Annotated in this window: 50 protein-coding genes (1 of these 50 running past the window's edge); 34 read left to right on the forward strand and 16 right to left on the reverse strand. The window is 36.0% G+C overall.

Features of this window, described 5'->3' with window-relative positions:
- Window positions 1–196: 196 nt before the first annotated feature.
- The 4 genes from CLV62_RS17320 (at window position 197) to CLV62_RS17335 (ending at window position 5,389) form a co-directional block, all read left to right on the forward strand.
- Complete coding sequence (locus tag CLV62_RS17320; RefSeq protein ID WP_110312039.1) at window positions 197–976, forward strand: DUF2490 domain-containing protein; 780 nt, start codon at window positions 197–199, stop codon at window positions 974–976.
- Window positions 977–1,251: 275 nt separating this feature from the next.
- A complete protein-coding gene (locus CLV62_RS17325) occupies window positions 1,252–2,412 on the forward strand; it encodes an ABC transporter ATP-binding protein (RefSeq protein ID WP_110312040.1) in 1,161 nt (386 codons plus the stop codon).
- 53 nt (window positions 2,413–2,465) lie between these two features.
- Window positions 2,466–4,034: a hypothetical protein gene (locus tag CLV62_RS17330; protein ID WP_110312041.1), complete on the forward strand. Its 1,569-nt coding sequence runs from the start codon at window positions 2,466–2,468 to the stop codon at window positions 4,032–4,034.
- Between the two features lie 152 nt (window positions 4,035–4,186).
- On the forward strand, window positions 4,187–5,389 hold the full coding sequence (locus tag CLV62_RS17335; RefSeq protein WP_110312042.1) for an L-serine ammonia-lyase: 1,203 nt from the start codon (window positions 4,187–4,189) through the stop codon (window positions 5,387–5,389).
- 119 nt (window positions 5,390–5,508) lie between these two features.
- Here the strand turns inward: CLV62_RS17335 and CLV62_RS17340 are convergent, their stop codons facing one another.
- On the reverse strand, window positions 5,509–6,183 hold the full coding sequence (locus CLV62_RS17340) for a helix-turn-helix domain-containing protein (RefSeq protein ID WP_110312043.1): 675 nt from the start codon (window positions 6,181–6,183) through the stop codon (window positions 5,509–5,511).
- Between the two features lie 155 nt (window positions 6,184–6,338).
- Between CLV62_RS17340 and CLV62_RS17345 the strand changes: the two genes are divergently transcribed.
- The 22 genes from CLV62_RS17345 (at window position 6,339) to CLV62_RS17450 (ending at window position 31,691) form a co-directional block, all read left to right on the forward strand.
- Entirely contained in the window at window positions 6,339–6,728 is a 390-nt protein-coding gene (locus CLV62_RS17345) for a YbjN domain-containing protein (RefSeq protein WP_221409255.1), read from the forward strand.
- 4 nt (window positions 6,729–6,732) lie between these two features.
- A complete protein-coding gene (locus CLV62_RS17350) occupies window positions 6,733–7,434 on the forward strand; it encodes a PspA/IM30 family protein (RefSeq protein ID WP_110312045.1) in 702 nt (233 codons plus the stop codon).
- Window positions 7,435–7,461: 27 nt separating this feature from the next.
- On the forward strand, window positions 7,462–8,154 hold the full coding sequence (locus CLV62_RS17355) for an OB-fold-containig protein (protein ID WP_110312046.1): 693 nt from the start codon (window positions 7,462–7,464) through the stop codon (window positions 8,152–8,154).
- 71 nt (window positions 8,155–8,225) lie between these two features.
- A complete protein-coding gene (locus tag CLV62_RS17360; protein ID WP_110312047.1) occupies window positions 8,226–10,412 on the forward strand; it encodes an SPFH domain-containing protein in 2,187 nt (728 codons plus the stop codon).
- Window positions 10,413–10,486: 74 nt separating this feature from the next.
- Window positions 10,487–11,131: a zinc-dependent metalloprotease family protein gene (locus tag CLV62_RS17365; RefSeq protein ID WP_110312048.1), complete on the forward strand. Its 645-nt coding sequence runs from the start codon at window positions 10,487–10,489 to the stop codon at window positions 11,129–11,131.
- Between the two features lie 322 nt (window positions 11,132–11,453).
- Entirely contained in the window at window positions 11,454–11,765 is a 312-nt protein-coding gene (locus CLV62_RS21570) for a hypothetical protein (protein ID WP_146212778.1), read from the forward strand.
- A 37-nt stretch (window positions 11,766–11,802) separates the two neighbouring features.
- On the forward strand, window positions 11,803–16,671 hold the full coding sequence (locus tag CLV62_RS17375; protein ID WP_110312050.1) for a DNA repair ATPase: 4,869 nt from the start codon (window positions 11,803–11,805) through the stop codon (window positions 16,669–16,671).
- Window positions 16,672–16,760: 89 nt separating this feature from the next.
- Complete coding sequence (locus CLV62_RS17380) at window positions 16,761–17,951, forward strand: low temperature requirement protein A (RefSeq protein WP_110312051.1); 1,191 nt, start codon at window positions 16,761–16,763, stop codon at window positions 17,949–17,951.
- A 284-nt stretch (window positions 17,952–18,235) separates the two neighbouring features.
- A complete protein-coding gene (locus tag CLV62_RS17385; protein WP_050709568.1) occupies window positions 18,236–18,604 on the forward strand; it encodes an NADH-quinone oxidoreductase subunit A in 369 nt (122 codons plus the stop codon).
- A gap of 175 nt (window positions 18,605–18,779) precedes the next feature.
- Window positions 18,780–19,331: an NADH-quinone oxidoreductase subunit B gene (locus CLV62_RS17390; RefSeq protein WP_110312052.1), complete on the forward strand. Its 552-nt coding sequence runs from the start codon at window positions 18,780–18,782 to the stop codon at window positions 19,329–19,331.
- Window positions 19,332–19,358: 27 nt separating this feature from the next.
- Window positions 19,359–19,889: an NADH-quinone oxidoreductase subunit C gene (locus tag CLV62_RS17395; protein ID WP_110312053.1), complete on the forward strand. Its 531-nt coding sequence runs from the start codon at window positions 19,359–19,361 to the stop codon at window positions 19,887–19,889.
- A gap of 106 nt (window positions 19,890–19,995) precedes the next feature.
- Window positions 19,996–21,231 carry an NADH-quinone oxidoreductase subunit D gene (locus CLV62_RS17400; protein ID WP_110312054.1) on the forward strand — a complete coding sequence of 412 codons (1,236 nt, stop codon included), beginning with the start codon at window positions 19,996–19,998 and terminating at the stop codon, window positions 21,229–21,231.
- Between the two features lie 91 nt (window positions 21,232–21,322).
- The gene (locus CLV62_RS17405; protein ID WP_110312055.1) at window positions 21,323–21,847 is read left to right on the forward strand and encodes an NADH-quinone oxidoreductase subunit NuoE family protein; all 525 of its coding nucleotides are present in this window, start codon (window positions 21,323–21,325) and stop codon (window positions 21,845–21,847) included.
- 6 nt (window positions 21,848–21,853) lie between these two features.
- On the forward strand, window positions 21,854–23,212 hold the full coding sequence (gene nuoF / locus CLV62_RS17410; protein WP_110312056.1) for an NADH-quinone oxidoreductase subunit NuoF: 1,359 nt from the start codon (window positions 21,854–21,856) through the stop codon (window positions 23,210–23,212).
- A gap of 6 nt (window positions 23,213–23,218) precedes the next feature.
- Window positions 23,219–24,265, forward strand: a complete 1,047-nt coding sequence (locus CLV62_RS17415; RefSeq protein ID WP_110312057.1) for a 2Fe-2S iron-sulfur cluster-binding protein — start codon at window positions 23,219–23,221, stop codon at window positions 24,263–24,265.
- 40 nt (window positions 24,266–24,305) lie between these two features.
- Window positions 24,306–25,337 (forward strand): NADH-quinone oxidoreductase subunit NuoH, encoded by a 1,032-nt coding sequence (nuoH, locus tag CLV62_RS17420; protein ID WP_110312058.1) that lies wholly within the window; start codon window positions 24,306–24,308, stop codon window positions 25,335–25,337.
- An 84-nt stretch (window positions 25,338–25,421) separates the two neighbouring features.
- Window positions 25,422–25,988 carry a NuoI/complex I 23 kDa subunit family protein gene (locus CLV62_RS17425; protein ID WP_110312059.1) on the forward strand — a complete coding sequence of 189 codons (567 nt, stop codon included), beginning with the start codon at window positions 25,422–25,424 and terminating at the stop codon, window positions 25,986–25,988.
- A 24-nt stretch (window positions 25,989–26,012) separates the two neighbouring features.
- Window positions 26,013–26,516: an NADH-quinone oxidoreductase subunit J family protein gene (locus CLV62_RS17430; protein WP_110312060.1), complete on the forward strand. Its 504-nt coding sequence runs from the start codon at window positions 26,013–26,015 to the stop codon at window positions 26,514–26,516.
- Between the two features lie 3 nt (window positions 26,517–26,519).
- Window positions 26,520–26,840: an NADH-quinone oxidoreductase subunit NuoK gene (gene nuoK / locus CLV62_RS17435; protein ID WP_050708623.1), complete on the forward strand. Its 321-nt coding sequence runs from the start codon at window positions 26,520–26,522 to the stop codon at window positions 26,838–26,840.
- A 6-nt stretch (window positions 26,841–26,846) separates the two neighbouring features.
- Complete coding sequence (nuoL, locus tag CLV62_RS17440; protein ID WP_110312061.1) at window positions 26,847–28,736, forward strand: NADH-quinone oxidoreductase subunit L; 1,890 nt, start codon at window positions 26,847–26,849, stop codon at window positions 28,734–28,736.
- Between the two features lie 106 nt (window positions 28,737–28,842).
- The gene (locus CLV62_RS17445) at window positions 28,843–30,276 is read left to right on the forward strand and encodes a complex I subunit 4 family protein (RefSeq protein WP_110312062.1); all 1,434 of its coding nucleotides are present in this window, start codon (window positions 28,843–28,845) and stop codon (window positions 30,274–30,276) included.
- An 83-nt stretch (window positions 30,277–30,359) separates the two neighbouring features.
- On the forward strand, window positions 30,360–31,691 hold the full coding sequence (locus CLV62_RS17450) for an NADH-quinone oxidoreductase subunit N (RefSeq protein WP_245904113.1): 1,332 nt from the start codon (window positions 30,360–30,362) through the stop codon (window positions 31,689–31,691).
- A 95-nt stretch (window positions 31,692–31,786) separates the two neighbouring features.
- Here the strand turns inward: CLV62_RS17450 and CLV62_RS17455 are convergent, their stop codons facing one another.
- The 5 genes from CLV62_RS17455 to CLV62_RS17470 all read right to left on the reverse strand — a co-directional run bounded on the left by CLV62_RS17455 (window position 31,787) and on the right by CLV62_RS17470 (window position 37,862).
- Window positions 31,787–32,416, reverse strand: a complete 630-nt coding sequence (locus tag CLV62_RS17455) for a LysE family translocator (RefSeq protein WP_110312064.1) — start codon at window positions 32,414–32,416, stop codon at window positions 31,787–31,789.
- Between the two features lie 162 nt (window positions 32,417–32,578).
- On the reverse strand, window positions 32,579–34,873 hold the full coding sequence (locus tag CLV62_RS17460) for a TonB-dependent receptor (protein WP_110312065.1): 2,295 nt from the start codon (window positions 34,871–34,873) through the stop codon (window positions 32,579–32,581).
- Between the two features lie 254 nt (window positions 34,874–35,127).
- Complete coding sequence (locus CLV62_RS21575; protein WP_146212779.1) at window positions 35,128–35,415, reverse strand: hypothetical protein; 288 nt, start codon at window positions 35,413–35,415, stop codon at window positions 35,128–35,130.
- Between the two features lie 158 nt (window positions 35,416–35,573).
- Complete coding sequence (locus tag CLV62_RS17465; RefSeq protein ID WP_110312066.1) at window positions 35,574–36,950, reverse strand: DUF4270 domain-containing protein; 1,377 nt, start codon at window positions 36,948–36,950, stop codon at window positions 35,574–35,576.
- Window positions 36,951–37,049: 99 nt separating this feature from the next.
- Complete coding sequence (locus tag CLV62_RS17470; RefSeq protein ID WP_110312067.1) at window positions 37,050–37,862, reverse strand: glycogen/starch synthase; 813 nt, start codon at window positions 37,860–37,862, stop codon at window positions 37,050–37,052.
- A 199-nt stretch (window positions 37,863–38,061) separates the two neighbouring features.
- On the opposite strand from CLV62_RS17470, the gene panC reads away from it, so the two are divergent.
- The 3 genes from panC (at window position 38,062) to CLV62_RS17485 (ending at window position 40,824) form a co-directional block, all read left to right on the forward strand.
- Window positions 38,062–38,904 carry a pantoate--beta-alanine ligase gene (panC, locus tag CLV62_RS17475; protein ID WP_110312068.1) on the forward strand — a complete coding sequence of 281 codons (843 nt, stop codon included), beginning with the start codon at window positions 38,062–38,064 and terminating at the stop codon, window positions 38,902–38,904.
- Between the two features lie 66 nt (window positions 38,905–38,970).
- Window positions 38,971–39,324 carry an aspartate 1-decarboxylase gene (gene panD, locus CLV62_RS17480; RefSeq protein ID WP_110312069.1) on the forward strand — a complete coding sequence of 118 codons (354 nt, stop codon included), beginning with the start codon at window positions 38,971–38,973 and terminating at the stop codon, window positions 39,322–39,324.
- Window positions 39,325–39,495: 171 nt separating this feature from the next.
- Window positions 39,496–40,824 (forward strand): MATE family efflux transporter, encoded by a 1,329-nt coding sequence (locus CLV62_RS17485; RefSeq protein WP_245904114.1) that lies wholly within the window; start codon window positions 39,496–39,498, stop codon window positions 40,822–40,824.
- 49 nt (window positions 40,825–40,873) lie between these two features.
- On the opposite strand, the gene CLV62_RS17490 is transcribed toward CLV62_RS17485, so the two are convergent.
- From CLV62_RS17490 to CLV62_RS17515, 6 genes are all read right to left on the reverse strand, one after another.
- Entirely contained in the window at window positions 40,874–41,278 is a 405-nt protein-coding gene (locus tag CLV62_RS17490; RefSeq protein ID WP_110312070.1) for a hypothetical protein, read from the reverse strand.
- Window positions 41,268–41,645 carry a phage holin family protein gene (locus tag CLV62_RS17495; RefSeq protein WP_110312071.1) on the reverse strand — a complete coding sequence of 126 codons (378 nt, stop codon included), beginning with the start codon at window positions 41,643–41,645 and terminating at the stop codon, window positions 41,268–41,270. Before CLV62_RS17495 ends, CLV62_RS17490 begins: the two co-directional genes overlap by 11 nt.
- Window positions 41,635–41,838 carry a YtxH domain-containing protein gene (locus CLV62_RS17500; RefSeq protein ID WP_110312072.1) on the reverse strand — a complete coding sequence of 68 codons (204 nt, stop codon included), beginning with the start codon at window positions 41,836–41,838 and terminating at the stop codon, window positions 41,635–41,637. The genes CLV62_RS17495 and CLV62_RS17500 overlap by 11 nt, the downstream gene beginning before the upstream one ends.
- 149 nt (window positions 41,839–41,987) lie before the next feature.
- Window positions 41,988–43,352, reverse strand: coding sequence for a tRNA (N6-isopentenyl adenosine(37)-C2)-methylthiotransferase MiaB (gene miaB / locus CLV62_RS17505; protein WP_110312073.1), 1,365 nt, complete (start codon window positions 43,350–43,352; stop codon window positions 41,988–41,990).
- A gap of 182 nt (window positions 43,353–43,534) precedes the next feature.
- Window positions 43,535–44,287 carry a porin family protein gene (locus CLV62_RS17510; RefSeq protein WP_245904115.1) on the reverse strand — a complete coding sequence of 251 codons (753 nt, stop codon included), beginning with the start codon at window positions 44,285–44,287 and terminating at the stop codon, window positions 43,535–43,537.
- 31 nt (window positions 44,288–44,318) lie between these two features.
- Entirely contained in the window at window positions 44,319–45,386 is a 1,068-nt protein-coding gene (locus CLV62_RS17515; RefSeq protein ID WP_170120088.1) for a PCMD domain-containing protein, read from the reverse strand.
- 499 nt (window positions 45,387–45,885) lie between these two features.
- On the opposite strand from CLV62_RS17515, the gene CLV62_RS17520 reads away from it, so the two are divergent.
- The 3 genes from CLV62_RS17520 to CLV62_RS17530 all read left to right on the forward strand — a co-directional run bounded on the left by CLV62_RS17520 (window position 45,886) and on the right by CLV62_RS17530 (window position 50,771).
- Window positions 45,886–46,305 carry a hypothetical protein gene (locus CLV62_RS17520; protein ID WP_110312075.1) on the forward strand — a complete coding sequence of 140 codons (420 nt, stop codon included), beginning with the start codon at window positions 45,886–45,888 and terminating at the stop codon, window positions 46,303–46,305.
- Window positions 46,306–46,344: 39 nt separating this feature from the next.
- Complete coding sequence (locus CLV62_RS17525; protein ID WP_110312076.1) at window positions 46,345–47,832, forward strand: acetyl-CoA hydrolase/transferase family protein; 1,488 nt, start codon at window positions 46,345–46,347, stop codon at window positions 47,830–47,832.
- Window positions 47,833–48,233: 401 nt separating this feature from the next.
- Window positions 48,234–50,771, forward strand: coding sequence for an adenosylcobalamin-dependent ribonucleoside-diphosphate reductase (locus tag CLV62_RS17530; RefSeq protein ID WP_110312077.1), 2,538 nt, complete (start codon window positions 48,234–48,236; stop codon window positions 50,769–50,771).
- A 97-nt stretch (window positions 50,772–50,868) separates the two neighbouring features.
- Here the strand turns inward: CLV62_RS17530 and serB are convergent, their stop codons facing one another.
- The 4 genes from serB to pyrE all read right to left on the reverse strand — a co-directional run bounded on the left by serB (window position 50,869) and on the right by pyrE (window position 54,732).
- The gene (gene serB / locus CLV62_RS17535; RefSeq protein ID WP_110312078.1) at window positions 50,869–52,092 is read right to left on the reverse strand and encodes a phosphoserine phosphatase SerB; all 1,224 of its coding nucleotides are present in this window, start codon (window positions 52,090–52,092) and stop codon (window positions 50,869–50,871) included.
- A 102-nt stretch (window positions 52,093–52,194) separates the two neighbouring features.
- Window positions 52,195–53,535 (reverse strand): argininosuccinate lyase, encoded by a 1,341-nt coding sequence (gene argH / locus CLV62_RS17540; protein ID WP_110312079.1) that lies wholly within the window; start codon window positions 53,533–53,535, stop codon window positions 52,195–52,197.
- Window positions 53,536–53,627: 92 nt separating this feature from the next.
- The gene (locus tag CLV62_RS17545; RefSeq protein WP_110312080.1) at window positions 53,628–54,056 is read right to left on the reverse strand and encodes an SRPBCC family protein; all 429 of its coding nucleotides are present in this window, start codon (window positions 54,054–54,056) and stop codon (window positions 53,628–53,630) included.
- A 46-nt stretch (window positions 54,057–54,102) separates the two neighbouring features.
- Window positions 54,103–54,732 (reverse strand): orotate phosphoribosyltransferase, encoded by a 630-nt coding sequence (pyrE, locus tag CLV62_RS17550; RefSeq protein WP_110312081.1) that lies wholly within the window; start codon window positions 54,730–54,732, stop codon window positions 54,103–54,105.
- Window positions 54,733–55,029: 297 nt separating this feature from the next.
- On the opposite strand from pyrE, the gene CLV62_RS17555 reads away from it, so the two are divergent.
- Window positions 55,030–55,653, forward strand: coding sequence for a fumarylacetoacetate hydrolase family protein (locus CLV62_RS17555; protein WP_110312082.1), 624 nt, complete (start codon window positions 55,030–55,032; stop codon window positions 55,651–55,653).
- A gap of 152 nt (window positions 55,654–55,805) precedes the next feature.
- Window positions 55,806–57,671: the 5' portion of a type IX secretion system sortase PorU gene (gene porU, locus CLV62_RS17560; RefSeq protein ID WP_110312083.1), read on the forward strand. 1,560 nt of this gene lie beyond the right edge of the window; 1,866 of the gene's 3,426 nt are visible here — the first part of the coding sequence; it begins with the start codon at window positions 55,806–55,808; its stop codon lies off the right edge, out of view.

Genomic DNA, 57,671 nt, shown 5'->3' on the forward strand with positions numbered 1-57,671 from the left:
CAGAAAGTCAGATCAACATCCGGACTACTAGTACATACGATGGGTAAAATTGCAATCGCATTTATTTATCTAATTTTTTAAATACTGATTCGCATTATTATTAAATACGTATTTAAAAAAGGCTCTTAAGAATCAAGAGATAATTAAAACATTCAATTAAAAAAAATGTTATATTGACAGTATCTAGATTTAGGCTATGAAACTTAGAGTATTATTTATTGTACTTATCTTTTTTTTGAGGCTAACAGCCAGTCATGCTCAAGGGAATGATGTACTTACTAAACAAATAAATCATAATATTCATTCATGGATAGGGCTCCTTACAACCCACCGTTTGTCTGATAATTGGGGAGTTACTGCCGATTTTATTGTGAGAAGGGATGATTTTTTGAATGAGCCTGGATTTTATTTCGCCCGTTTAGGAGGTGGATATTGGTTTAACGATAATATTTCTGTTACAGGTGCATATGGAAATTTATGGTTATACAGACCTCAACTAAGTGACAAAAGTTTTACTCGGGAACATAGATTTGATCAACAGTTGATAGTTAATTCTAGTCTCTGGCGATTTAATGTTACGCAACGTTTTAGAATAGAATCAAGATGGAGGGAAGTTGTGGAGGGAGATCAAACTGTGGGTAGAACATTCTCCGAACGAATCAGATATTTATATACCTTTCGTTTACCGATATCCAAAGAGCCATCTGTTCCACAATTAATGTTTAGCAATGAGATTTTACTTCAGTTTGGAAAACAGATTGTGAATAATCCGTTGGACCAGATTCGTCTATTTGTAGGTATTCGCCATTCAGTAGGTAAGGGTGTAGCATACGATTTCGGCTACTTTCCTATTTTTCAACAAACTGCTGTTGGAAATGTATATAATCTAAACCATACAGTTAGACTGCTATTTTACTTTTCTACTAGAAAATCTAAATTAGATAATCATAATTTGCAAATGGAAGAGCAGGAGTAATAAAGACTTTCTCCTTTAATCTCAATAAATATCTAAGTTGTTATTTTGTATTTCGTTTATTTATAGGGAAATATGTCTTGTTCTGTTTCTGTTCGTTTATTGGGAATTCCCGATTAGTAGAAATCATAAAAAAGTAACTTTGTTGCTGTTATTGATAGAAAGTATCTATCTTAGCTTTTATTAAATGCAGAAAAGTATTTGATAATCTGTAATTACTAGATTTATCAACCTATTTGGTAAATCCAGTCTTAAAAATTCACACTATAACAGAAAATATGTCCTTAATTGAAACGCATTACAAAAATATATATCAGTTGCTGGAATATGAAGATTACCCAAATCTTCTAAAAAAACTGATTGATTTAACATTAGATACCGAAGAATTGTCTTTTTATCAAAAGACTGTATCTTTACTTGATTGGTTAGAACAGAATCAAACTAATATTACCGAAATAAGAAAACGCTTTAACGTCTTGCTAGATGATCTTTTTTCGTTTTTACAGAAAAAAGGGAGTAAGCAACGAGAGAAGTTGCTTGTTGTTCAAAATCTGATAAAAGCTTACACTCAATCCCATTTTGCTTTAGGACCTATTAGCCTCGATATCTCCGAAGGCGAAATTATAGGATTAGTAGGAGAGAACGGAAATGGAAAAACAACGCTACTTCGTTCCTTATGTGGAGAATTAGTACCTACAAATGGAAGGATTAGTTATTTATTCGACTATAAAGATGAATATGATCTACGGTCGCAACTGATTTATATACCACAGCGAACCAAAGACTGGCACGGATCATTATTATCCAATTTGCAATTTACGGCAGCCTCGTATGGCATTCTTGGTGAGGTAAATGAGCATTTGGTACAATTAGTTATAGCAAGAATGGGGTTAAGGGGTTATCGTCACTTGAACTGGAAGAGCTTATCTTCGGGCTATAAAATGAGATTCGAGTTGGCTCGCATGTTACTTCGCAAACCGAAGTTATTATTGATTGATGAGCCTCTTGCTAATCTTGATATTTTAGCACAACAAGTCGTATTAGACGATTTTAGGGATATTGCAAAATCTCCGTTTCGTCCTTTAGGGATAGTCTTGAGTTCTCAGCAACTATATGAAGTTGAGAAAACTTCCGATCGGGTTATCTTTCTAAAGAAAGGACAACCTCAGAATGCAGATATAAAAGAAGGTGTTGCCGAATTTAAAGAGGTAGCTAAATTTATTGTGGAATTTGAAAGTGACTGGCAGCAGGAAGAGTTGAGAAAGGTATTCGCGACTCTTTCATTGGAAAATTTACAGATTAAGGGAGGGACTTATATTGCAATCTTTCCCGAAAGTACTTCACAAGAACGGTTTTTGCAAATAGTTGTAGATAATCGTATTCCTCTGAACTATTTTAGGAATATATCCAACTCAACTCGTCGCTTTTTTCTTTCTTAAATAGTTAGAAGCGTCACTTTTTTATCCATGTTATTTATTTAAATACTTCGACAATGTTAAAGAAAATACAACAATATTTACTGTTAAATCATCCTCTTCTTTGGAATATAAAGATTGTGCCTGCTTTACTAGGAGCTATCATAATTAATATTTTCTTTTTTATTGGAGGATATGTATTGACTAAAATAGATTTCTCATCTACTTATAGTAATCCTTTTTCAGGCGCAGCACTAGCGTATATGGGTGCTATACTTACATCTATACTGTTATTTATCATCTGGCTTGTGTTCTATTCGAAGAATAATGCTTTCAAATCTTTCTACCCAAGAAGCAGTGGAGGCTTGTATCTGGAATGGATACTTACTTTTGTCATCATTCTAGGGTTTGTATCTTTCCCGTTTTCATATCACCAAGGATCGATCTCTAAGGTTAAGTCGTATGCCAGTAAATCAGAAATGATTAAAGCTGTAGAAACGCTTAATCTGATAAAAATATTGATCCCGACTGATAAAACAAGTTATTATCAGGAATATCCTACTCAGTTATCATTACCTTCTATGGAGTACGATCCTAATGTGAGTAATAAGTATTCGGATACTATAGAATCACTATCATATCAAGATAGGGTGGCATCTGCCGAGTCTCGGAATATATATTATGAAGATTATCCGAACTTTACTCAATTATCCTTATTGAATTATTATACTCTCGACCAATTTTATTTTCCCAGTAAATGTGATTTTACAGTTCGAAATAGCGACACAGTCAAAGAATGGCTTATCAAACAAAACAAAGAGGAAATTAGTAAGTTGATGGATGCTTTTATTGCTTTGCAGAATAAGCACAATTTATCAATGAATTTTACAAAAGACGAGTGGATGGAGTTAGTTTATAATCCGGCTAAATATCCTGTCGGTGATTTTAATTTGATAACCCCTTATAATTATAAAGAGGAGGAAGCGAAATATGAATATAGTTATTATTATGGTTCGAATGAGAAAAGCTCTACCGGATATTATGTGTCTTACAGTGAACTGGAGGGGGCTTATAATAAGATAATGGATGCTTATCTTGATAAAGATGAAGCAATAGCACTGTGTATGGTTGCTATTTGTATAGCTTTATCTATCTCTCTGTTTGTATTCTCGTTTAGAGCTAGTAGTGGCAAGGCATGGCTCATAGCTGCGATCTCTATGGGATTAATCTTATTTATCAATGGAATCTTATCTCTGGCTGTTTCATCACCTATGGATTTTGGTGTAGTTGGTCCTCTGTTTTACATCTTTGTAATGTTGGCGATTTTCTCTTTCGAAATAGTTTCGGTCATAAGAAAAAATGTAGGAAGGAAAGCCAAAGGAAAATCGGATATATTTATAAATCACCTTATTTGGTATATACCTGCTGTACCTGCACTTATTTTTATGGCTATTTATATACTGGGTCACGATCAGTACTCATATTCAACAGAAACCTATAAAAGTAAAAGTCTCTATGAAGTATATCAGTTTATGGACGAACATATAATAGAGTTTATTTGGGGAAATATATGTCTGACATTTGTTTCTGTGTGGTTCTTTATCCAGATGATTTTGAGGAAATGGAAAAGTTTGCCTGAACAATAATCATTGATAATAAAAATAGAATAAAAGAAAGGATAGTTTCATATTGTTCTTTCTTTTTGTAAATTAATAAGCTTAATTATACTGTATAAGATGTGGTTTATGTTGCAAATAGATAATCTTATGCCTAATTTTGTAGACAAAGTAAAGTATTTATGGAATCGGTAAAAAGTATTTTCAAAATAGGATTTGGGCCATCAAGCAGTCACACCATGGGACCCGGTAATGCTGCAAAGATTTTCAATGAGAGGAATCCTGATGCTCATTCGTTTCAGGTCGAATTATATGGAAGTTTAGCTGCTACGGGTAAAGGTCATATGACGGATGTGGCTATTGAAGCAATGCTTGCTCCTAAGAATGTAGAAATTATATGGAAGCCCGAAATAGAACTGCCTTTTCATCCTAATGGAATGATCTTACATGCTTTATCGGCGAACAAGGAAACACTCGATAGCTGGATAATATATAGTATCGGTGGTGGAGATTTAGCGGATGAAGATACTAAAATACAAAGGAAGCCATTATATAGCATGACTACAATGACTCAGATACTGAGTTGGTGTCAGAAAACAGGTAAAACTTTCTGGGAATATGTGTTAGATGTCGAGGGGCCTGAGATTTTCGATTATATGAGCCATGTTTGGGAAGTGATGAAGGCTGCAGTCCTAAAAGGACTGGATGAAGAAGGTGTGCTTCCCGGAGGTCTGGGATTGCAACGAAAAGCTTCGATGTACTATGTGAAATCGAAAGGATATCAAGGGTCTATGAAAAGTAGGGCTCAGCTCTTTGCCTATGCTTTGGCTATGTCCGAAACAAATGCATCGGGTGGGGAAGTGGTTACAGCTCCTACATGTGGTTCGTGTGGTGTTTTACCTGCTGTTTTATACCATTTGCATACAAGTCACCACGATTTCAGTGATAAGAAAATTATACGTGCACTAATTACCGCAGGTTTGATAGGGGCAATAGTTAAAAACAATGCATCCGTATCGGGAGCCGAAGTGGGATGCCAAGGTGAAATAGGTGTGGCTTGTGCAATGGCTGCCGCTGCCGGAGCTCAGCTTTTTGGTGGATCTACTGCTCAGATTGAATATGCTGCCGAAATGGGGCTTGAGCATCATTTGGGTTTAACTTGCGATCCGATAGGCGGTTTAGTTCAGGTTCCATGTATAGAGCGTAATGCTTTTGCAGCCGTGAGAGCGTTAGATTCATGTTCTTATGCTATGCTTTCGGACGGAAAACATATAGTTAGTTTTGATAAGGTAGTACGTACTATGAAAGAGACGGGGCACGATTTACCTAGTTTATATAAGGAAACCTCTCATGGAGGATTAGCCAAATATATTGACGAAGATTAAACTCCGGATCTTTTTATTGTTTGGTCAGAGAGGGCTTAGTTATTAGTTATAATTAGAGCAAACAATAGTAGAAAATATTTATAATAAAAAGAGCAGCCAATTAGGACTGCTCTTCTTGTCTATATTATTTGAGTAAATAATGCTCTGAGTAGCCAATATTGAGCATGTGATTCTATTTCGAAAGGGTATTTTACCCATTCATTTAGTGATAAGAAGATTTTTCCTCCCGATTCTTTATATACTCCGGATTTTATACCTTCGTGATCAACCATTACCCCTAACTTATTTATTATTCGGTGAATGTTCTCTTTTACCACTTGTTCGTAAAGTAAAATATCTCCATTCTTAAAATCGAAACCTAGAGGGAGCGATTCCGAATCTTGTACTTCAATAGCTATTAATTTCGACTTGGCACTACTGGGGATAAGAATATGAGGAAGGTTGTATATAAACTCGTTATTATTGTAATGTAATTCGTAGTCTGCAATGTCTAAGGAAGACACATATGGAACTTCTATAAATTGATGAGTCTTTTTTAATTTTTCAGTTTCTAAGACTAATTCGGTATTATAATGTAGTAGTTCGTTTACTGATAATTCTTTTAGAATAAAGTCGTTTAACGGGATGCCAAAATATTTAGCAATATTTACAATAGTCTCTATTTTGGGCTCGGCTCTAAATTCCTCATACGAAGATATGTTTCCTCTTGTTAATTGAAAAAGTTCGGCAAAGGCTTGTTGGCTTAAAGCCTTTACACTCCTTATCTTTTTTATATTTTTTCCAACTTTACTCATAAAAAAGTATATTTTTTGTTTGCCTAGTTAAATTTTTTATCTAATTTAGCTAAAAATATTAGCAAATATAAGATATAAATTAGCAGAATACAAATTTTAGCTGTGTAATTTCTTGATAAAACAGACAGTACTTTATTACTAATATAATGAATAGCATGTATTTCAAAAAAATAGAAACTTATATTTTGGAGTTGGGGTATTTAATCTCGTATCAAGATGAGACTAATGGTGTATTCTGTATAAACAGTGAGGCTGATGGGATCAAGAATTTGATTATTGGAGTAGCTCCACCGATTCTGATAATCGAGCAATTTATTTTCACGTTGCAAAGTGATGATAAAGAAATTTTGAAATCATTATTAATAAAAAATAGAGATATTATATATGGAGGTTTTGTCCTGAATGAAGATGGCACGAAAGTTATATTCAGATATACGATGCAAATAGAGAATATGGATATAAACGAATTCGAAGGAGCATTAAATTCTTTGGGATTATTATTGAGTGAGTATTACGAACAGATTATTGAATTCGCTAAAAAATAAGATTATGAATATTTTCAAACGACTTTTTAGAATTGGTCAGGCTGAAATACATTCAGTATTGGATGGAGTCGAAGATCCTGTGCAAATTACAGAGCTTGGAATTATGGAAATGAAAGAGAATCTGTCTCTAACATTAGAGTCTTTGGCGAAAATAAAAGCAATGTCAATTCGTACTAAGAATGATAAAGAGAAGAAGAGGTCTGAGGCACAAGAATATGAAAATAAGGCTGTGTTATTGATCTCGAAAGCTCAAAAAGGAGAAGTTGATATAACTCAGGCTGAGAGATTGGCAAAAGAAGCTCTGCTTCGTAAAAAACAATTACTTTCAGAAATCAGCGATTTGGATGTGCAGCGTATAGAACATGAGAATGTATCTTCGGATATTCAAAAAAACATTGAGATACTCAAGTTTAATATCGCAAAGTGGGAAAACGAATTAAAAACTCTTAAAGCTAAAATACGCATAGGTAAAGTTACTCAGGAGCTAAATAAGCAAATGGCTCAGATAGATAGTAATAGCACTGTGAATATGTTGGAGCGAATAAAAGAAAAGATAGCTGAAGAAGATGCTCTGACTCAGGCGTATGCATCTCTTAACAAGTGTAGCCTATCTATGGATGATGAAATAGATCGTGTGATTGGAGAAGATACTCAGAATGCTGATGCTGAATTGGACGAAATCAAGCGAAAATTGGGAATGCAATAAGAAAAAAGAAACCTTTAAACTTTTACTATGACAGACTTCTTACATACCTTATTTAATCCTCTGCCCAACGGAATAATGACCGTTCTGATGCTGATAATAGCCATTTATTGGATATTTGTGCTGATAGGCGGTATAGGCTTTGATGATATTGATCTGGATATCGACTTTTCACCTGATATTGATGTCGACGTAGAAGTTCCCGATATCGAAATTGATGTAGTTGATACTGATAGCCATATTGCAGTGGATAAAGTACCTCAAGGTCTGTTTCTTCGATGCTTGTCTTTTATAAACGTGGGACAAGTGCCCTTCATGATTATACTTTCCACCTTTATTTTCTTGCTGTGGATAGGCTCACTTATAACTACTCATTTCTTTCATGTTGAGCATTTGGGGTGGAGATCGGCATTTATATTATTGCCACTGGTTATTGTGGGAATCATTTTAACGAAGGCTGCAACTACACCTATGGCAAAATTCTTTAAAGAAATCAATTATCAGGGAGAAGTGGCCACCGATTTTTTCGGATGTTCAGGGAAAATGTTGTCAAATATTGAAGGAAAGAAAGTCGGCTCTGCTGAATTTCTGGTAAATAGAAATCCGATTAAATTAAATGTAATAAGCCTCAACGGAGACCCTGTTAAATATGGCGATACGGTTATAATTACGGAAGAGCTACCCAAGCAAAATATATATATTGTAATCAAAGATACTTATTAAGGTTATTGGCTATAGCTTTACCTTATTTTGCACACAACAATAATTCTAACTAAATAAATAAAAAACCTTTTATGGAACACATTATCATTATTCTGGTAGGTTCAGTCCTATTTGTTCTGCTTGTGCTTTTAGGCATCCTTGCATCATTTTATAAAAAGATACCCCAAGGAAAGGCTATCGTTCGTACGGGTGTGGGTGGAACCAATGTTGCATTCAACAAAGGAATGTATGTAGTACCTATTTTTCACAAAATGGAGATCATGGATATTTCAGTGAAGAAACTGGAGATTGAAAGAATGCAACATGATGGATTGATTTGTAGAGACAATATTAGAGCAGACATTAAGGTTGCTTTCTTCGTACGCGTAAACAAATCGGTAAATGACGTTATTAATGTTGCTCAAACATTAGGTTGTGAGAGAGCGAGTGATTCTCAAACGCTAAAGAATATATTTGAAGCCAAGTTCTCGGAGGCTCTAAAAACAGTAGGTAAAAAATTCGACTTTATCGAATTGTACGAAGCTCGTAGAGAATTTAGAGACGAGATTATCAATATCATTGGTACAGATTTAAATGGTTATATATTAGATGACTGTGCTATTGACTATTTGGAGCAAACGGAGATGAAATATATGAGTCCTGAAAACATTCTTGATTCAGAAGGTATTCGTAAAATCACAGAATTAACAGCTGCTCAGAATATCAATGCTAATTTGATTCGTAGAGAAGAAGAGAAAGTTATTAAGAAGCAAAATGTAGAAGCTCGTGAAGCTATCCTTGAATTGGAAAGACAATTAGCAGAGAAGGAAGAAAAGCAAAGAAGAGAAATAGACAATGTGAAGTCTCGTGAAGAAGCCGAGATTCAGAAAGTAAGAGAAGAAGAACGTTTAAAATCTGAGACAGTAAGGATTTCTACGGATGAAAGTCTTGCTGTACAAGAAGAAAATAAATGCCGTCAGATAATCATTGCCGAGAAAAATAAAGAAAGAACAGAGGCAATAGAAAAAGAACGTGTAGAAAAAGATCGTGCTTTGGAGCAAACCGAGAGAGAGCGTATTGTAACTCTGGCTCAGATCGAAAAAGAACGCGTTTTGGAAATTGAGAAAAAAAGTATTCAGGATGTTATTCGTGAGCGGGTTCAACTGGAGAAAGGTGTTGTAGAAGAAAAACAAAATATCAAAGATATTGAGGCTTTCAGAGAAGTGGACCGCCAGAAACAGGTGGGCATAACTATGGCTGCTCAGGAAGCGGAGGAAAAACTTATCAAGACAGTAAAAAATGCGGAAGCTGAAACAAAAGCTTCTGAAGAAAAAGCGAAACAATTATTGATAAATGCAGATTCCCAAAAAGAAGCTTCAACAAAACAAGCGGAGGCTCGAAAAATTTTGGCGGAAGCTCAAGCCAAGGAAGATGCTACTTATGGATTGGCAGAGGCTGAAATAATGAAAGCTAAAGCAGAGGCAGAAGAAAAGCAAGGTATCGTTGAAGCATCTATTATAGAGAAGAAAGCGAAGGCTGAGGCTTATAGCATAGAGACAAGAGCCGAAGCTAAACGTAAAGATGGATTGGTGGATGCTGAAATCACTAGAGAAAAAGCATTTGCTTCTGCTACGGGGCAAGCTAGTATAATTGAAAAAACTTCCATAGCTGAGGCAACAGGGATAGAGGTTAAAGCAGAAGCTAGACGTAAAGAAGGTCTTATGGAAGCAGAAGTTTCTAAGGAAAAAGCTCTTGCAGAAGCTACCGGTATCGAAGAAAAGGCAACCGCAATGAAAAAACTGGATGGTGCTGGAAAAGACCATGAAGAATTCAAATTGCAATTGCAAAAAGAAAAGGATGTTGAAATGGCACAAATCGGTATTCAAAAAGATATTGCCGATGCACAAGCACAAGTATTATCAGAAGCATTGAAATCTGCCGATATTGATATTGTAGGTGGAGAAACAATGTTCTTTGAAAATATTGTGAAACAAGTTTCTAACGCCAAAGGATTCGATAACTTAGTAAATAAGAGCGAAAATATTCAGCAAATAAAGAAAGCTTTGCTTGGTGATGGATCGGAAGGCGAATTGTTTAACCGTATCAGATATTATGTGAATAAATTCAATATCTCGACAGAGGATATAAAGAATCTAAGCATTGCAGGTCTTATCTTGAAGATGCAAAGTCAAAGTACAGAGAGTGAAGATAAAGGATTTTTGAGTAACTTACTCAATATGTCAACTTCATTGGGTATATCCAATAAAAAGTTGTCATAAAGGATCAGCTATTTAAAAGTGGAGTTATAGTAGTGTATATTACAACTCCACTTAATCTAACTAACCTAACTTGAATGAAAATAAATTGTTTTCTATTTTTCTTTATCTGTTTATTTGGAGCGTTTGCTTGTGGTGGTAATAACCAAGGCGTATCCGAAGAACAGATAACTGTAGAAAAGAATAAAACGATTCTTATACAGCCATTGGGTGACTTTCCTGTTTCATTAGCGAATTCGGTTTGTGCTAAGATCAAGAAAATTAATCCTTATACAATAATTGGAGATCCTATAGCTTTGCCACAATCGGCATACTATACTCCAAGAAAACGTTATCGGGCAGATTCTTTATTGAATTACTTGTATAAAAAGGTCGATAATGGGGATGTTATTGTATTGGGATTGACCTATAAAGATATTAGTACTACTAAAGGGAATTATTCAGATTATGGAGTAATGGGCTTAGCTCGTTGTCCGGGTAATACCTGTGTAGTTTCTACTTATCGTTTGTCGGGAAAAAATATGGAGAGCCAACAACTCAAATCTCAATTATTCAAAATTGCGATTCATGAATTGGGGCATACTATGGGACTCCCTCACTGTGATAAAGATTCTACTTGCTATATGCGGGATGCTAAAGGTGGAAATCCGACAGATGAATTGACCGGTTTCTGTTGGTCATGCAAACCTTACCTGAGAAAAAAAGGTTGGAAATTAGAGTAGGATTATGGGCGAATTATTGGCTTTTCTTTTTATTTTTCTTGTTTTGATAGGGTGTCCTATATTTGTTATGAAACTTTTCAGTAATAAGAAGTTAATAAGATATAGAAAGAATATATTTTATTTTTCAGTAGTTATGGCTATAATGGTGATTATTGGGATAATTATGGATATTTCAGCCAAATCTTCAATAGTGAATCTCTTTGTATGTCTAAGCATTTATATGGTGATATTGTTTGGTTTGATGTCTTTATGGACTTTACGAAGGTATAGAATCGTACGAATTATATGTGCTTCTGTTTTAGGTATACCTTTAATTATTATTATGTTGGTAATAATAATTCTTGCTCCTAATATCAGTTTCGGAGGTTATGATGGATACGAAAAAACTTTTTCTTTTGAAGGATATACTGTCTATTCATATATTGAATTTTCTGATAATACAAAAGAGACTGTAGCAGTTACTATATATGAGGAACTACCAATCTTATGTTTCTTGGAATATAAGATGTATGAAACTAAAGAAATTAATAAGTATTTGGAAAAAGCAGAGTATGATATGGATGCTAAGACAATGTATCTGACTATGTTGTCAGGTAATACTATAAGTACTGAAATAGTACACTTGAGGAAATAATTTTATTTTAAGACTGAATTTTATTGAAAAATAATATATGCAAGATATAGAGGATAACAAAGCAGCCGAAACATTAGATACGGGTACCTACGAGATCATAAGAAAGCGTTTGTTGGTTCAGCGAGAGGAACTTCAAACGAGATTGAATCAGCTGAACGATGCCCGCAAGGAAGTTTTTAATGGAACTGACTTTTCGCTGATTGCCAATCAAAGGATCAGTACCGAAAACAATTGTGTGTCGAGAGGTATTATGGCTCTGGACAATCTATGTATTTTCGGCTATAATGTTCATTTCGGATTACGCTCGGATATTCAATTGAGTGATGTTTTCAGTATTTATTTGTTCGAAGACAACCAGTTTATTCCTCAGTCTTTGGATCTGATAAATAATTCTGATTTTATAAACGATTATAATAACCTTTATAAGTATTACAGAGATTCTATTTTTTCAAGATATCGAAGAACCGAGAATTATCTGTATATGATTTTCCAGACCGGAAAAACTGCTGCTGATGCCAAGGCATTCAAATGGCTGATAAAGGGTAATAAGCTGATATACCAGGATGACAGAAGTATTCATGAAGTAACAAAAGCTCCCCAACACGAATTTAAGTGGATTAAAACCACCCTCGAAGATCGGAGATTGGGGCTTTATCCGCATATCTCTATCATGGATAAGGTATTTATCGAAGCCATGGGTGGAGATATAACTTTTAAAATAGAGAATAACACACAAACAGGTAAAGGTATCTATTCTGAATCAGTAGAGAATAAAGACCAGCAGCTGGATGATGCCGAATATTATTATGCAGATCTGGGAAACCTGATTCTTGTCCGTATAAAACCTTATCAGGAAGATTTCAGAGCATTTGTATTTAATAGCCGTACCAAAGAAGTTCACAATATCAGAGCCCTGAATGATATCGGAGTATTGCTGCCCGATAATCATGGAGTCATTTTTCCAAATGGATATTACTTGCAGAATGGCGAATATAAAGTTTTTGAAAGTGAACTAACCGATCTTGAATTTATCCGTAAGATTCCATCACCAAACGGAGAAGATTATCTGTTTATTTTTTATCAGAATGAACGGAATATTTATATACTGATGTCTTATAATATAATCAGGCAGCAGGTCGAAACTCCAATTGTGTGTAATGGGTTTACTTTCTTTAAAGATGGTTCACTGATTTATTTCCGCTCCGAAAATGAAGCAACAAAGCATCATCAGGTTCAGATTTGGAAGACCCCTTATCAACGAGAGTTGATTCAAAATATGGAGAAGACGGATAATCTACTCTACAAGATCGGTAATAAGGATATTGTGAAAGCAATGGCCGAATGTCAGGAGATTATCTATTTGATTAACAAAGAAGATTCGTATGAGGGATTGTATGGCGATATAGTAAAAAAATCGAATGATATTGTAGATGCTTTTTTCTGGGCATCGAATAAGGAAATTTATTCTATAGCCGAGCCTCTCCTTCAGATTAAAGAAATAGCAAATACGGCTATCGATGAATTCGAAAAGGTACAACAACAGAAAAGACATTCGTTGGCTATACTTGCTGCTACTGACGAAAAAGTAGAAGCGTTATTGTTCAGCATCAAAAATGCAAAATTTGATACACTCGATAAGTTAGTTAAGTCGTTAGCCGAAACTCGTAAACTTCAAGGTGAGGTTATTGAGTTAGGTAATGTTAAGTATATTGATCTTGATAAAGTAGCTGCTCTCAAAGAGCAGTTATCTACTACGAATGTAAAGTTATCCGACAGAACTGTAGAATTCCTCCTTCGTGATGAGGCACTTATTCCATACGAAGAAAAAGTTCGTATAGAAAAAGATCAGGTTGAGCTGGTAACTAAAGTTATCGATGCAAATAAAATCGATGCAAATTGTAAACTTATATCTTCGGAGCTCGAGTTACTGATTGATATTCTTAATAGTCTTAAAATAGAAGATACTACGCAAGCGACTCGCATTGTAGAGAAAATATCGGTTATATTCTCGTCTCTCAATGAAGTTCGGGCACAACTGAGACGCCAAATAGATTCATTGAAGAACAAAGAGTCTATTGCTGATTTCAGAGCACAATTAACATTGTTAGAACAAAGTATAGTTAACTATTTGGAGCTTGCAGCTTCGCCTGAAAAATGTGATGAATATTTTACTAAAGTAAGTGTACAGGTTGAAGAGTTGGAAAGTAAATTTGCCGACTTCGATGAGTTTATTCTTAAAATATCAGATAAGCGGAATGAATTAGTCAAAGCTTTTGATGGAAAAAAGGCTCAATTGATCGAACAGATAAATAAGCGAACATCAGCATTAGAACAAATAGGTCTTCGTATACTAAAGAATGTGGAGAACAAAGCTCAATCTTTCAAAACGAAAGAAGAGATACAAGCATTTTTCTCTACCGACTTGATGATCGATAAGATACGCAAACTGGTTGAGGAACTAAAAGAACTAGGAGATGTATCTAAAGCTGAAAACCTGGAGAATAGCCTGAAAACTTCTTTAGAAGATTCGTTACGTGTACTGAAAGATAAGAATGAGCTGTTTGTAGATGGTGAAAATATAATATCATTAGGAAGCTATAAATTCGCAGTAAACAGGCAAGCTCTCGATTTGACAGTTGTACGTAAAGATGATAAGCTATTCTATCATCTTACGGGTACCGGTTTCTATCATCAGTTGAAAGATGGTGATATTTATAAATATAAGAATCTGTGGGAGCAAGAGGTTATCTCTGAAAATACAAAAGCATATCGAGCAGAATATTTGGCATACCTAGCGTTCTTGGATAAGCAAAAATCTAAAGACTTTAATCTTAATGATTTTATATCAAAGAGGGTAGAACAGAACTATTCTGAATCTTATTTGAAAGGTGTGCACGATTATGATGCAATTCATATATACGAATGTTTAGCTTCTGTTCATGAGCAACTAGGAGTTTTGTCTTATAGCCCTCGTCTTAGAGTTGCAGCCCAACTGTTCTGGTACATGATGAAATCGGAAGAAAAAGATCGATTGACAAAGTTAATAACATCATCTAATATAGTACTTAAAGCATTCCCTGGTTCTACAAATTATCATTATGTAATAGACCATATTATAGGGTTATTTAAATCGTGGAACACCTATTTTACTGTGCCTATAGGTTTTGAAAAACAAGTAGCTAATTATTTGTTTGAAGAGTTTTCCGATTCTATGTCTTTAAGTTATAGTGAGCAATCTGATAACTTGAGGAAAGCTTTTGGAGAATATCTGGATAAGAATAAACTATCAAATAATTTTGACGAAGATATTCGAGATGAATCATTTCATCCCGTAGACCGATTTTATTTAGTTCAGAACTGGATTAAATCGTTTGTAGAATTGGCTGACAACTATTCTTTATATAATAAATATGTAGAGGAAGCGGCATGTCTCTTATTACTGAAAAATCAGTCTTACTCTTTGAGAATTGCATCAGATATTTTAGATGTAGCAGAATTGCGAGGAAGCCACCCGATCATGGATAACGGGCATTATGTGTTAGATTATCATGAGTTTGTGAAAAAAATGAAATCTTTTACAGAAGAGAGTGTTCCTGCATATAATAACTTTACTCAGCTGAAAGAGAACCTGGTTTTGACTTATAAAAGATTGTTGAAGGTAAATGAATTGAAACCCAAAGTGCTTACTTCTTTTGTGCGTAATAAACTCATCAATGAAGTATACCTACCTCTGATCGGTTCAAACTTAGCAAAGCAATTGGGGGTCGCAGGCGAGAACAAGCGTACTGCCCGAATGGGAATGTTATTATTGGTGTCACCTCCTGGATACGGTAAAACAACATTGATGGAGTATCTGGCTAAAACAATGGGACTTAATTTCGTGAAAATAAATGGTCCGACTATCGGTCATTCCATCACTTCTATTGATCCGGCAGAGGCAAAAACTTCGGGAGCCAGAGAGGAACTTAAGAAGATAAATCTGGCTTTCGAAATGGCTGATAATGTAATGCTATATCTGGATGATATACAGCATTGCAGCTCAGAGTTTCTACAAAAATTTATATCACTTGCCGATGGACAGCGTAAGATGGACGGAATCTTTGAGGGTGAAAGCAAAACTTATGATTTACGAGGCAAACGATTTTGTGTAATTATGGCTGGTAATCCTTATACCGAAAGTGGCGATAAGTTTCAGATACCTGATATGTTAGCCAATCGTGCAGATGTATATAATTTAGGAGATGTAATAGGATCGTCCGATCATTTATTTAAACTTAGTTTGCTCGAAAACGCAGTAATAGAAAATCCTTATTTACAGAAAATAGCAGGCAGAAGCTTTAAAGATTTTTATAGTCTGATCGAATATATTGAAAGTAGAAGTGAAGCTATGCCCGATCTTGAGGGTAATCATACTCAGCAAGATGTAGATGACTTTATAGCTGTGGCGAAGAATAGCTTAAAGGTTAGAGATATTGTGTTGAAAGTAAATCAGAACTACATATCGAGCGCGGCTACGCAAGATGCTTATCGAACAGAACCATCGTTTAAATTACAAGGGTCGTATCGAAATATGAATAAGATGATTTGCCAGATTGTTCCACTAATGAATAAAAAAGAGATTGAAGAACTTATCCTTACTCATTACATAAGTGAGGCGCAAACTCTGACTTCAGACAGTGAAGCTAATTTATTAAGATTGAAAGAAATTGCAGGACAATTAACTTTTGCAGAAGCAGAAAGATGGATGCATATTAAAGAAGTATTCAATAAAAATAATAAATTAGCAGGAATAAGTAAGGATAATGAAATTGGACAAGTTATAGCTCAACTAGCTCAATTTAATGATAACCTGGACGGAATAAAGAAGGTGTTAAAATACACCAATAATGATAGATTAGAACTCTGATAACCTTTTGTGTTTTTATAATCTAAACAAATAAAAGACTTATTCGTTCTATAGAATAATATGAGTAACACCCGGTATTTTATTATTCTATGGAAGAGCGTAAGTCACATCAATTGCTGCGTAAACGAGGCGAACATAATGCTTCTGTTTCATATTCGGAGCTTCTATTCGATTTAATTTATGTGTTTGCTGTAACTCAGCTCTCACATTATTTATTACATCATCTCAATTTTCAGGGAGTTGTCGAAACTACTATTCTTTGGTTCGGCGTGTGGCTAGTTTGGCAACATACTACATGGGTTACCAATTGGTTTAACCCCGATACACGTCCCATCAGATTATTGTTGTTTGGGGTTATGCTTGTCAGTTTAATGATGGCTGCTTCATTACCCAAAGCATTTGGAGATAGGGGGCTTATTTTTGCTGTTTGTTATGCAGCTATTCAGGTTGGACGGACTTTGGTTATTCTATCTTTACTTGGAAATAATCATCACCTTACTCCTAATTTTAAAAGAATATTAGGTTGGTCTTGTATATCCGGATTCCTCTGGATTCTGGGTGGATTTAATGAAGGATATTTCCGTATCTTATTGTGGGCAATGGCTGTGCTATCCGATTATGTTTCTCCGATGTTTGGTTTTTACTTGCCTTTTCTCGGGCGTTCCGATTCAGGTAAGGAGTGGACTATTGATGGGCATCATTTGGTTGAGAGATGCCAGCTGTTTGTTATTATAGCTTTTGGAGAAACTATTCTGATGACAGGTGCATCGCTTAGTGAAGTGGAAGTTTGGACTACTGAGCGTATCATTGCAGCCCTTGTTTCTTTTGTGGGTAGCTTATCAATGTGGTGGATATATTTTGATGTCAGTAGCGAAGCTGCTACTCATAAGATACAACACTCTTCCAATCCTGGACTTTTAGGTCTTAAATATCATGCTGTGCATGTAATATTGGTAGGAGCCATTATCATTTGTGCGGTGGGTGATGAGTTGGTTGGTAGTGAGCCTTCTGCAACAGTAACCTATACTTCTTTGTATGTCTTAATTTTTGGCCCTATTCTTTATTTATTGGCGAATATAATCTTTAAGTGGATAACGTGTCACACAATATCAGCCTCTCATTCTATCGCCATTTTGGTGTTGCTTCTATTCATTCCTGTGAGTTTTTTCATGAGTATATTGATAATAAATAGTATCGTGGCTGCAGTGTTTATTTGTATTGCTATTTTCGAAGTTGTTACTCCTAAAGTAAAGAGAGAAGAATTGTTGGAAAAGCTTTAGAAAAGACTTTTTCTTATAATGTTTTACTCTTTTCTTGTCGCTTTTTCAGTGGATAGATAACATTTATTACTTATAAAATAGAGTGAAAATCTATCTTGAAAAAGTTAATTGAGTAATTTGTAAGGTGGGCTTGACAAAATGATTCATTTTTGGTTTGTGTGTGTGCCAGTGTGTGTTATATTGATAAAATATATGAGCTAATAGATGATATTTGAAAGGAAAAGGTTTATATTTGTAGGAGAAATGTATCTATCTGTCATTTTCAGATCCTAAAAAACTAATATATGCAATCGAATCTATATGATTTTGTGCCGATCCTGATGCAAGTGGCATTTTCAGTTGTATTTGTGTTCGCAACAATATTTATATCAAACTATCTAGGTCCTAAGCACCGATCGTCTAAAAAGAATCAAAATTTCGAATGTGGAATTGAATCAATAGGCGATGCGCGAACTCCTTTTGCGGTTAAATACTTCTTAGTGGCTATTCTTTTCGTACTTTTCGATATCGAAATCATTTTTATGTACCCTTGGGCAATTAATTTCAAAACAATAGGTATTAGTGGCTTGTTAAAGATGGGAGGGTTTATCTCTCTTCTATTGGTGGGTTATCTTTATATTGTGAAGAGAAAAGCTTTGGAGTGGGAGAAGTAAGATCGTAGATCTTTTACTAATAAGTAACTGAAAGTTTTTCAAAAGTAATAACAAGCAATTGTTGTTGCACTGAATAAATAATAAATTAGGTCTACGACCTTAAGTATTGTAAACTGAAGCTTGTTATAGACTGATAATATAGCAAAATTATTTTTCTGTGCTTAAAACATGAATCATGAGTGAATCAACTAATATAAATATAGTACCTGCTCCGGACGGATATACCGGAAATGGTTTTTTTGCTACCAAATTTGATTATGTAATTGGTTTAGCACGGGCTAATTCTATGTGGCCTCTACCATTTGCTACATCTTGTTGTGGTATCGAATTTATGGCAACTATGGCGTCAACCTATGATATGGGACGTTTTGGAGCCGAGCGTAACAGCTTTTCTCCACGTCAAGCCGATATGTTGTTGGTGATGGGAACTATTTCTAAAAAGATGGGTCCCATTTTGCGTAATGTATACGAGCAAATGGCAGAGCCCAAATGGGTTATTGCTGTAGGTGCTTGCGCTTCTTCTGGTGGTATTTTCGATACATATTCAGTATTGCAGGGTATTGATAAAATTATACCTGTTGATGTATATGTACCGGGTTGTCCTCCTCGTCCCGAACAAATTCTGGATGGGCTGATGCAATTGCAGGAAATCGTAAAAAGTGAATCTATACATCGTCGTGGCTCGGAAGTATATAAAGAACTATTAGAGTCATATAAAATTGAATAAGGTCGCAAACCTTTTATAAAATATATAATGTCATTGGAAACTATTGATATTCAAAACAAAATAACAGAAAAATTTGGAGCAGATGTTCTGAACTTTAGAATGGAACAAGACATTCTAACGTTTGAAGCTACTCCTGCCGTGATCAAGAATGTAATCCGTTTTATGAAAGAAGATGGAACTTTGAGTTTCAACTTTATGACAGACCTTTGCGGAGTGCATTATCCCGATAATGATATTGATGCTCAGTTTGCTATTGTATATTTGATGCATAACTGGGTTGATAATGTAAGAGTGAGGGTAAAAACTTTTCTGAATGGTAATAAAGTAGAAGTCGATACAATGACCGATATCTTTGCCGCAGCCAATTGGATGGAAAGAGAAACTTACGATTTTTATGGAGTTAAGTTTATCGGGCATCCAAACTTGAAACGTATTTTGAATGATGATGGAATGACATCCTTCCCTATGCGCAAAGAATATCCATTAGAAGATTCAGGACGTAGTGACAAAGACGACCGTTTCTTTGGTCGAACACCGAATAACTATCAACCTAAATAAGGTCTAGCGACCTTCCTGTTTCTTTGGTTAGTGCCATAGCTAAAGAGCGTTATAGTTAAATGATATGGCAATAGAAATTATCTAAGTTAAAGAGAGAAAGACTGAAATGTCAGACCTATTATTACACCCCGAACATCGCTTTGCGAAAATCTTAAGAGATCATACTCCCGAAGATGGTCGTGAGTTGTCGGTTCTAAATTTTGGCCCTACACATCCTTCTACGCATGGTGTATTTCAGAATATACTACTTTTGGATGGTGAGCGAATTTTAGATGCCGATACTACTGTAGGTTATATACACAGAGCTTTTGAAAAAATAGCGGAAAACAGAGCATTCTACCAGATTACTCCGTTAACTGACCGTATGAACTATTGTTCTGCACCAATCAATAATATGTGTTGGTGGATGACCATAGAAAAAGCTTTGGGTGTAGAAGTTCCTAAACGTGCACAATATATGCGTGTTATCGTCATGGAATTGGCACGTATCACCGATCACCTTATATGCAATGGTATTTTAGGAGTCGATTTGGGTGCATATTCGCCTTTCCTATATGTAATGAAGTACCGTGAATTGGTTTACGAAATCTATGAAGAAATTTGTGGAGGTCGTTTAACTACCAACATGGGACGTATCGGAGGTTTCGAGAGAGACTGGAGTGAGGCTGCATGGCGAAAACTGGACGAATTCCTTGAAGGATTTCCAAAAGCTTGGGACGAACTTGAAAGAGCTTACCTACGAAACCGTATATTTATGGATCGTACAGTGAATGTAGGATCTATCTCTGCTGAAAAAGCAATGAATTATGGCTTTACAGGCCCTAACTTGAGAGCAACCGGTATTGATTATGATGTGCGTGTAGCAAAACCATATAGTTCGTATGAAGATTTCGACTTTATAGTACCAGTTGGTCAATCGGGAGATACATACGATCGTTTCTGTGTACGTTGTGGCGAAGTGAAAGAAAGCTTGAAAATAATTCGTCAGGCTAAAGATAATCTTCCTGAAGGTGATTATCACGCAGATGTGCCCGATTATTATCTTCCTCCTAAAGACGAAGTATATACAAGCATGGAAGCTCTTATTAATCACTTTAAAATAGTGATGGGAGAAATTCCTGTTCCTGTAGCAGAAGTATATCATGCAGTAGAAGGAGCTAATGGTGAATTAGGTATGTATTTGATTACTGACGGTTCGCGTACTCCATACCGCTTGCATTTCCGTAGACCCTGTTTTATATATTATCAGGCTTTCCCTGAAATGATTAAAGGTGGAATGTTTTCGGATGCTGTAGCTACATTGTCAAGTCTAAATGTAATCGCAGGAGAATTAGACGCATAGGTCGCAGACCTTTTTATTGCTTTGGTAAGATAATAATAGACGCTTAATCTAAATAATGTACAATAGATAATTAGATGTACTTATAGATAGAATGGAAAAAAGAGAATACAATCAAGAAATAAATATAACGGAAGATTTGATGGCTCGTATCAATGAGTTTATCAGCCACTATCCGGAAGGAAAGAAAAAATCGGCGATGTTGCCCGTGCTTCACGCAGTGCAAGATGCTCATGACAATTGGTTGAGTGTTCCTTTAATGAATAAGGTTGCCGAAATTCTGGAAGTTCATCCTATTGAGGTGTATGAGGTGGTTACATTTTATACCATGTTCAATCAACACCCTAGAGGTAAATATACATTCGAATTTTGCCGTACCTCATGTTGCAGTATTCGTGGCGGTGAGGATATGCTCGATTATGCTTGTAACAAGTTGGGTATAAAAGAAGGTGAAACTACCGAAGATGGCATGTTTAGTGTAGTAGGGACTGAGTGTTTAGGAGCTTGTGGCTATGGACCAATGCTTCAATTAGGTGATTTTTATCACGAGCATTTGACCGAAGAAAAGTTTGATGCGTTAGTTGAAGACTGTAAACAAGGTAAAATAAAACTAGATTGATTTGCGATGGCTAGAAAGATATTATTTGAGAACATAGATATTCCCGGAATAAAGGATTACGAAGTTTATCGCAAGAACGGAGGTTATAGAGCTGTAGAAAAGGCTATTAAAACAATGACTCCCGATGAAATCGTAGAACAAGTTAAAACTTCGGGCTTAAGAGGTCGTGGTGGAGCAGGATTCCCCATGGGACTAAAATGGAGCTTTATCGATAAGAAATCAGGGAAACCTCGTCACTTGGTTGTAAATGCCGATGAGTCGGAACCCGGAACTTTTAAAGATCGTTTCCTAATGGAGTACATTCCTCACTTATTGATCGAGGGAGCTATTATATCGAGTTTCGCTTTAGAAGCAAACCTATCGTATATTTACATTCGTGGTGAATATATGTGGGTATTCAAAATCCTTGAAAAAGCTATAAAAGAAGCCTATGCCAATGGATGGTTAGGTAAAAATATATTGGGAACGGGTTATAATCTCGATTTATATGTACACTGTGGAGCAGGAGCATATATTTGTGGAGAAGAAACTGCTCTTATAGAATCATTAGAAGGCAAAAGAGGTAATCCTCGTATCAAACCACCATTTCCTGCTGTAAGCGGATTATGGGCTGAACCAACTGTTGTGAACAACGTAGAGTCGATTTCGGCTGTATCGTGGATCGTAAATAACAGTGGTGAGGAGTATGCTAAAATAGGTTTAGGTAAATCGACAGGAACTAAATTGATTTCGGCTTCGGGACATATCAAAAATCCGGGAGTGTATGAAATTGAAATGGGTATGACTGTAGATGAATTTATGAACTCCGATCAATATCTTGGTGGTATGATTGATGACCGTCCTTTAAAGGCGTTTATTCCCGGAGGCTCATCTGTGCCAATCCTTCCTGCAAATTATATCTTTAAGACTGCGAACGGTGAAGATCGTCTGATGACTTACGAATCTCTTGCTGATGGTGGTTTCACAACCGGATCATCTATGGGATCAGGAGGTTTTATCGTATATAATGATTCGGCATGTGTAGTGCGTAATACGTGGAATTTTTCACGATTCTATCATCACGAAAGTTGTGGACAATGTTCACCTTGCCGTGAAGGTACAGGATGGATGGAAAAAATTCTTGAACGTATCGAAAACGGTCATGGACGTCAAGAAGACATCGACCTTCTTTGGGATATTCAAAGTAAAATAGAAGGAAATACTATTTGCCCACTAGGTGACGCTGCTGCATGGCCTGTGGCTGCTGCAATTCGTCATTTCCGTGAAGAATTTGAATATCACGTACGTTTCCCTGAAAAAATAAAAAATAGAAATCACTTTGTAAATGAACCTATGGAAAAGGTTAGACATTTACTCTCATTATAAGTACCTATGAAAGTTACAATAGATGGACATACAATAGATGTAGAAGCCGGTACTACTGTGTTGGAAGCAGCACGTGCTATTGGTGGACCTAGTGTGCCTCCTACCATGTGTTACTATTCTAAACTGAAAGATTGTGGTGGCAAATGTCGTTGTTGTTTGGTAGAGATAAGTAAGGGGAGCGAAAGAGACCCTCGCCCTATGCCAAAACTACAACCGTCGTGTGTTACAGCGGTTCAGGATGGAATGGAGGTGAAAAGTGCTACATCACCCAAAGCTTTGGATGCTCGTAGAGCTGTATCCGAATTTTTGTTGATCAATCACCCATTAGATTGTCCTGTGTGCGATCAGGCAGGTGAATGTGATTTACAAAACCTTGCTTATGGAAATAAGAATTTCAAGACTCGCTATAAAGAAGAAAGAAGAACGTTTGAGCCCGAAGACATTGGTCCATATATTCAATTGCATATGAATCGTTGTGTATTGTGCTACCGCTGTGTAAAATTGGCGGATCAGCTTACACCCGAACGTGTACATGGTGTTATTGGACGTGGCGACCATGCTCAGATATCAACTTATATATCTAAGGCTATCGATAACGATTTCTCAGGAAACATGATTGATGTTTGTCCTGTAGGAGCATTAACCGATAAAACATTCCGTTTCGAATCTCGTGTGTGGTTTAATAAACCTTACAATGCGCATCGTGATTGTCCGACATGTTCGGGTAAAGTAACCCTTTGGATGTTTGGAGATAAGGTGCAACGTGTAACAGGTCGTAAAGATGTTTATCATGAAGTTGATGAGTTTATCTGTAACGATTGTCGTTTTCATCATAAAAATGCAGAAGATTGGGTAATTGAAGGACCTCGTAAGTTTGAGAAACCATCAGTGCTTAATATCAACAACTATATTCGCCCTTTGAAAAAGGTGCATATAGATGCTGATGAGCTGATTCTTGAAGGAAGAGAGCAGGATGAGAAGAAAATCAGTATGCCTGCAATTCCTTATGATGCAGTTGAGTTGGAAGCAATTAAAGAAGTAAAAGAAGAGTAAAGGTCACCGACCTATTAAATAGTTGAAAGTATTACCGTATATGGAAATTTCATTTATATTAGAGAAGCTTATTCTTATTATCATAGTCTTTGCCGTAACAATGTTTTTTGCGTTGTATTCGACTTTGGCTGAACGTAAAGTTGCCGGATTTATACAAGACCGTTACGGACCTAACCGTGCAGGTATATTCGGAATTTTACAACCATTAGCTGATGGAGCTAAACTGTTTTCGAAAGAAGAGTTTATGCCCGATACTCCTAATAAAGTATTATTTACGATAGGACCGGCTATGGCAATGATTGTCTCTCTACTTGGGAGTGCGGTTATTCCTTGGGCTAACAAATTTGTAATTGCAGGAGTAGAGTACATTCCTCAGGTGGCAGATATTAATATAGCTTTACTATATGTGGTTGCTGTTATGTCTACTGCTATTTATGGAATAGTAATTGGTGCTTGGGCATCTAATAACAAATATTCTTTAATGGGAGGTATTCGTGCAGGAGCTCAAATGGTTTCATACGAAGTTGCAATGGGATTATCACTGATAGCTCTTGTAATGATGACGGGAACATTCAGCCTACGTGAAATAACTGAACAACAAGCCGGTTTTGGTTGGAATGCTTTTTATCAACCGCTAACCCTATTTATATTTCTGATATGTTCATTTGCAGAGTGTAACCGTACACCTTTCGATTTAGCAGAATGTGAATCGGAGTTGGTTAACGGACACCATACCGAGTTCTCTTCTATGAAGATGGGATTTTATATGTTCTCTGAATATGTGAGTATGTTCTTCTCTTCAGCATTGATCTCAATACTATTCTTTGGTGGATATAATTATCCAGGAATGGAATGGGTTGCCGATAATTGGGGTGGAAATATTGCAAATACTCTAGCGGTTCTTACACTATTGGGTAAAATATCATTCTTCATATTCTTTTATATGTGGGTACGATGGACTATTCCTCGTTTCAGATATGACCAATTGATGCGTCTGGGATGGAAAATGTTGTTCCCTTTGGCATTATTCAATATATTATTGGTTGGAGTTTTAATTCTGATTTTTAAATAAAGCTATTGATCAGAATCAGGTAGACAAAAATATTTACCAAAGTAATAAAAAGCTCTACGAGCTTACTAAAAACAATTATTTGCTATGGCAATAGAAAATATATCATTATCGGGAAGAAAGACGGCTGTCTCTAATAAGGAGATGACCTTCTGGGAGCGTCTATATTTTATAGCGATAATTAAAGGGATGATGATTACTATAAAGCACTTCTTTTCAAGAAAAGTGACTGTTCAGTATCCCGAACAAAAACGAGAATACAGTCCGGTTTACAGAGGACAGCATGTATTGATGCGAGACGAAGAAGGTCGTGAGCGTTGTACTGCCTGTGGATTATGTGCCCTTGCATGTCCGGCAGAAGCTATCACAATGAAGGCTGCCGAACGTACAAAAGAAGAAATGAATTTGTATCGTGAAGAAAAATATGCAGCCATCTACGAAATCAATATGTTGCGCTGTATTTTCTGTGGATTGTGTGAAGAAGCTTGTCCGAAAGATGCTATCTATTTGACTAAGTCTCAAAAGCACGTGAAACCCGATGTTACAAGACAAAGTTTTATTTACGGAAAAGACAAACTTGTTATTTCTGTCGAAGATGGAAAATCAGGAAAATATGCGGGACTTAAACCGATACAAAATAAAGAGTTAAATTAGGTCAGTGACCTTAACATATATAAAATGATAACGATAATTTTTTATATTCTGGCAACAATTACTCTGGGTACAGGTATTTTGACCGTTTTGGCAAAAAATCCTATACATAGTGCTGTTTATATGGTTGTCTGCTTTTTCTCTATTGCAGGTCATTTTTTGATGCTTAATGCACAATTCTTGTCAGTGGTGCATATCATAGTATACACAGGTGCTATTATGATATTATTGCTGTTTACATTGATGCTTATGAATTTGAGTGATCAGCATGAGCCAAAGAAAAAAGTGGCAAGTCGTATAGCTGCTGCCGTATCGGTATGTTTAACAGCAATAGTTATACTTGCAGTATTCCTTAAAGCTAATGTTGTAATAGAATCTTATAAGGCCGAAAATATCGATTTTCAGTCGGTACAGGTTATAGGACAAGTATTGCTCGACGAATACATGGTGCCATTTGAGTTTGCTTCCATTTTGCTTATTACTGCAATGATTGGAGCTGTATTGATTTCAAAAAGAGAGAAAAAAGCTTAAGATATGCTGGATATATTAGAACAAGTTGGTATTAACAATTACATCTATCTTTCTACATTATTATTTTGTGTAGGTGTACTTGGTATTTTGTATCGACGCAGTACAATAGTTATGCTGATGTCGGTTGAATTGATGCTTGCAGCTGCAAATTTGTTGTTAGCCGTATTTTCGGTTTATCATCAAGATGTCAGCGGACAGGTATTTGTCATCTTCGCAATGGCAGTCGCAGCGGCAGAAGTCGCGGTAGGATTGGCTATATTAGTCTCAATCTATAGAAATATCGGTTCAATAGATATCGATAAATTAAAAAACTTGAAAGGGTAATTTTGAATGGAAACAGGGTTAGTATTATTACTTTTAATTTTTCCTCTGGTTGGTTTCTTAATCAATCTGAGTGTAGGTAAAAAGATTGGGCGATCGTTACCCGGAATTATTGCTACAGCAGCAGTAACGGGTAGTTTTGCAATCTCCCTCTTTTATTTTATACAGATACTTTCGACCGGACAGGCAATCGAAGTTCATCTTTTTCAATGGGTAGCTTTCGGCGAATTCTCAGTAAACCTTGCTTTTGTTCTCGATCAGCTTTCGTTACTTTGGTTACTGGTTGTAACGGGTATCGGAACATTGATACATATTTATTCGATAGGGTACATGCATGATGATGAAAACGTAGATCGTTTTTTCTCCTATCTCAATCTGTTTATCTTCTTTATGATTGTGCTTGTAACAGCAAACAACCTACTGGTAATGTTTATCGGATGGGAAGGAGTAGGATTATGTTCATACCTATTGATTGGCTTCTGGTATAAAAATCAACAATTTAATGATGCCGCTAAAAAGGCATTTATAATGAATAGGATAGGGGACTTAGGTTTTTTAACCGGAGTTTTCACTTTAGCATATCTGTTTAAAACAGTCGATTTTGCAACTTTAAAATTAGCACTTTCTACAACTACTACTCCCGAAACTTCGGCATTATTAGGTGTAGCAGCCTTCTGCTTATTTATTGGAGCAATGGGTAAAAGTGCTCAGATACCATTATATACATGGTTACCCGATGCGATGGCAGGTCCAACACCTGTATCGGCATTGATACACGCTGCAACGATGGTAACAGCGGGTATATTCATGATTACCCGATTGAACTTCTTATTCGACCTTACCCCTGATATTCAATACTTCATTGCTATCATTGGTGCTGTAACAGCTTTGTTTGCTGCTTCGATAGGAATTGTTCAAACGGACATTAAGAAGGTACTAGCATATTCTACTGTCTCTCAACTCGGACTTATGTTCTTAGCTTTGGGACTTGGAGCTTATCAGATTGCTGTGTTCCACGTAATAACACATGCTTTTTTCAAGGCTTGTTTATTCTTAGGGTCAGGTTCGGTTATCCATGCAATGGGTGGCGAACAGGATATGCGAAAAATGGGTGGCTTGAAAGGCGTGATGTCTATCACTTATATTACATTCTTGGTTTCGACATTATCTATCTCGGGGATACCTCCATTTGCAGGGTTCTTCTCGAAAGACGAAATAATGTTAGTTGCATTCCAAAATAGCCCTATTCTTTGGGTAGTTGCTATGTTGGCGTCTTTACTAACAGCTTTCTATATGTTCAGAGTATTGTATCTTACATTCTTCAAAGAATTCAGAGGTACTTCGGAACAAAAGAAACATTTACATGAATCACCTTCTTCTATGACTATGCCTCTTATCGTATTAGGAGTGTTGGCTACTGTGGGAGGTTTGATTAGCTTACCTTTTGGATATAGTTGGTTGAATAATTATTTATCTCCTATATTTTCGGGTTCGGATGTTGTCGAAGCACATGGTTTCTCAACAGAACAAATGGTATTTATGGGAGTTTCAACCCTTATTGCTCTTATTGGTATGAGTTTAGCATATTATAAATATATGACTAAGTCTACAGTACCCGAAGAAGATGAAAAGATTACCGGTTTTGCAAAAGTTCTTTACAATAAATATTATATTGATGAGATATATAATACAATATTTATAAAGCCAATCTATGCAATGTCTAACTTCTTCAATAGTATTGTAGAAAGTATAATAACAGGAGTGGTATTCGGGTTTGCTTTAATTGCTAAAGGACTATCCGCTCCGGCAAAAGCCTTACAAAACGGAAGTGTTGGATTTTATCTTTCATTCTTTGTTGTAGCATTCTGCTTGTTAATCATTTGTTTATTTCTGGTTTAAGTAATGAAAGTATTTAATGATATATTTTAAAATTATAACAGGCTATAGCTGCTGTGGTTTTCAAAGCAATAAAAAGGTATGAGACCTTAAAAATTAAAAAAGAGACATGAATATCGCTATTATATTAATCATTTTACTAGTAGGTGCAATTCTTACTTATCTTTCAGGAAACAGATGGGCTCCTAAAGTTGCTATGTTGTTTGCTATTATTACAGCAATCTTTTCAATAGCATTATTATTAGAGTATCACAATACGGGAACTAGCTTTAGTGTACAGTGGATTAATAATCCTTCGGTGATGTTTTCGCTCAAGGCAGATGGTTTGTCGCTGATTATGGTATTGTTGACTTCGGTCTTATTACCTATTATATTATTGACGGCTGTATCTCATACAGTTCCGTACGAAAAGTTGCTTTATAGTTTGATCTTGTTTATGGCATTTGCCATGACCGGAGTATTCTTAAGTAGCGATGCTTTATTATATTATGTTTTCTGGGAATTATCTCTTATACCTATATACTTCATTGTTGTATTATGGGGGAATGGTTCGATGTCGAAAAGAAGACGATCGGCGTTGACGTTCTTTATATATACATTTGCCGGTTCGTTGTTTATGCTGGGAGCTATTATTTACTTATATACGAAAACAGGAAGTTTCCAATTATATGATTTATATAACGCTAACTTGAGTGATACTGAGCAATTATGGATTTTTCTAGCATTCTTTTTTGCATATGCTATTAAGATTCCTATTTTTCCTTTTCACACATGGCAAGCAAATGTATATCAAAAGGCTCCTTTAGTGGGTACATTACTTTTGGGTGCATTAATGTCGAAAATGGCTCTATATAGTGCTTTACGTTGGCAGTTGCCAATTGCACCTCATGCCGCTCATAGTATGCAGACTGTGGTTTTGACTTTGTCGATAATCGGTGTGATCTATGGTTCTATTGTAGCCTTAAAGCAGGATAACCTGAAACGCTTCTTTGCTTATGCTTCATTGGCCCACGTAGGCTTTATTGCTGCCGGAATATATGCATTGACTTTAGATGGTCTTCAAGGAGCGGTATTATTAATGGTTGCGCATGGTTTTGGTATCGTTGGCTTATTTTTTGGTTCGGAAGTTATATACAGGCGATTTAATACTCCTTTGATCAGTCAAATGGGAGGTATTAAAGGACAGGCTCCTAAGTTTACAATAGCCTTCTTTTTAATGATAATGGCTTCTATAACTATACCATTGTCTTTTAACTTTGTAGGAGAGTTGACAATTATGTATGGACTATATCAGGTTAGTATATGGTACACAATTCTTATTGGTACATCTATGTTTTTGGGTGCTTTCTTCATGTTGCACATGTATCAGCTTGTAATGTTGGGCGAAGTGCGTAAGAAACCATTTGCAGACTTAACGGTGAATGAAGGAATTGTCTTCATTTTGCTAACTGCTGTTTTACTGTTTTTTGGTTTGTATTCCAAACCTATTGTCGATTTGGCTTCACCGAGTCTTCAAGAAATTTTAATGTATGTGAATAGATAACTGTTTAGCTAAAATATATAATGAGTACATTGATAGCTGTCTCTGGACTGGGCATTGTTTGTCTTTTATTAGAGATTTTAAATTTGAGAAAAATACTTGTACCTGTAACATTACTGTTGTTGGCTGGTATATTGGGAATGACTATTGCCGAGTTCTATTTAGGAGAGTCTTTCTTCTATCGTGACGATTACAATATGATCGTAAGTACCAGTTATTCGCGAGGTTTTTCTATCCTGTTTATTATCCTTGCAACTTTTGTAATTGCAATGAGTCCAGAGTTTTATAAAGATAAAATAGAGAGGATTGCTGATTATGTATCTCTCAAGGTTTTTCTTTTATCCGGAGCCATTGCGATGGTTTCGTTTGGTAACCTTTCGATGTTCTTTATCGGAATCGAGGTGTTATCGATAGGCGCTTACGTTTTAGCTGCAAGTAATCCGGGCAGAATAAGCAGTAATGAGGCAGGAATGAAGTACTTCATTATGGGTGCTTTTGCTTCGAGTTTTATATTGTTTGGTATAGCCCTTGTTTATGGAGCAATCGGATCATTTGATATAGCAATCATTGCAGAAGTATCTAAGGCTGAAGGAGCTAATCTGCCTATATGGTTTAACATGGGATTTATAATGATTCTCGTTGGGCTTTTATTTAAGGCTTCGGTAGTTCCTTTTCACTTTTGGGCCCCCGATGTATATGAGGGTTCTCCTACACTTGTAACTACTCTGATGAGTACTTTAGTAAAGGTGGCTGCAATTGCAACTCTTTATAAAGTGGTCGTGATAATGGGTGCGGCTATGACGCCTGCAGTTCAGATATCAATTGTGGTATTCTCTATATTATCGCTTACAGTCGGAAATATTACAGCTCTTAATCAAAAGAGTCTGAAGCGTATGATGGCTTATTCGGGTATTTCTCATGCAGGATTTATGATGATGGACTTACTTTCGACTAGTAGTGATGCAGCAAATAGCCTTCTATATTATGCTGCGGCATATTCTTTGGCGGGTATTGCAGGTTTTGCAGTCATAATGGCTGTAAGTGAAGGAAAAGGGCATGAAAACGTAGAGAATCTATATGGATTGGCCAGACGAAATCCATTATTAGCAGGAATATTAACTTGTGCTTTAGTTTCTTTAGGAGGTATACCTATATTTGCAGGATTTTTTGCCAAATTATTTATGTTTACGCAAATGGTGGATGCCGGCTATCTGATTCTAGTGGTATTCGGTATTATCAATTCTATTATAGCAATCTTCTATTACTTCGGAACAGCCAATGTGATGTTTACAAAAGAATCAGTAAGTGAATCTACACTTAAAGTTCCTGTTAGATATGTTTTAGTAGCTTCTATTGCAATAATTCTTAATATTATATTAGGTATTTATCCATCTTTAATAATGGGATTATCTCTATAATTGTAAGAAGAAAAGATATAAAAAAAGGAGAGGGAATACAATTAGTATTCCCTCTCCTTTTTTTATGAAGTTTTTGTTAGATGTCTAATAGATAATTATGCTAGGTAGGCATAAGCACTTGTAATGAGTCCGACAACACCTATGGTTGCAAGTATTATTCCTAGCACATTATTGAATAGCTTAAGTCCTCTGGGATTAAATTTTGAACGAACCTTGTCTACTACCGTAGAAATCAAAAGCCACCAAATAACAGTTCCTAATCCGATAGAGAGGATGCCTACTATGTTCTTTGATGATTCGTTGGGGTCTATGAAGTTGAAGCGTGCAAACATGGCTATAAAGAAAAACAGGATGCCAATGTTAGAGAGGTTTATAAAGAATGATGAAACAAGGTTTTTCCAATAGGGAGATTTTTTTTCATCTTGCCTGAATAGTTTTTTTGCCGGATTGGATTGATAGATATAATAGCCTGCTATGAGAAGAAGAAAACTACCTGCAATTTGTAAAGGATAATGATTCTGTTCAACAAAATCCATGACAAAACTAATGCCTAGTCCCGATATTATGGCATATACTATATCAGATAAGGATGCTCCTAATCCAGATATGAATCCATGCAACCGACCCTCATTTAGGGTTCGCTGTATGCACAGGACTCCTATGGGACCCATGGGAGCGGAGACTAATAGTCCTATGAATATTCCTTTAAGTATAGTATCGAGCATCTTAATTAGCAGAATAAAGTATTATTCTGTAGAACAAAGATAACATCAAATTTATAGAACCCAAGAAAAATCACACCTCATTATTCTATATTAACAGCGGGCGATTTATATCATTTTGTTAATAATATAGCTATTATAAATGAGGTGTAAATTCATTTGGTTTTAGAAAGAGCTTAATTTCAGACCAATAAAGTATGTTCTTGGAAGTGAGGGACCGTATATATAGTCTGCATCTCTATTTATTCCTTTGTCAAAATCTTGTTGCATTCTGTTAAAAATATTTTGCACACCTCCGCTTATTTCAGCCTTGTTGTATGCATTCAGTTTAAAAGAATAGGCAAGTTTAACTGTCATATCAAAGAAGCGTGGAGTTTTCTTCAAAACATCGTTCTCTATGTATCCTGCAAGGTGTGGTACATACATTGATCCTGTGTATGTTCCCGATACCGAAGCCGTAAAAGGAGATCTAGGCTTGGCTGTTACCGATATAAAACCATATTGTCGGGGAGATCTTAGCATTTCTTTAGTAGCTTCTACAGTTTCATCATCCGACCATGCTTCGGGTGATTTGTATCTCCCTCGTTGGATAGTATACCCTCCATCTATTTGTATCCATTCAGTAGGTTGTATAGAAGTTTCGAAGTTTATACCCGATATGGTTGCTCTATTTACATTTTCGCGTTGTACCATTGTATTACCTGTTTCGTTTTCGCCAACAATTCTATCAATAAATGCATTATCAATACGTGTAAAGAATCCTTCGACTAAGAAATAAGAGTAGAAGCTCTCATTGTAGAATTTAGTGTCAAATCCTCCCGAAAAACTACGTGAACGTTCAGGTTTTATATCTTCAGCAAAATTGAGAAGTGTTGCCTTCCCTCCTTGTATTGCTATATCTAGATCCGCTCCGGTTATTTCAGGAGCTCGGTATCCTACTGTATATCCTCCACGTAAGTTTACGTCACCAAATACTTTGTAGCGTATATTAGCTCGCGGCATTAGGTTCAAATTATCTATAAGTGAATGCTTCTCGAGCCTGGCTCCAAGAGCTATGGATAGTTTTTCGTTTTGCCATTCATTCTGAAAATACAAAGTCCCGATGTTTATATTCTGATTTTGTTTGTAATTATATCCTGCAAGCTCATTACGTAGTAGGTCGTGGCTTTGAGTATATCCGGTTGTTAACTTGGCAGGCATAAAAAGAAGATTATCTATATTCATATCATATTTAGCATTCCCTATAAAAGTAAATTCTGTTGTTTTGCCATATCCGTTCGGTTCTTGACCTGCGCCAAAATAGCTATCCCGATTAGCATCTTGTAGCGCAATGTGTACATTTAGGCGATGCTTATTATTATAAAAGAACTGGGAGTAGTCTACGGAACCCGAATGTATTTTAAAATCACTATATTCCGCTATATTGGCTTCGTGAGGAGGTTTGTTGAAGCTATCACCACCTCGGCGTTCTTCTGATGTATAACGATATTCTGCTAAAATCTTGCTTTTATTGGTAGGCTTTATAAATGAGTTAAATCCTAAAGAGGATGCTCTGTTCTTGCCGATTTCAGAAAAACCGTCGTCATTAGCATCCCAAGGGTTTCTGCTTCTCATATTACCAAATACGCTAATCCCTGATGTTTTATTTTTATCAACAAGTGAAGTATTGAATAATAACATATTATCAGCAGATTTCCCATCAATTAAAGATAGGTTGTACTTTATTTCATAATAGTTATCTGCTGGCTCCTTAGTTATGATGTCAATAACGCCACCAATAGCATGTGATCCATATAATGCAGAGTTTCCCCCCCGTATGATATTTATTTCGTCTACCATGTTAAGGGGTATTTGATCTAGTCCATATGTTTTTGTTAATGCGCCAACAACAGGCTGACTATTTATAAGAATTTCGGAATAATGCCCTTCCAGGCCATTGATCCTTACTTCCTGAGATCCGCAATTCTGACAGGTTGTCTCTACACGTACCCCTGGACTGAAATTTAATCCCTGCCCAAGTGTTAGTGACTGAGTTGCTTCAAATGTTTTGGGTGTAAGTTGAGAAACAATAATCGGAGAAACATCTCTTTTTAATCTCGAAGCATAGCCTGTTACTGCCACCTCTCCAAGTTCGTAGCTTTCGGGATTAAGTTCAATAACTAACATCTTTGTTAAATAAGGTGCTAGATTTATTTCCTGTCTGTCAATACTGTATCCTAATGCCTGTATTTGTAATATGTATTTTCCTGAATGTATATTCTTGATTAAGAAATATCCATTGTCATCAGATAGAGTTTGAGTCTGAGTTCCTTCAATAGATAGGGTTGCATCAGCAATTGGCTCTTTGGTTTGTGAATTAATAACTTGTCCCGAAATATTTGTAATATGTTCTGGGCCGGCAAGTAAAGGCAGTGCACATATAAAAATAAGTAGTATTGTGAGTATATATTTTGATTTCATAATTGTCCATTTTAAAGAATACGATAGTAATAGCATTACACAATCATCAGATCTATATATTTACTCATACCAATAAGTAATAAGTATCTTTATATGACCCTATATAATGATGAATGACTTTCAGAATCAGCTAGATGTAATTCTGAAAAAAGATATTTAGGATGTTTTTTAAGGTGTTATTTTGAATAATAACACAAACGTTTTATAGTCTAAACGAGGTTAGTCTATAAAAAATGAAGTTTAAGATGATGATGTTAAGCTAACGGAGGAGCGCGAAGTCTGTATCTTCTTACTGGAGTAGTTAATGCCGGACTAACTTTATATTCTTTGTAGAATATATCGTTAGAGCTTAATATAAGGTCAGTGAAATTAAAAGATTGAGCTTCACCTGAAGTAATATTAGATACCTGATTAAGGGTAAAGAATGAGGCTGCTGTGTGCTGGTGAGTCTCTAATGGTAGTTTATTAGAGTTGTATGGTATGTCTTGTGATTTTCGATATGGATGCGAATGTACGTATATAACTCCTTCATATACGTGCATATGAACAAACAAAGAGACAACAGCAAAGTACCCTAAATATATTAGGAATAATAGGTACGTTGCATGTTTTCTCTTATTTCTTTGTAGCAGCATTTGCTAACTTTCGTTATGCTATCCTTGCCACGGAAGGTAGCTGTTTAATGCGACTATATCGGGATCTAGAACTTCGTATATATAAGTTCTAGCCTCATATTCTTCTCATCGTTTCGAATTATACTTGTCGAAGGTTGCAGATAATTAAATACACCTGTTTGAACATATACAGTCGAACCCGTACTTGGATCGATTTGAGCGGCCATACCTATTTCAACAGGGATAATAGCAAATGTGGGATCTTCAGCTAAATCCATGTCTTTATAAATATTGATTAAGCTTGCAATATTCGAAAATGTATAAATATTGTTCGCATCCCTGCTACCTAGTATTGCCGTTTTATTGTTAGTAGTCAATTGTCTGCCGCTGAAAAATATATCTACTGAATCTTTATTTATAAGCAATAATTTGGTTGGTCTTCCCAATTCATATTTTGCTGTTGATTCTCTCTCTGTAAATCCTTTTATTGTAAATAATGCAGTATTGATGGTCTTGGAATGCTTACTGGCAATGTTTGCTTTAATTTGTTTAATAGGAAATACTACTTCTGTATATACACCTGCAGGCGTTTTCAAATATGTAGCATCTGTTCCTTCAGTAAATAATTCTTCCGGATTTTTATTTTTGATGCTATTTAATTGCATTACTTCCGGAGTAACGGTCAATGTGAATCGAGAGACCCTAATAGTGTCTTTGGTATTGTCATAATTACCTAAAACATCGGTATATTTGTAGTATATATGGATGTTAGTATATAACACTCGGATCAAACTTCCGGAACCAAAGTTGGTAGTTACATATGTTCCTTTGAAGAACTTATTGAAAGAAGCATTATCTGTAAATGTTTTATTTTTCCAAGCATCAAATATTTCTTGTCCGAAAGGAATACCTAAATCCGCAGTGATTGATCTTCCAATTATTGCCGTATTTGCATCATTCGCAGTTTTTTGGGCTCCACTGATTGTATATGCTTCACTGGCTAAAAGTTTCGGGCTGCTGCCAATATATTTTGTCGGGTCTGTATTTGTATAAAAGTTTCGGGGTAAATCATTTACAACTTTATATACAGATAATCCCATAGGAGCAAGTGTATCTCCGGTAAAAGTATTGAAATCAATTACAAACTGTACAGAATCGATTGCCTGTTTAGTACCCAAGAATTTATCACCTTCGGGAAAGAAGTATTGGCATAAATAGTCGGACTTAATTGTACCGAACAAATCGTCTTCATATTTACCTAATACGCCATTGATGGTTCGGGCATATACCGAGTCTTTCATGGATACGGTTCTTGCTTTTACCCCCACTGTGTCAGTCGTGACAGAGATAGTGTCTGCGGGTGGCTGTATTGATCCTCCAACTGCGTTTAGATCATCATCACAAGATGCCAAAGCCAAAGCTATAAAACAAGAAATTGTCGCGAATATGGACTTTACTTTCATTCTGCTTTTAAATTACATTTTAGTTGCCCAAAGATCAGAAAAAATACCTAGTTGCAAAAACAAAAGATCAATTTTCAATATTTTTATGAATTTGTAAAATTACAAAGTGTCGTAAAAATTATTTATTGCTTCTGCTGATTCATCTACATTCCCCTGATATGGAAGAAATTTAACTTTATTGTTATTTATGTATTCTAATAATGCAGGGTTCACTGTCTCTGCTGTTTGAATAACGCCGTCAGCATATTTCATCGCGAAATTAGTAAGCTTAACATAGTTAATTTCTTCTCCTGTAGTTAGGTCTTTGGTATATTTATCTGTAATTCCAGCCAATTTTAGTTTTGATCCGAATTTATCAGAGAAGGGTTGCTTAAAGTCATCGTTGTATAGCGAATATACAACCTTAGCATCCTTAAAACAAGGATCGTCTGCAAATGCAGTTTTGATATATAATGGAGTCAAAGCTGTCATCCATCCGTGACAATGTATCACATCCGGTATCCAACGGAGTTTTTTTATGGTTTCTAATACACCTCTTACATAGAAGATACTACGTTCATCATTATCAAGAAACTCGTTGCCATTATCATCCATGATTGTATTTTTTCTGCTGAAAAAATCATCATTGTCGATAAAGTATACCTGCATACGTGCCGCCTGTATGGAAGCCACCTTTATAATAAGTGGGTGATCTGTATCATCAATAATAAGATTCATACCCGATAGGCGTATCACTTCATGCAACTGATTACGACGTTCGTTTATGTTTCCGAATTTAGGCATGAAAGTCCTGATTTCTTTGCCTTTTTCTTGTATTGCTTGAGGTAGATATCTGCAAGTATTTGCTAGTAAAGATTCAGGAAGATAAGGGGTAATTTCTTGTGTAATAAATAAAACTCTTTTTATGCTCATTGTATGCTATCTTCAATTATATGAAAGTACAAAGATAATAAAAAAAAAATTGGTTTTGAGCAATTTTCTGATAATGAAAATTTAGGGTGGTTTAGTTAAACATGATTTTTAGTGAAATGAAGTCTTTCTAAAATTTTATTTCTCATAAAAATTTAGTTGCTTTGCACAATCTTTTAAAGGCTAGTTTAGGCAAAGGTTTATGACAACTGTATATACTATCGAAGATCTGCAAAAAGCAGTATCTATAAGTAAGAATGAAGGGGGAACAATAGGTTTTGTTCCAACAATGGGTGCCCTCCACGAAGGACATATTTCTTTAGTCAAAAAATGCTGTGAACAGAATAATGTCTGTGTGGTTAGTATTTTTGTTAATCCGACTCAATTCAATAATCAGGCAGATTTAGAAAAGTATCCGAGAACAATAAAGCAAGATACGAACATTCTCGAAGCTGCAGGTGCTGGCATTGTTTTTGTACCTTCTGTTGAAGAGATCTATCCGGAGCCGGATAATCGACAGTTTGACTTCGGACAGCTGGATAAGGTGATGGAAGGTAAGTTTCGTCCTGGTCATTTCAACGGTGTGGCTCAGGTAGTAAGCCGCCTTTTTGGTATCGTAAAACCTGATAAAGCTTACTTTGGCGAAAAAGATTTTCAACAGTTGGCAATTATAAGACAGATGGTACGCCAATTCAATATTCCGGTGGAGATTGTGCCTATGCCAATACGGCGTGAAGAAAGTGGTTTGGCTATGAGTAGCCGTAATCAGCGATTGAGTGAAAATCAAAAGACTGAAGCGATCAATATTTATAGAGTATTGTCAGAGAGTAGGAAACTCTATAATCAGAAAACAGTGGAGGAAGTTAGAGCCAAGGTTATCGAAGATATTAATAAAATAGACTCTTTGGAGGTTGAGTACTTCGAAATTGTAGATGGAAATACTTTACAGCAGATTTCAGCCTGGAAAGATTCCAATTATATTGTAGGCTGTATAACAGTGTTTTGTGGAGATGTGCGCTTAATAGACAACATTGTATATTCATAAGCACATCTGAATTCATATTTACTGAAACAATAAAAAGGTTTGGAACCTTAATTGATATATAAAAAAATGAGAATAGAAGTTTTAAAGTCGAAGATTCATAGAGTAACAGTAACCGATGCTAGTTTAAACTATATAGGGAGTATTACTATTGATGAAGATTTAATGGATGCTGCTAATATGATAGCAGGCGAAAAGGTAGCTATCGTTAATAATAATAACGGTGAGCGTTTCGAGACTTATATAATAAAAGGTGAGCGTGGAACAGGTACAATTTGCTTGAATGGTGCTGCTGCGAGGCGTGTACAACCCGGAGACGTCATTATCATTATTTCGTATGCCAGTATGGATTTTGAAGAAGCGAAAACTTTCAAACCTTGGATTATATTTCCCGATACGAAAACTAATAAATTAATAGACTGATAAATAATAATTTATATGGGAATTGGGATGATATATTTGCATAGTCATCCCATTTTTTTTAGACTAGTCGAATTGAAACTAAGGTCGTGTAATATTTTACAATTTAGGAAAATGTAAAGTCGATTGTTGGTCTTAGTTTAAAAATATGGCTGTAAATATTTTGTATTACTTATGACGTATTCATATAAAGATATTTGGAAGGTAAGTCTTCCCATAATGTTAGGGTTGCTGACACAGAATGTCATGCAAATAACCAATACAATATTTCTGGGTAGAGTAGGAGAGGTCGAGTTTGGTGCAGCCGGTCTTGCCGGTATATACTATATAGCGTTTTTTATGCTGGGCTTTGGATTTAGTATCGGGGCCCAGATAATGATAGGACGCCGAAACGGAGAGAAGAACTTTGACCAGATCGGAACGATTGTTCTTCAAGGGATGATGTTTCTCTTGGTTTTTGCTGCTATATTATATGGGCTTTCGAATGTGTTTTCGAGGACCCTGTTACCCACGTTGATAAAATCGGAGCATGTATATGAGGCGGCTTCCGAGTATTTAAGATGGCGTACATTTGGTTTCTTTTTTGCGTCGGTTAATATAATGTTCAGGGCTTTTTATGTAGGGATAGCGAGAACCTCTGTGCTTACTCTGAATGCTCTTGTTATGACAATTGTAAATATTATTTTTGACTATCTTCTGATTTTCGGGAATTTTGGATTTCCTCAATTAGGGATAGCGGGAGCTGGTATGGCATCGGTGCTTGCCGAGATTTCTTCAATTATCTTTTTTGTGGTATATACCCTTAAGACGGTTGATCTAGGAAAGTATGGTTTCCATAAAATGAAATTTAGGTTTGGTGTCATCCGCCGTATTTTGAATATATCAGTGTTTACTATGGCTCAGTATGCAATTTCCATGTCTACTTGGTTTATATTTTTTTTAGCAATAGAAAATCATGGAGAGAGAGATTTAGCTATAACTAATATTATAAGAACTTTTTATATGATGTATTTCATACCGATGAATGCCTTGTCAACCACGGCAAATACATTAGTAAGTAATACGATAGGAGCAAGGAAATATGAAGAGGTCTGGCCTTTAATTAAGCGGATTTGTTTACTGAATTTGGGTATAGTGGTGCTTATGGGGATATTCACACTGGTAAAAGCCGAACTTTGGATTGGACTTATTGCCTCTAACAAAGATATGTCTTTGGTTCAGGAAACCGTAATGCCATTGATTGTTCTGGTTTTTGCTTTGCCGATATGTAGTTTAGGAACTGTATTGTTTAATTCGATATCGGGAACAGGAAATACTCGTTGGGCACTAATCTTCGAAATGATAACGCTTGTGTTTTATATAGGTGCTATGTATGTGATTGTTATTCACAATAAATCATCAGTTGCAGTATGTTGGACTGTAGAATATATTTATTGGGGAACATTGATGGTATTATCTTACATATATCTTACCCGAGGAAAATGGCAAAACAAAAGCATATAAAAACTATATGCTTGCTGAAATAAATATGTATAATAAAGCTTCGGAGTTATTAATCTAAATCCGAAGCTTTATTCTTTTTCTTTAATTTCTTCTTGGTCTTGTTTTCTCCACCACCAAAGATGGATTTTATTTTTTTCATTATCATGTTCATAATCATAGGTTGTACCATCTCCCAAACAAAAGGAGCTGCACCCAGAAACATCTGAGTAACTAAAGATGGTGAAGAGGTATTTTCTTCTGAATCCTCGTCTGATTCGTGATTTTTACCTAATGAAAATAGGTCAGCAATACCACTTTTTGCAGATGAAAAAACAGAGCCTAATGCCAATCGTCCGAAATGACCTTTTGCGTAATGCCAATTACCATGTAATTTTTCTTCATATTCGGCACATTCATTCTTTAGTCGACTTCTTTCTAATCGAAGTTCTTGTAAAGGCGTCAATTTAGTCTTCATCCGATTCTATTTTCTTGATTATACTTAAGGTTATGTTCAGAAAGTACCTGCGGATTCTTTTCGCATTGAATATTAAAGCGAATAATGCGACTAAAGTAATAAGTAGTAGAACTCCAAATCCTGCTGCATAGTTATTAAGTAAGTCTCCAATAACGACTCCCAATCCAACAAGTATAAGAATAAACAAGATGAGTGCAAAAACACTCATCATCAAGCCATATATAATGTATGACGATGAACTTGCTATTTTCTCAAATACTTTGAGTTTTGCTAGTTCCAGTCGCTTTTCTATATAGCTTGATAAGTCTGCTTTTGACTCATCTATTAGTTCGCTAAAGTTCTGATATTCTTCGTTGTTACTCTTCATCCTCAATAAGCTCTTCCAATTGGTCTTCAACTTTAGAACATGAACCTTTCACATTGTTTTTAACTTTGTCAACCAGTTTGTTGATTTCGTGCATCCATTCTTCTTTTTTGTCAGATGCGGCAACATAACCGGCTGCGGCACCAATAGCAGCACCAATAGCTAAAAATAATAAATTTGAATTTGATTTTCCCATTGTTGTAATAATTTTATTTATAAGTAACCTTTTGTTTATATGATTATATAATTAACAAGAAATGCCTGTTATTGTTTAGATATATACTTCTAAAGTAATGTATTTTGGTTAAAGAAAAAATTTCCCCATGTGTAATTAACTTTTGTTAATCACTCAACAACTTCACCAAAGAGAGTTGCCGATGTATTGCCGGTAATCTTAACTTTTACCAGTTGACCAATACGTAGGCTATTCTTGTCGAAAATCACTACTTTATTTTGTGATGAACGTCCGAATAACTGTTCTTTTGATCTTTTAGAAAAGCCTTCGATCAAAACTTCATATATATTACCAATATCTTTAGTGTTGCTAATTCGTGATAATTCGATTTGCAAATCAATTATTTCCTGTAAGCGTTTCGACTTTACTTCTTCAGGCACATTGTCCTCTAGTTTTTTAGCAGCATATGTACCGGGACGTTCCGAATATTTGAACATAAAAGCAGAATCAAAACCTACTTCTCGCATTAAAGATAAGGTTTCTTGATGATCTTCTTCGGTCTCCGAATGATATCCGCACATAATATCGGTCGAAAGCCCACAGCCCGGTATGATTCGTTTGATAGCTGCTATTCTGTCCAGATACCATTCTCTGTCGTACTTACGTTTCATTACTCCCAGAATCTTGGTGCTTCCCGATTGTACGGGTAGATGGATAAATTTACACAGATTATCGTGTTTAGCTATAACCTCTAATGTTTCATCGGTCATATCTGTGGGATAAGAAGTTGTAAAGCGTATTCTCATATTAGGAGCAGCTTCTGCAACTAGTCCGAGAAGTGCAGGGAAATCTACAATGCTTCCATCCTCTTGTGTGAATTTGTAAGAGTTTACATTCTGACCTAATAGAGTTGCTTCTTTAAAGCCTTTTTCCTTTAGATCATTCAGTTCGTTTAGTATGCTCTGAGGTTCTCTGCTGCGTTCGCGACCTCTGGTGTATGGTACGATACAGTAGGTGCATATTTTATCGCATCCACGCATGATGGAGATAAAACCCGAAAGATGGTTACCTCCTATTTTTAAAGGTATTACATCTTTATATGTTTCAGTTTTTGATAGCTGTACATTGATAGCTTTTTCACCGCTTTCGGCAGCACCTATCAAATTAGGTAAATCTAAATATGCATCGGGACCTACTACAATATCTGCATGATGGTTATCCAGTAAGTCTTCTTTAGCTCTTTCAGCCATGCAACCGAGGACACCGATAATTAGATTTTTATTCTTTTTACGTTTTATCGCATTCAGTTGTTCGAGGCGTTGAATGACTTTCTGTTCAGCATTGTCGCGTATAGAGCAAGTATTTACAAAAATTGCATCTGCCTCTTCAATTCTTTCAGTCATTTTATAGCCATCCATTTCCATAACGGATGCTACAACTTCGCTGTCTGCTACATTCATCTGACACCCATAGGTTTCGATGAACAATTTTTTGTCAGTCGTGGATTTAAAGTCCAGTCCTAGTTCGTTGTTCATAATGATATAATGTTATAATATAAATATAGAGCAAAAATAGTGCATTTATATGATAATACCCGATAGTGCAGGCATAAAAGTATATTGATCTTTCTATTGAGTTAATGCTAATCGAATAGAGTCTTAATACAGAATGCGTCCTGAAATAGTTCAGGACGCATTCTGTGAAAAAAACTTATATATTATAGTTTGTAGGTTAATCCCAAAGTAAGATATATATTATACATATTGAAATCAATAGCTCTAAAATTTGAAGGGAAGATAGATGTTAATCCCCAATTCATATTACCATAAATACCAAATCTGTCGTTAACCTTTCTTTCAGCGCCTAGTAGTAAACCAAAGTCAAAATTGCGAAGTTTGTCATTGAAATCGAAAGATGCTTCCGTAATTTCAACTTTTTCACCCGTAGGTTCATTCACTCGTATGTAGCCATCTGATGCTGTGCCCGAGAACTTGCCGCTAAACAGATAAGACGCATATCCACCACCTCGAACCTGCCATTTCTGATTGATGTTGAAGGTTGCATATAATGGTATTGTAACATATGCAAGTTTAACAGTCGTTTGATTCTTGCCTACAAAGTATCCTTCCAGAGCATCATTGCTTCCGTCTTCTATTACTATGCTTGTATAAATGTATTTTACACGAGCTCTTGTTCCCATTCCTTTGTAGTCAAGAGTTATCCCACTTCCTAATCCCCATTTTTGGTCAAGCTTATAAATAATGTTATAACCCAACTGAGGGGTGAACTGAGGCCACCAGCTATCTATCGAACGTATCTCTTCGGGGATGGAAGTTGGTGCTGTTGCACCTATGTTGAATCCCGCAATTATTTTATGCTCAAAGCGATCGGCAATTGTTTCTTGGCTTGATAGCATAAGTGTTGAGCAAAAGAATATAAAAAGGAATATATTGTGTTTTAATGATTTCATGAAATTATGTATTTCTTTAATTATTATTCTTTTAATTACTCTCATATTCGCATACAACTTCTACATTGTCTACGATTAATTTGCTACCTACTGCTCCTTCATAAAAATCGCCGTTTTTACTAGAGGCAAATACCACAGCCAATTTATAATCGTATAGATCGTAATTCAGTTCCTCAGTGTATACAAAAGGCAGATCGAATTTGGTATATTTATCTTTCGGCGATCTGTCCTCAAGTATTGCTTTTCCTACAAGTTTATCCGATGTAAGTACATTCTCTCCGTTAAGATACTCGTTGAGGCCTTCTGCTCCTTTGGTTACTTTATATACAACTGCATATATAGAGAACTCGTCAGTTTTGTTAGGTACAATTCCATCTCTGTTTATTAAAGTGTCTCCTGGTGCATATTTATAATATCCAGTCATATTTATAGGCTTACCACTTTCTTTAGGATGTATTTGTCCGAAAAGAGCAGATTGGGGAGGACTTGCCATGTTAAGTTTAAAGGCTCCTCTGAATAGCGATCCTGAAAATATAGCAACATATCCAGCTACAAGAAAAGTACCTCCTCTTTGTGTTTCAAGAAGGGCAGCATGTTTTCCGCTGAAAGCATCTTCTGTCGATCTTGTTGGATATACATCTACTTTACCCAGTTTTGCCATCATTATACCTTGGTTGGCAGAACTCCACATATCATCATCCAAGGCGGGATATTTCCACAAGCCTCCTTCCATAAACCAATCTTCGAAATCGAAATTTAAGCTTATTGAAGAGGTTATATTTACGGTGTATACTTTACTGTATTTTTTATCTTCTGAAACAACAGTATAGGTTACACCATTCGTAAAATCGAGGGTGTCGCCCGAAGCCGGTGTTATTGTCGCACCGGGTGTAACTACAATTTGAGGTGCAAGTTTCTTATAATCGGTTCCTTTTATTACCAGTGTGACTTTATTATCTGAGATAACTGAATTTATTAAGATGCTATCGGGTAAAGAAAAGGACTCTATGTCAGCCTCCTTATTTAGTGGCTCATCTTTTATGCAGGATGAAAAAAGGGATAGAGCTAAGAGAGGAGTAAATAAGATTTTGAATTTCATATTATTTATATTGATAATCATTTCGCTATTAGATTGTACTTGTAATCAACAAACTTTAATAATAAAAGTTTATTAGGCGATTTGCTTAAAATTTGAAATTGAGTAGTAAAGATAGCTTATTTAAGTGGATATCTCTCTTTGTATAGGATAGGTCTGGAACTTATATAGTGGTGAAAAGCATTGTTTTGTTCTTTTATGTTGGAGTTATCAATCAGATTTAATTGTTTTTAAAGATATATTGTTTCCTGATGTTAAAATTATATTAAACATATTTGTGTATCTCGAATGGGGCTTCTTTGATGAAATTAAAAAATAGGGTTGATTTGTTGTTTTTATATCTTGTTTGACTTTTATTTAACTCCTTCATCTTTTGTAGAAAGGACAGAGTTGCATAGAACACAAGTAATGAAAATGTTTTTGGCAAAAAGTTGTAGATTAAGATACATAATTAGTACCTTTGTGGCGTGCAAAATACTCAGCAGAATATAGATTTATTTGTATGGAAAATGTAATCATATATGGAATAGTTGCAGTTATTATAATTGTAAATATTATACGAACCTACCAGAAGGAAGCTAAGAAAAATAAGGAAAGAGTCTTTACCCAACCAATACATCCGGCTACATCTTCGGTTCCTCCTCCTTTCTCAAGATCCCAACGAGTAAATGAAACTTCAAGAAACACTGAATATATAGAAGTATCTCAAAATATGCCTTCGATGAAGTCTGGGTATAACTATACCGAAGAAGGCGTTTCTGCAATTCAAAAATATATTGACACCCAGTCTAAATTTAAAGATGATGAACATTTTCTGAAGGAAGAAGATGTTGTCAGCGAATCTTTCGATTTAAAATTAGATACTGCGGAGGATTTTAAAAGAGCATTTGTTCACACACTGATCTTCGAGAGAAAATTCTAATCGCTTGGAACAACAATCTATAATCAATTATAAAAAGAAATGGCATTAAAATTTATGAATGCGGATGAGGCGGCACGCCTTATCAAGAACGAAGACAATGTCGGTTTTAGTGGTTTTACACATGCCGGATGTCCTAAAATTGTACCTACAGCTTTAGCGAAATATGCTGAAGAAGAACATGAAAAAGGAAATCCGTTTAAAGTTGGAATGTTTACAGGTGCTTCAACAGGGGATATGCTTGATGGAGCTTTAGCCAGAGCACATGCTATTAAATTCCGTACACCTTATCAAACAAATACAGACCTGAGGAAGTCTATTAATACAGGAGAAGTTCCTTATTTTGACATGCACCTTTCGTCATTAGCGCAAGAGCTTCGTTATGGTTTTCTTGGTGGTGTCGATGTGGCTGTGATTGAAGCGTGTGATGTGACTGAGAATGGAGAAATCGTTCCAACCTGTGGTGTCGGTATTTCGCCTACGGTAGCTAACCTGGCTAAAATTGTAATTGTCGAATTGAATAAATGGAATCCGAAAGAAATGCGAGGTATGCATGATATTGTTGAATTACAAGATCCACCTCTTCGCCGTGAAATTCCAATTTATTCGGTGCGTGACCGAATTGGTAAAGATCATATAAAAGTAGATCCAAGTAAAATAATCGTAGTCGAATCCAATACTCCGAATGAAGGAGGAGGCTTTGCTCCGGTAGATGAGGTTACGACTCAAATCGGAAATAATGTAGCTAACTTCTTTATAAAAGAAATGGCTGAAGGTCGTATGCCCAAGTCGTTCCTTCCCATTCAATCTGGCGTGGGAAATATTGCAAATGCAGTATTGTCAGCAATGGGTGAAAGTAAAGAAATTCCTGATTTTGAAGTTTATACTGAAGTTATTCAGGATGCAGTAATCGATTTGATGGAGTCGGGCCGTATCAAATTTGCAAGCGGATGCTCTTTAACTGTAAGTAATCCTTGTATCGAGAAGATATATAAAAATCTGGACTTCTTTAAGGAAAGAACTGTTCTTCGTCCGTCAGAAATATCAAACAATCAGGAAGTTGTTCGCCGTTTAGGTATTATTGCAATCAATACTGCCCTGGAAGCTGATATATTCGGTAATATAAACTCTACACACGTACTTGGTACTAAGATGATGAATGGTATCGGAGGCTCGGGTGACTTTACAAGAGGTGCTTATGTGTCGGTATTTGTAACGCCTTCTACCGCAAAAGATGGTAAAATCAGTGCTTTTGTGCCTTTAGTATCTCATGAAGATCATAGTGAGCATTCGGTGAAAATTGTAATCTCGGAATATGGTGTTGCAGACCTTCGTGGTAAATCTCCATTAGAGCGTGCTCATGAGATTATTGAGAAATGTGCACATCCTGATTACCGACCTTTATTGCGTGAGTATATTGCTAACGCTCCAAAAGGACAAACTCCGTTTGATATGTATAATTGTTTTGCTTTCCATAAGGCTTTCACGGAAACAGGAGATATGCGTAATGTAAAATGGGAGAAGAAATAAAGTGAAGAATCTTTCTTTGTATTGAGAAAGTATCACTCTACTTGTAGCATAGCACCCCGATTCAGGTTTTCTGAGTCGGGGTGTTTTATTTTATTTAAATTATAAAAAAAAGAGATTTTATTTTGTTGTATTCGATAAATTTATTATAGCTTTACTACAGCCAATATGAAAAATACTTACACGTCCAAATTTATTGTAATTTTATTTTGGAAAACTTTCAATTTAACCTTGTTTTTTAAAAATCTAATAACTAGAATGTTGTGATTTATTTTTGGAAACTTTGAACATTGTTGAAAACAAATTGTTTTAAAATTTGTAACATCCGTTATTCCTCGGTAGTTTTGTACTGCCAAAAAAATAGAAAGAATAAGACAACATTTAAATAAAAGAATATCCTCAAAATGGAACGTAAAATCTACACTTTTGATGAAGCCTGCGAAGCTGCCCTGGACTACTTTAAGGGAGATGAACTAGCAGCTAAGGTTTGGGTCAATAAGTATGCATTGAAAGATGCCGCCGGTAATATTTATGAGCACTCTCCCGAAGATATGCATTGGCGATTAGCTAATGAAATCGCTCGTATCGAGAAAAAATATGAAAATGGGCTTGCAAGTCAGCAATTATATGATTTGTTCGATCAGTTCAAGTACATTATTCCACAAGGTAGTCCGATGACAGGTATCGGAAACGATTTCCAGATTGCTTCTCTATCCAATTGTTTTGTAATCGGAATAGATGGCTCTGCAGATTCATACGGTGCGATCATGCATATCGATCAGGAGCAGGTTCAACTGATGAAACGCAGAGGTGGAGTAGGGCACGACCTTTCTCACATACGACCAAAAGGGTCTCCCGTTAAGAATTCAGCATTGACTTCTACAGGTTTAGTTCCTTTCATGGAGAGATATTCAAACTCTACACGTGAAGTTGCGCAAGACGGTCGTCGTGGAGCATTGATGTTGAGTGTTTCTATTAAGCATCCGGATGCAGAATCTTTTATCGATGCAAAAATGATAGAAGGTAAAGTGACAGGAGCAAATGTTTCGGTTAAAATAGATGATGACTTTATGCAAGCCGTTGTTGACGGAACATCATATACTCAACAATATCCTGTGGTTTCGGATAAACCAACTACCATAAAAGAAATTGAAGCTTCCAGATTATGGGAAAAGATCGTTCATAATGCGTGGAGATCGGCAGAACCAGGTGTTCTATTCTGGGATACTATTATAAAAGAATCAGTACCTGATTGTTATGCTGATTTAGGTTTCCGTACAGTATCAACTAATCCTTGTGGTGAAATACCATTGTGCCCATACGATAGCTGTCGTTTACTGGCAATCAATTTATACTCATATGTAGTTAATCCTTTTGCAGATAATGCTTACTTTGATTTTGAATTGTTCAAAAAGCATGTAGGATTAGCTCAACGTATCATGGATGATATTATTGATCTTGAAACTGAAAAAATCGATAATATTTTATTGAAAATAGACGAAGATCCAGAAGTTGAAGAGGTAAAACAAACCGAAAGAAACTTATGGGAAAAGATTCGTAAGAAAACATTGCAAGGACGTAGAACAGGAGTGGGTATTACTGCCGAAGGTGATATGATTGCAGCAATGAATCTTCGTTATGGTACAGAAGATGCTACGGCTTTAGCAGAAGAAGTACACCGTACTTTAGCTATCGCTGCTTACCGTTCTTCAGTTGAATTAGCAAGAGAGCGTGGAGCTTTTGAAATTTTTGATATCGAAAGAGAAAAAAATAATCCGTTTATAAACAGATTATGTGCAGCCGATCCTGAGTTATATACTGAAATGGAGAAATATGGTCGCCGTAATATTGCTTGTCTTACAGTTGCTCCGACAGGAACAACCAGTTTGATGTCGCAATCATCATCAGGTATTGAGCCTGTGTTTCTTCCTGTATACAAACGTCGTCGCAAAGTGAATCCGAATGATATTCAGGTGAAAGTTGATTTTATAGATGAGAATGGCGATTCGTGGGAAGAGTATATTGTATTCCATCATAAGTTTGTTACCTGGATGGAGACAAAAGGACATTCTGTAACTAAAAAATATACATCCGAAGAGCTGGATCAATTAGTAGCACAGTCTCCATATTATAAAGCAACATCGAATGATGTAGACTGGTTGCAAAAAGTGAAGATGCAAGGACGTATCCAAAAATGGGTTGACCACTCGATCAGTGTAACTATCAATTTACCATCAGATGCTACCGAAGATCTCGTAAATACTCTTTATGTAGAGGCTTGGAAAAGCGGATGTAAAGGTTGTACAGTTTACAGAGACGGATCGCGTGCAGGTGTATTGCTTGCTGCAGATGATAAAAAAGGAAAAGAAGAAGAATGTTACGAACGCCCTATTTTAGTGACTTCACGTCCTAAAGAATTAGAGGCTGACGTAATCAGATTCCAAAATAATAAAGAAAAATGGATTGCTTTTATAGGTCTATTGGATAACCGTCCTTATGAAGTATTTACAGGTCTAAATGATGATGATGAAGGTATCATGTTACCTAAGCACGTTAATAAGGGTGCAATTATTAAGAGCATAAATGACGAAGGCGAACGCAGTTATGACTTCCAGTTTAAAAACAAGAGAGGTTATAAAACTACAATCGAAGGTCTGAATAGCAAGTTTAATCCGGAATATTGGAACTATGCTAAACTAATTTCGGGAGTGTTGCGTTATGGTATGCCTATCGATCAGGTTATCAAATTAGTGCAGGCTTTAGAGTTGGATAGTGAGACAATTAATACTTGGAAGAATGGAGTGGAAAGAGCTTTGAAGAAGTATCTTCCTAACGGTGCTGAAATGAAAGGTCAGAAATGCCCTGTTTGTGAGCAAGAAACTCTTGTCTATCAAGAAGGTTGTTTAAAATGTAGTAATTGTGGTGCTTCAAAATGTGGATAAGGTCCTAGACCTTTATATATAAAGAAAAAGGTTCTGATTTATAAATCAGAACCTTTTTTGTATTATTACGCCAAAGCAATAAAAAGGTCTGAGACCTTTAATAATCACCTTCGAGCATCGAATCTCTATATCCAAGGAAGTACAATATACCATCAAGCCCCACAGTGGAGAGAGATTGTTGGGCATTCTCTTTTACTTTGGGTTTAGCGTGGAATGCAATACCTAATCCGGCAGTTGCCAACATTTGCAAGTCGTTAGCTCCATCACCTACGGCTACGGTTTGCTTAAGATCTACTTTTTCGACCTGAGCAATTAAGCGTAGCAATTCGGCTTTACGTTTGCCATCTACAATGTCTCCGATGTGGTTTCCGGTCAATTTGCCGTCTTCAATCTCCAATTCATTGGCGTATACATAATCGAATCCGTATTTGTCTTTTAAGTAATTTCCAAAATAAGTGAATCCTCCTGAAAGGATAGCAATTTTGTAGCCACTCTTTTTCAGAATACGAACCAAGCGAGTCATTCCTTCTGTAATAGGAAGATTTTCGGCGATCTCTTTCATTACCGATTCATCCAGACCTTTTAACAGACTAACTCTTTTTTTGAAACTTTCAGAGAAATCCAATTCGCCTCTCATTGCAGCCTCGGTAATAGCTCTCACTTCTTCGCCTACTCCTGCGCGGTCGGCAAGCTCGTCTATAACTTCTGTTTGAATAAGGGTTGAGTCCATATCGAAACAAATCAGGCGACGCATGCGACGATACATACTTTCTTCTTGGAAAGCTATATCAATCTGATATTTTGCTGAAAGAGTAAGAAAAGTCTTTTGAAGTTCTTTAAACTGTTCGATAGTTCCCCGAACAGACAATTCTATACAAGAACGTCCTATTCTGTCTTTTTTATTTAACGGAATACGAGAGGTCAGACGGGTAATTTTCTCAATATTGAGTTTATTATCGAGCAGTACCTGTGTTACTATGGAGATGTGAGTTGCATTTAACTCACGTCCTAAGATAGTTACAGTATAACGGTTCTTTCCTTGAAGATTTACCCAAGTAGAATAAGCTTCTTTGGAAAGATGCGAGAATCTGACATTAACGCCTAATTCATCTGCTTTAAATAATAAATCTTTGAGGATATATCCCGACTTCTCGGTTTCTGATTCAAACATAATCGCTAATGATAGCGAATGATGTATATTTGCCTGTCCTATATCAAGGATTGTAGCCTTATAATGTCCTAATATTGCTGTTAAAGCTGTAGTTACACCGGGACGGTCTTGTCCTGATATACGAACTAAAATTATTTCCGTATCCTCCATTCTTAAATCTTAAGTAGTTTCAACTATTTAATGCTACATTTTATAAAAATAACTGGCTCTGGTTTTTATATTTTCCAAAGTAATAAAAATTCTGCAACCTTCTTAGTTTGCTGAATTCAGTAATTTTGATTCAGCAGCTTCTATCGAAGTGAAATCAAACTGATCCACTATCTGTTGTCTTAGTAATTCTATTTGCTCGTTGCATAAATTACCTATGCTGCCTTCGTGTGTATGATTCACTTTGCGGTCATGGGAAAATTTACCGTTTTCAATATCCATACCCACTTTTTTATATGCATCACGAAACGGCATTCCTTCCAGCACTAAACGATTTACTTCTTCGACGCTAAATATATAGGTGTATTTATCATCATTGATAACCCCGTCGTTTACTTTAATCTCTCCAATCATACGACCAATCATTGATATACAATTGTTCAGTTCGTCAAAAGAAGGCAGGAATATTTCTTTGATAAGTTGCATATCTCTAAAATAGCCGGATGGAAGATTGTTAGTAATCAACGTAATTTCAGTAGGTAATGCTTGTAATTTATTACATTTAGCTCTGGATAGTTCAAATACATCGGGATTCTTTTTGTGAGGCATAATGCTCGATCCGGTAGTATATTCGTCAGGCAATTTAATAAAGCCAAAATTTTGGCTGTTATACATACATGCGTCAAAAGATAATTTAGATAGTGTTGCGGCAATGCCTGCAATGGCAAAACCTACTGTACGTTCCATTTTACCTCTTCCCATTTGGGCATAAACCACATTGTAGTTCATCGAATCGAATCCTAACAAATCGGTTGTTAGCTGTCTGTTAATGGGAAATGATGAGCCATATCCGGCAGCAGAGCCTAAAGGGTTTCGATTGCATATTTTAAATGCAGCCAATAGTAATTGTAAATCGTCAACCAAACTTTCGGCATAAGCTCCAAACCATAATCCGAATGACGATGGCATGGCTATTTGCAGGTGAGTATAACCGGGTATTAATACATTCTTATATTTTTCACTTTGTTGTAAAAGTATATCTATAAGACCCGATACCGATTCTACTACTGTTTTGATTTGCTCTCTGGTGAAAAGCTTTAGATCGACAAGCACCTGATCGTTTCTTGAACGACCGCTGTGTATCTTCTTTCCTATATCACCCAGTTTGCGTGTCAGCATTAATTCTATCTGAGAATGAACGTCTTCGATATCATTTTCTATGATAAAATTACCTTCCTCTATATTATTGTATATCAATTTGAGTTCTTTAAGAAGGACAGGTAATTCTTCTTTTGCCAGTAGTCCGATAGATTCAAGCATTGTAATGTGAGCCATCGACCCCATTACGTCATGCTTGGCCAGGTATAGATCCATTTCTCTATCGTGACCAACCGTATATTCTTCTATGTCTTTATTAACCAGTGTATTTTTCTGCCAAAGTTTCATTGAATCAGTTATCAGTTATCAGTCAACAGTTATTAGTCTTATAACTTATGACTATCTATTTATTCTCAAAACAATAAAAGGGTCTGAGACCCTTATTTGTCGGCTAAATCACCATAAGGTATTGTTGCCAATGTTTCCGCCATTTTATCCAAGCCATTCTGCAATGGTTTTGATATCATGGGCTTCAAAAAAGCATTAATGTCGGCTTTTACCGTTAATTTCATCTTTGTTTCTTGGTCAGTAGACTGTTTCAATTGAATCCAGAGAGTCAATTTGAACGGTAACTGTTCGGCTTCAAATTTAATCGTCGAATTAGGTTCGCGTTCAACAATTACAAACCGTACTTTCCCTATAGGGTCTACTGTTACAGTACAAGAATCCTGATCATATGAGAAATCTTTGATTTTGTCCTGAGGTATTTTGTCCTTAATCAGGTCTAATTTCCGAAGGTCGGATAAAACCGTAAAAATCTCCTGATCCGAATAGGGTATTGTTTTTATATCGCTGATATATTCTGCCATTCTTTACGATATTGAGTAAATAAAAGTATTAAAAAAATCTGAGACCCTATTTCCAGTCAGCCGGAGCTTTTTTCCATTCCTGAAGAGTTTCAAGCTCAGATTCATCAATGTAATCTATTCTCAAAGCCTCGCTAAGTACAGCATCGTAATTAGTAAGAGTTGTAAGTTCTACTCCCGCTTTTTCGAAATTGGCAATAGAAATAGGAAGGCCATAATTAAAGATGGCAATCATTCCGATAACTTCCGATCCGTCTCTTTTAATAGCTTCTACTGCTTTTAGACTACTTCCTCCGGTTGAAACCAAGTCTTCAATAACCAATACTTTACTATTAGGTCTTAACTCACCTTCGATAAGATTTTCTAATCCGTGATCTTTTGGGGTTGCACGAACGTATACAAAAGGCAAGCCTAATGCATCGGCTACCAATGCTCCGGGAGTAATAGCTCCTGTAGCTACACCGGCTACGGCGTCAGCATCGGGGTATAGTTCCATCGCTAAGCGGCTCAACTCGATTTTCACGAAATTACGGATTGCAGGATAAGAGAATAACTTTCTATTATCGCAATATATTGGAGACTTCCATCCGGATGCCCATGTAAACGGATTCGATGGTTGAAGCTTTATAGCCTTAATTCTCAGCAGCTTCTCTGCTGTCATTTTTTCCAAGGTATTCATAGTCTGTGGGATAAAAATATATGTGACAAATTGCAGTACAAATATAGATATAAAGGGAGAAATGAGTAATACAATTGTGTTTATTTTTTTGATTCTTTATGGATTTATGTATAATAATAAGTGTTGTATCGATTAATATCATAATTTTAGTATGAAAATATTTTTATCTTTGTAGATTCTGTCTATTATAAGTAATTGTTTGATAGCAAGATTATTTTAATTATAACTATCAGTTTTACTTATACTTGCCGGATCAGTAAAGGGGTCTGTGACTCTATTATATTTTGACACATTAAGATGAAGATTATTTGTGTAGGGCTTAATTATCAGCAGCATAACCGGGAAATGGGACGGGCAGATTCTGCCGGCTCCGATAATCCCGTTATTTTTATAAAACCCGATTCGGCTTTGTTAAAAGACAACAAGCCGTTCTTTATACCGGATTTTTCGGACGATATCCACTACGAATTAGAAGTTGTGGTTCGTATAAACCGATTGGGTAAAAATATTGCTGAACGATTTGCTCACCGTTATTATGATGAGTTGACTGTAGGTATCGATTTTACAGCGAGGGATTTACAAACAGAGCTTAAGGAGAAAGGGCTTCCCTGGGAATTGTCGAAAGGCTTTGATTATTCGGCGGTAATTGGAGAATTTATACCTAAAAGTGACCTGCCCGGTGACATAAATGATTTGAATTTTGAGTTGAAGAAGAATGGAAACCAAGTTCAATTGGGTAGTACATCGGATATGATTCATTCCGTCGATAAAATAATAGACTATGTAAGCCGTTTCTTTACATTGAAGATAGGCGATATTATTTTTACAGGTACTCCGGCAGGAGTTGGGCGTGTTGATATAGATGATCATCTGGAAGGTTTTCTGGAAAATAAGAAGCTTTTTGATTTTTATGTGCGCTAACTACATAATTTTATATGTTAAGGTCTCAGACCTTTTTATTTCTTTGGTGTAGAGATGAACCTATGTATTACCTGTAGAGAACATACATACAGGTCTCTACTTACAAGTAAAAATACAGTAATAAACAGTTGTATTACTTAAGATTAAAACTCTTGCAGAAATATTTATATATACTATTTATTTTTTGTATTTGTTCCCTGTTTCAACTTTCAGCAGTTGATAATGATGGGAGCAGATATGCTTTAAATTCGGTATTATCACAAGGAAACTGGTATAAAATAAAAGTGCCGGCTACCGGTGTGTATAAGCTGACTTATGAGCAGTTATCGGAGATGGGGTTAACTAATCCTCAGAATGTGAAAATTTATGGTTATGGAGGTTGGATTCTTGATGAAGATTTCACGAAACCTTATATAGACGATTTGCCTCAGGTATCTATCTGGATGAGTAAAGAGCCTGCCAGTTTTGGAAAAGGGGATTATATTCTGTTTTATGCCCGTGGGGATATAAAATGGACTTATGACAAACAAATGAAAGAATTTGTTCATGAGCAAAACCCATATTCATCAGATAATTATTACTTCGTTACCGAGAATGCGGAACAACCTAAATTAATAGGTATTAAGCCATCGCTATCTACAACGACTACTGTTGTGACTACTTTCGATGATTACTTTCTACATGAAAAAGAAGAAGTTAATCTGGCAGAAACAGGACGCGAATTTTTCGGGGAAAGTTTTAAGACTAAAACGTCCCAGAATTTTTCTTTGCCTCTCGAAGGTATAACTGCCGATCCGGCAGTTATAAGATATAATTTTATATCAAGGGCGTTAATGACCTCGGGAAAATTGAGTGTATCGCTTATTGGAGGGAAAGTAAAAGAACAGCCAACCAATGTTACTAATAATGATTATTATATTCATGCCACAACCATAAATGATACCATAGTAAGGAATAACCTGAAAGCGGATGAGACTCTTAACCTGACTTACACAAAGGGAATGAGCACCGATCAGAATATTCATCTTAATTATATAAGAGTCAATTATAAACGTTATCTTAAACCTTACGGAGCGGTAACTCTCTTTCGGGATACAATAAGCGGAGAGGCTGTTACTTTTAATATTTCGGATGCGGGCAGTTCAGTGCTGGTTTGGGATGTAACTGAAAATACTACTGTCAGTAAAATGGATGCTACTTTATCGGGAACTACTTTGAGTTTCGGTGCATCTAATTTAGAGATACGTGAGTACGCCTTGGTTGATCTTGCCCAAACGATTCCTTCTCCTGTTATTATTAAAGGTGCAATAAAAAACCAGAATTTACATGCGAGTGCGAATCCTGATATGATAATCATTGTGCAGCCGTCTTTGCTGGTTTATGCACAACAGGCTGCCGAATTACATGCAAAAGAGGGTTTAACATCATTAATTGCTACTCCGGATGATATTTATAATGAGTTTTCATCAGGGAAACCGGATGTAACAGCCTATCGACGATTTGTGAAGATGTTTTATGACAGAAGCACGTCTGAGGAAGAAAAACCACAATATTTGTTCTTATTTGGTGGTGGTACTTATGATAACCGCTTTATTCAGTTTAAGGAGAATAAAGAATCGATGCTTTTAACTTTTCAGACGAAAGAATCTTTAAATGAAAAAAATTCTTATGTTACAGACGACTATTTAGGATTTCTGGATGATAAGGAAGGCACTAATCTGGCAACAGATAAATTAGACATTTCAATCGGCAGATTACCGGTCAGAACAAAAGAAGAGGCAGAAATTGCGGTAAAGAAAATCGCCAGCTATGTTCAAAATCAAAATATAGGAATATGGGAAAACCATATTACATTCATTGCCGATGATGCAATTGCTCCCAATTATACACTGAGTTCGGAACGTCGGCATATGCTCGATGCCGAGAGATTTGCAACTTATACAAATGTGAACCACCCCGATTTTATAGTGAACCGTATTTATCAGGATTCTTATGAAAGAGTTATAGAAGCGAATGGG

It is taken from the genome of Indolivaga alginatilytica, assembly GCF_003201355.1.
In the GTDB taxonomy this organism is placed as follows: domain Bacteria; phylum Bacteroidota; class Bacteroidia; order Bacteroidales; family Dysgonomonadaceae; genus Dysgonomonas_A; species Dysgonomonas_A alginatilytica.

Excerpts from the sequence above, each read along its gene's own strand:
- CLV62_RS17320 (WP_110312039.1), top strand. The coding sequence starts at position 197 with ATGAAACTTAGAGTATTATTTATTGTACTTATCTTTTTTTTGAGGCTA.
- CLV62_RS17325 (WP_110312040.1), top strand. The coding sequence starts at position 1,252 with ATGTCCTTAATTGAAACGCATTACAAAAATATATATCAGTTGCTGGAA.
- CLV62_RS17330 (WP_110312041.1), top strand. The coding sequence starts at position 2,466 with ATGTTAAAGAAAATACAACAATATTTACTGTTAAATCATCCTCTTCTT.
- CLV62_RS17335 (WP_110312042.1), top strand. The coding sequence starts at position 4,187 with ATGGAATCGGTAAAAAGTATTTTCAAAATAGGATTTGGGCCATCAAGC.
- CLV62_RS17340 (WP_110312043.1), bottom strand. The coding sequence starts at position 6,183 with ATGAGTAAAGTTGGAAAAAATATAAAAAAGATAAGGAGTGTAAAGGCT.
- CLV62_RS17345 (WP_221409255.1), top strand. The coding sequence starts at position 6,339 with ATGTATTTCAAAAAAATAGAAACTTATATTTTGGAGTTGGGGTATTTA.
- CLV62_RS17350 (WP_110312045.1), top strand. The coding sequence starts at position 6,733 with ATGAATATTTTCAAACGACTTTTTAGAATTGGTCAGGCTGAAATACAT.
- CLV62_RS17355 (WP_110312046.1), top strand. The coding sequence starts at position 7,462 with ATGACAGACTTCTTACATACCTTATTTAATCCTCTGCCCAACGGAATA.
- CLV62_RS17360 (WP_110312047.1), top strand. The coding sequence starts at position 8,226 with ATGGAACACATTATCATTATTCTGGTAGGTTCAGTCCTATTTGTTCTG.
- CLV62_RS17365 (WP_110312048.1), top strand. The coding sequence starts at position 10,487 with ATGAAAATAAATTGTTTTCTATTTTTCTTTATCTGTTTATTTGGAGCG.
- CLV62_RS21570 (WP_146212778.1), top strand. The coding sequence starts at position 11,454 with ATGTTGGTAATAATAATTCTTGCTCCTAATATCAGTTTCGGAGGTTAT.
- CLV62_RS17375 (WP_110312050.1), top strand. The coding sequence starts at position 11,803 with ATGCAAGATATAGAGGATAACAAAGCAGCCGAAACATTAGATACGGGT.
- CLV62_RS17380 (WP_110312051.1), top strand. The coding sequence starts at position 16,761 with ATGGAAGAGCGTAAGTCACATCAATTGCTGCGTAAACGAGGCGAACAT.
- CLV62_RS17385 (WP_050709568.1), top strand. The coding sequence starts at position 18,236 with ATGCAATCGAATCTATATGATTTTGTGCCGATCCTGATGCAAGTGGCA.
- CLV62_RS17390 (WP_110312052.1), top strand. The coding sequence starts at position 18,780 with ATGAGTGAATCAACTAATATAAATATAGTACCTGCTCCGGACGGATAT.
- CLV62_RS17395 (WP_110312053.1), top strand. The coding sequence starts at position 19,359 with ATGTCATTGGAAACTATTGATATTCAAAACAAAATAACAGAAAAATTT.
- CLV62_RS17400 (WP_110312054.1), top strand. The coding sequence starts at position 19,996 with ATGTCAGACCTATTATTACACCCCGAACATCGCTTTGCGAAAATCTTA.
- CLV62_RS17405 (WP_110312055.1), top strand. The coding sequence starts at position 21,323 with ATGGAAAAAAGAGAATACAATCAAGAAATAAATATAACGGAAGATTTG.
- nuoF (WP_110312056.1), top strand. The coding sequence starts at position 21,854 with ATGGCTAGAAAGATATTATTTGAGAACATAGATATTCCCGGAATAAAG.
- CLV62_RS17415 (WP_110312057.1), top strand. The coding sequence starts at position 23,219 with ATGAAAGTTACAATAGATGGACATACAATAGATGTAGAAGCCGGTACT.
- nuoH (WP_110312058.1), top strand. The coding sequence starts at position 24,306 with ATGGAAATTTCATTTATATTAGAGAAGCTTATTCTTATTATCATAGTC.
- CLV62_RS17425 (WP_110312059.1), top strand. The coding sequence starts at position 25,422 with ATGGCAATAGAAAATATATCATTATCGGGAAGAAAGACGGCTGTCTCT.
- CLV62_RS17430 (WP_110312060.1), top strand. The coding sequence starts at position 26,013 with ATGATAACGATAATTTTTTATATTCTGGCAACAATTACTCTGGGTACA.
- nuoK (WP_050708623.1), top strand. The coding sequence starts at position 26,520 with ATGCTGGATATATTAGAACAAGTTGGTATTAACAATTACATCTATCTT.
- nuoL (WP_110312061.1), top strand. The coding sequence starts at position 26,847 with ATGGAAACAGGGTTAGTATTATTACTTTTAATTTTTCCTCTGGTTGGT.
- CLV62_RS17445 (WP_110312062.1), top strand. The coding sequence starts at position 28,843 with ATGAATATCGCTATTATATTAATCATTTTACTAGTAGGTGCAATTCTT.
- CLV62_RS17455 (WP_110312064.1), bottom strand. The coding sequence starts at position 32,416 with ATGCTCGATACTATACTTAAAGGAATATTCATAGGACTATTAGTCTCC.
- CLV62_RS17460 (WP_110312065.1), bottom strand. The coding sequence starts at position 34,873 with ATGAAATCAAAATATATACTCACAATACTACTTATTTTTATATGTGCA.
- CLV62_RS21575 (WP_146212779.1), bottom strand. The coding sequence starts at position 35,415 with ATGCACGTATATGAAGGAGTTATATACGTACATTCGCATCCATATCGA.
- CLV62_RS17465 (WP_110312066.1), bottom strand. The coding sequence starts at position 36,950 with ATGAAAGTAAAGTCCATATTCGCGACAATTTCTTGTTTTATAGCTTTG.
- CLV62_RS17470 (WP_110312067.1), bottom strand. The coding sequence starts at position 37,862 with ATGAGCATAAAAAGAGTTTTATTTATTACACAAGAAATTACCCCTTAT.
- panC (WP_110312068.1), top strand. The coding sequence starts at position 38,062 with ATGACAACTGTATATACTATCGAAGATCTGCAAAAAGCAGTATCTATA.
- panD (WP_110312069.1), top strand. The coding sequence starts at position 38,971 with ATGAGAATAGAAGTTTTAAAGTCGAAGATTCATAGAGTAACAGTAACC.
- CLV62_RS17485 (WP_245904114.1), top strand. The coding sequence starts at position 39,496 with ATGACGTATTCATATAAAGATATTTGGAAGGTAAGTCTTCCCATAATG.
- CLV62_RS17490 (WP_110312070.1), bottom strand. The coding sequence starts at position 41,278 with ATGAAGACTAAATTGACGCCTTTACAAGAACTTCGATTAGAAAGAAGT.
- CLV62_RS17495 (WP_110312071.1), bottom strand. The coding sequence starts at position 41,645 with ATGAAGAGTAACAACGAAGAATATCAGAACTTTAGCGAACTAATAGAT.
- CLV62_RS17500 (WP_110312072.1), bottom strand. The coding sequence starts at position 41,838 with ATGGGAAAATCAAATTCAAATTTATTATTTTTAGCTATTGGTGCTGCT.
- miaB (WP_110312073.1), bottom strand. The coding sequence starts at position 43,352 with ATGAACAACGAACTAGGACTGGACTTTAAATCCACGACTGACAAAAAA.
- CLV62_RS17510 (WP_245904115.1), bottom strand. The coding sequence starts at position 44,287 with ATGAAATCATTAAAACACAATATATTCCTTTTTATATTCTTTTGCTCA.
- CLV62_RS17515 (WP_170120088.1), bottom strand. The coding sequence starts at position 45,386 with ATGAAATTCAAAATCTTATTTACTCCTCTCTTAGCTCTATCCCTTTTT.
- CLV62_RS17520 (WP_110312075.1), top strand. The coding sequence starts at position 45,886 with ATGGAAAATGTAATCATATATGGAATAGTTGCAGTTATTATAATTGTA.
- CLV62_RS17525 (WP_110312076.1), top strand. The coding sequence starts at position 46,345 with ATGGCATTAAAATTTATGAATGCGGATGAGGCGGCACGCCTTATCAAG.
- CLV62_RS17530 (WP_110312077.1), top strand. The coding sequence starts at position 48,234 with ATGGAACGTAAAATCTACACTTTTGATGAAGCCTGCGAAGCTGCCCTG.
- serB (WP_110312078.1), bottom strand. The coding sequence starts at position 52,092 with ATGGAGGATACGGAAATAATTTTAGTTCGTATATCAGGACAAGACCGT.
- argH (WP_110312079.1), bottom strand. The coding sequence starts at position 53,535 with ATGAAACTTTGGCAGAAAAATACACTGGTTAATAAAGACATAGAAGAA.
- CLV62_RS17545 (WP_110312080.1), bottom strand. The coding sequence starts at position 54,056 with ATGGCAGAATATATCAGCGATATAAAAACAATACCCTATTCGGATCAG.
- pyrE (WP_110312081.1), bottom strand. The coding sequence starts at position 54,732 with ATGAATACCTTGGAAAAAATGACAGCAGAGAAGCTGCTGAGAATTAAG.
- CLV62_RS17555 (WP_110312082.1), top strand. The coding sequence starts at position 55,030 with ATGAAGATTATTTGTGTAGGGCTTAATTATCAGCAGCATAACCGGGAA.